The following is a 49,860-nucleotide window of genomic DNA, read 5'->3' as shown; positions in this document are numbered from 1 at the left end:
AAACTATAATGCTCAGGTTGGTGAAACCTACGCCATGATTAAAGCGTTGAATAAAGCGTTGAATAAAGCGTTGAATAAGCTCACAGGGTTAGGTATGCCTAAAACGATAGAAATAGCCTAATAATCACCCATACTGGCCGTTTCTATCTGAGATCCAATTAGGAAACAAAGCCTCGTTTATGTCCAATAGTTACTTAGGACAAACCAACATACTACAATAGGAAATTTTTCCGGCTTAGTTATTCGTTATCTTCACTCAATGCAAATTTGATCTCGTCAGAAGAGAACCCCTTTCGACTTAGCATCGCGTAAGCCTTAGAGCGTTCTTTATGATCGTTTAGGTCATAAGGCTTCTTCTGCAACTGTTCTAAACACGAAGAATAGAAATCTAGCTGCTCTTCATTAATCAATCGGTCGATGAGCGATGACAGTTCACTTGTGTCGATTTGTCGTTGTCTAAGTTCTTGCTGAATGGCAGTCAGTCCCTTGCCTTTACGAGCGTACTTGAGCACCTCTTTTTCCAAGTCGGCTTTCTCGGCCTTAATTTGAATGTTACTTTTCAGTTGATGCGCTTGTGGGTGCTGGTCAATCGCTACCTTAACTTGTTGATAGCTAAAGCCACGCTTTTGCAGGGTCGCGACAAGCTTTTCACGGCTCATGGTAAAACTTGTATAGTAATGGTTGATGCGGTCTATCAGGATGGTCTGTTCATCAATAGACTTTTCGAAAGACACCTTATGGATTGCATCAGAAATCACTGAATCGGTCAGGCCTTTCTTCTTCAATTTTTCGACAATATATCGAGAACCGAATTCACCAGAAAAAGCTTGTTCCACGAATTGTTCAGCAAACACTTGGTCAGACTTGAGATACCCGAAGCCTTTCAGTGTCCCTAGAGTTTCATCGATCCATTCTTGATTGTCGGTTTTCACTTTGAGCTTCGCAACCAACTCGCTTTCCGTCATATCTCGCTGAGTTAAATGCCACATCGCAGAGTTCATGACGCTTTCGATTCGGGTCGCTTTTCTTACAGGTGTATTTCTAGTATTCGTTTTTTTCTGTGAATCATCCATTCGATTTCAACTGTCCAAACTAAGCCTACCCCATCATAACGTAATTCTAAGGCGGTTGAGTGACATAAAAGAATGAAGCTCAATATAATACCAATCGTAGTAAATAACTGTTCACCCTAGCTGGTTAAAACGCTCGATAACTGCGTTAGAACTTTTGATTGTAGAATAACTACTTATTAAAAAGTTCTGCCTTATTCTCAAGCCTTTTTTCTGCGCTATTTCTGATCACTTACTTACTGTGATTGGTATAAACTGGCAGCCAATAAAAATGGACGCTTATTCAGCGTCCATTTGATATCACATTAAGAATGATGGCTCTAAGCCATGCTTAGCTTTTTTCGTAATAGCTCTTTTCGAAATCGCTTCGCGCACTAGCTCATTCGCTTAACTCTCTTCGTGATTGTAAATATGTACATCTCGTTGAGGGAATGGAATCGTGATGCCTTCTTCATCGAAGCGTTTCTTCACGGTTTCCGTTACATCCCAGTACACATCCCAATAGTCATCAGTCTTAACCCAAGGTCGAACTACGAAATCAACAGAAGACGTATTCAAGGTATGAAGCTTGATCATATGCTCTGGTTTTTTCAACACTAGAGGGTGTGCAAGAATGATGTCGTTCAATACCGCTTTCGCTTTATCGATATCATCTGAATAACCAATACCGAAAACCATATCAACACGTCTTACACGTTCTGCCGTGATGTTGTTGATCACGTCACCCCAAATCTTGTTGTTTGGGATCACCAAGCGTTGGTTATCAATGGTTTGAACAGTCGTCGATACTAAGCTCATGTCTTTTACCGTGCCTTGCACGCCTGCCACTTTAACCATGTCACCGACGTCATAAGGACGGTAGATCAAGATCATCAAACCCGATGCAAAGTTAGATAGTGTGTCTTGCAATGCGAAACCAATGATGACACCGGCTACACCGAAACCAGTAAGAAGAGGTGCTAGCTCTATCCCTATTTGAGACAGTGCGATAAGCAAACCAATAAACACGACCGCTTTAGATGCGATGGATACAAAGAAGTCCTGCATCAATACACTGAAGTCCATTTTAGAGTGCGAAACACTCTTACGAACGGTTTTGCGAGCCACGTTAGCAATAAGGCGAGTTACATACAAAATACCGAGAAACAGAGCAAGTTTAACGATAAAAGAAGGGGTATTTTCAAAAGCCCATGAACTGAACGAACGAAGCCAACCATCCAACAGCTCCAGTGCAACATCAACATCCAACACATCGGCGTTAATGTCACCTGTCGTCGCTAGCAAAACACGTTTGTACGAAGTCACATCCACGCCAAACGGTTCCATTAGCGTGATGGTTTCTTCTAAGCTCGCGACCATAACGCTAGTTCGCTCACTGAAGCGTTCAAGCTCAGTTTTAATCGTCGCTTTCTCTTCTTCACTTACATAAGATAACCGGCGTTCTAAATCTTGACGTTGTGTATCCGTGTATAGAATTGCATTAGTAAGATATTGAGAACGAGAAACAAGTGCCGTTTTGAGCTCACCTTCAGGAACAGCAACATCAACACCACGCTCTTTCGACCAATTTAAGGTCTTAGCAAGCTGCTGATAATAGACATCCATCATTCCGATTCGTTTTTGAATACGCAATTCAAGGCGTTTTTTAGCGTCACCTTCAGCTGAACGGTTTTCTTTACTCATTGAAACGATTTTAGTTTCATTCAACGACAGCAATTTTTGTAGCAGTTCGACCTGCTGAGCAAGAGTGACATCCAGCCCCTCTTTTTTATCTGACGATAGCTGTGAAAAAATCTCTTCGCGTAGGCCCTGATTCTTACGCCTTAAGATATCTTCAAGAAAGGGCTTCTCAGCATCATGCGCCGTTTCTAATGTTGCTAGATCGAGCATTAACTGATCTTGTACTTCTGCGATTTTCTCAACGCTCTGCGCATAACTTCCAAATGCGACAAACGCCAACATTAACAATAGACAACGCCAAACCTTCATCATATTACTTCCTATCACTGTCTAAATTGACCCTATAAATAGTAGTAAAAAGAATATGGATAACAAGCATTTAAACGTATGTTATGTTAAAAATTCGCAAATTATCAGCCTGCTTCTAATATTTGAGAGTTCCAATCCCCTCTTATGACCTGTAGAGTACGCATCCAACAAAGAACAACAGCCAATATCTTCATTCGAGCACAGCACTAAAGCGCCCTAAATACGATGTTGGCTCACAGCAAGAGAGCATAAAAATGAACAACGAACTTGATATTATTGAGTCTCTAGAAGAACTAGAGCAATTCCTAATTTCAGTGGAAGCTGGCGGTTTAGGCCTTGAAGGCGTTGAAGGTGTAGGCATGGCAACCAATAATTCAGATGGTCGTCACTTCGTTGCTGTATTCAATAGCAGCCATAAAGTTCTGCTTGCTCGCTGGATCACCAAAGAGGTGTTTGATAACGGTAAAGACTTGGTACGTAACGGCCCTCGCCGCACTCACTAAGCCTTTCCAATAGCACCAATGATTAAAGCCCAACACGTTCACTGACGATCTGTTGGGCTTTTTTGTATCGCCTGTCCCGTCCTGATAGTTAATAAACCACTCAATACAGAATAATTAGCGATAACTTTCAGTTGTTGTGAACTTTAGCTACAGCTCAATGTCGTATTCGCGTGAATTGGTGTTTATGCGTCTTTTATCGTGTATCTGCCGTTTCCCGCATTTATACATAGTTTCACTTTAACCATTTTATGACTTGTGGCACGAAGAGAACTTATCTAAGCTAACCACAATTCAATGAGCTTGCTTTAACGACTAACAGATTTGATTACTGACTAATTTGCTGAACACATCGCTACTTTTCTTATCCACACAGAACCGCCGACAAAAGCATTCGCTTTGGGCGCTCTTCCTTACCGGACTGGTTATCGTAACTTGTCTGGCGAGCACTCTGGCCGTCAAGAAAGTATCGTTATCTGCATCCGCTAATGGCCAATCAGTCCTAGTTGGCACACAAACTCATACAGAAACCAGTAATCCCCAAACCAACATCGCTTCTTCAGAAAAAATGGCTGCTCTATACGCCAGCGTTTTCGGCTTAGAAGCCTCAAAAATGTTAACGTCCCCCAATTCAAATTCATGCAGCCTAAGTTCGAAAATGCTGACCTTTGCCGCCCCAAAAACCGGCTGGCTGATCCCATTCGTACTTATTATTGCTGTTGCGTTTAACTTACCTCCTCACATCTCGAGATTATCTAGAGACAATCATCGCTCTACTCGACCGACAAAACACCGATTGCATCTAAAGCACTGTATATTTAGAGAGTAAATAACCGGGCTACTACACCCTTTTATTTATTTTTTGGAGATACATTTTTGTACAACACACTACTAACTAAGTTTGTCGATTCATTGGCATTCTCTATGCGTACATGCGCGAAAACCTTAGTCACTGCCCTTTTGGTTATGACGTCATTTACCGCCTTGGCACAGACAACGGGCTGGCTTAGTGTGCCTGAGCATCCGCCTGTTAAAATGCGAATGATGTCGACGGGTGAACAGTCGGATGACGGCTCTAAGATCCAAACCGTGCTCGATGTCGTGCTCGACGGCGACTGGAAAACCTATTGGCGCAGCCCAGGCGAAGGTGGCATTCCGCCAAGCTGGGACTGGTCTGGTTCAACAAACATTGAGTCAGTAGAGTGGCACTGGCCGATACCTAAATACTATGAACAACTTGACGTGATGACGTTAGGTTACAAAAAGCACGTAAGCTTTCCTGTCACTTTATCCCTGAAAGACAACACGAAGCCTGCGATATTCAGGGCATCGTTTACCTTTCCGTCGTGTACCAATATCTGTGTGTTAACCGATTACGATATCGAACTGCCGATTGACCCACAAACTTTAGCGCTCGATGAAGAAGCGATGTTCTTGTTCAACCAAGGCATGAGCCAATCTCCACGAGAAGCTAATCGCACTTCAGTCAATGGTCTATTTTGGGACAAGAGCAAGCAGCAACTGGTTACTCAGCTGACAAGTAAAAATGGCTGGGATAAGCCGATGGTGTTGATTGACGGGCAAGAAGTGATTGATGACTTCTTCTCTCAACCAAGCGTCCACATCACAGACAATACAATGACGGCCGTATTTGATGTGAGCAACTGGATAGGTGAAGTCGACTTAACGGACCGTAACGTGAGTGTCACCGTTTCAGACACTAATTTCGCCGAAGAGATGACGGCCAAAGTTGGCTCAGAACCGATCGCTTACCAAACAAGCAACAACGGCTTTTTGGCGATGATAGGCTTCGCTTTAATTGGTGGTTTGATCCTCAACATCATGCCATGTGTGTTGCCAGTCTTAGGAATGAAATTAAACAGCATCATTCAAAACCAAGGTGCATCTAATCGTCATATTCGACTCTCATTCTTAGCTTCTGCTTCAGGTGTCATTACATCATTTGCGCTGTTAGCCCTAGGTATGACCGCTCTAAAAATGGGTGGTAATGCAATTGGCTGGGGAATCCAGTTCCAAAATGTTTGGTTCATCGGGTTCATGCTGATCATCACTTTGCTGTTTTCGATTAACCTGCTTGGGTTATTCGAATTCAGACTACCATCAGGTTTAAACACCTGGATGGCAACCAAAGGCGATGACTCACATTCAGGCCACTTTGTTCAAGGCATGTTTGCAACGCTGTTAGCAACGCCGTGTAGCGCGCCATTCCTTGGCACTGCGGTTGCTTATGCACTTGGAGCAAGCTACCAAGAGTTATGGGCTATCTTCATCGCGCTTGGTATCGGTATGAGTGCGCCTTGGTTGATCTTTGCGCTATTCCCAAGCCTAACCAAATTGCTTCCAAAACCTGGGGCGTGGATGTTCAAAGTTAAACTGGTGTTTGGCTTAATGATGTTCATTACCAGCCTATGGCTAACAAGCCTCCTTAGCCCATTCATTGGTAAATTCCCAACTATCCTGCTGTCGCTATTTATCGTGATTTCAGTATTGATTTGGATTGGCCGTAAGTTGGGTCGCAAGGTGCTTATTCCTATCGTCGCAACCACAACCTTGGTGTTTGGTGCTGCATTGATCGTCGGTAGTGTCACCGCTGATAACTGGGCGACTCCGATTGTTGACGATCTCGCTTGGCAAAAGCTGGATGCGAAGCAAATCCCTCAGCTCGTTGATGAAGGCAAAACGGTGTTTGTTGATGTGACTGCTGATTGGTGTATCACTTGTAAAGCCAACAAGATCGGCGTCATCCTTCAAGACCCTGTCTACAGTCACCTACAGCAAGAAGACATTGTTTTGATGAAAGGTGATTGGACAACACCAAGTGAAAGTGTCACTCAATACTTACAAAGTAATGGGCGATTTGGTGTGCCATTTAATATCGTCTACGGCCCGAGCTATAAAAGCGGTATTCCACTGCCTGTCATTCTCAACAGTGACACTGTCGTTCAAGCCATCGACGCTGCGAGATAACTGATGAAGACTCCCAACAATGAAGATAAATCTAGCACGATTGAAGACGACGCTGTAAAGGGTGAGGCCAAAAAGCCAAGTCGTCTTAAGAAGTGGGGAAAGGAACTGGTTTCAATGATATTGATCGTTGGCGTGGTTTCATTTGCCATGGACTTTTATCACAGCAGAAGCATGCCTCAGGGCGATGCGATTCCAATTGTGGGTCAATCGCTCCAAGGCGAAGATATTGATGTTATCGAGCTAAGCAAAAATGGTAAGCCAGTCATTGTCTATTTTTGGGCGACTTGGTGTGGTGCCTGCAAATTTGTAAGCCCGACGGTTAATAGCTTCAGTGATTCCAATCAGGTGGTTTCGGTCGCTCTATCGTCTGGTCCAGACGAACGTGTCCAGCGCTACTTAGAGGCGAAAGAGTATGACTTCCCTGTGATCAATGATCTCTCTGGATCGATCAGCAGAAGTTGGGGAGTCAATGTCACGCCAAGTATTGTCATCATCAAAGATGGAAAGATTAGCAGTATCGCAACCGGCGTTACATCCCCTATCGGCCTGTGGTTAAGAACCTACTTTGCCTAAATCGCTCACAAAGAAAAACAGAGCAAAGCTAAGTGAATAAACCGACTCAGCCAGTTTAACAAACAATATTAATGTAAGCGCAACCTAATAAGCGCTCACGATTATCACGAATTTGAGAAAAGACAATATGAAAAAGCATCTGATAAGCGCACTGATTATAGGCTCATTAATGAGTACTAATGCCTTCGCAGAATTAAACAAAGAACAAACTCAACAACTTGAAGAAATTAATCAATTCCTGAAGGAAAATCCATCGACGATCTCTGGATTGCATACCAGTTTAGAGCAGTACGTAGCAGGTCAAGAGCAAACGAAAAAAGCCCAAGCGGAAAGCCATGATTGGTTATACAACAATGACGCCCACCCAATCACGGGCAATCCGGATGGCAAATCGGTCATCATTAACTTTACCGACTATAACTGCCCTTACTGTAAGCGCTTGGAAAAAGGCTTGGTTCAATTAGCCTCTGAAAACAGCGACATTAAAGTGATCAACGTGTACTTATCGTTTAAGCAGCAACAGGTTTCGGGGCTAGACACCAACGCGGCGCTATACGCGATGAAAGTATGGAAAGATAACCCAGAAGCATTCCCTGAAGTTGATAGATTGCTGATGGCGAAAAGCGGTATTCACTCGAAAAGCTCACTAGAAGCCGTTGCCAAGAAGACGGGAACAGAGGCGGAACTAAAAACAACTCAAGAACAAAACCAGGTTCTAACCACTAACCATCAAACGTTCAGTGCACTCGGCTTAACGGGCACTCCAACCATGATGATGAACGGAAATGTTTTACCAGGGTATGTGCCTTACGACCGACTTAAAGATATCGTGGATGACGCTTTTTAGTCGAGTGTAGATAGAGATAAAGACTCGAAAGAGAAGTGAATAAAAAGCCGACCTGCGTAACTCACAGTCGGCTTTTGATGAGCTTAAGGTAATGTTTTCAATATTATTTTTGAAACAGAAAAGCAGTCGAAGTGTCACTATCTTGCAATGGATTCTTAATCTAGCCTCGCTACTCTAAAAGCAGTTCTCTCGATGAGTCCAAGACGTGCTTACTCTAGACAACTGTCCTTTGACCGAGCCTAGCTCGGTCTTTTTTTACGTGTTTTAGATAACAACACAGTGCATTAACACGGAAACGTCAAACCGACTGAGCCTTAACTTAGCAAACGACAAACAAGCGCACCCGGCTCCCTTAACGCATCCACGTTATAGCTAAGGACACGTCCGGCAGACGGCGCGTGATAACGGCGACACTCATTACCAAAAGCGTCATATTGAATAGCCAACAGATCATCTTGTTCTACGCTCTGCAGAAGCTCAACCTGCGGCAATACGAAACCACCAATATCAGCGCGGATAGAAACCACATCATTACCCTCTATCCAATCCATACTCGGCAGCTGCATTTTCTCGGGATGATTTATTTCAACCTCGAACATTTCATAATAAGACAGCATGTTAAAAACACCGTCTACCGCTCGTTGAATCATGTCAGGCTGAGTAAATTTCCCCATCCCAACTTCCACCGTGATGCTCGGAATTCCACTTCGATTCCAAACCGTTTCCAAAATACCTGGGTCACCAGGGTCATTCAGAACACAATCGGGCTGCATCAGCCTCGCCATCTCCAAACATTGTTCTATGCGGTAATCAGCAAACACATAAAGTGGATAAACTGCGCCACGAGTTTGAGTGTGGAGGTCAACGGCGAAGGTGGCATTATGCTTAAGCAAACGCTCCCACAAAGACGCAACAAAGCGCTCCGCAGCCAAGCCATTCGCGTCACCCGGAAAGAGTCGATTAAGATTAGCAGGGCAAGAACCCGGATCCGAAGAGATGAAATCACGGCTATGGTTCAGCAAGCCAGACAAATTCACAGTAGGCACAATCGTTACCGTACCTTTGAGCGTTTTACCGACTAAGTCCCTGATAATTTGCTGTGCAGCCAACACTCCGTTTAGCTCATCACCGTGAATACCGGCGGTGATCATCAACTTAGGACCTTCTTGACTGCCTTTGAAAACAGAAACCGGCATGTTCTTAGGTTGCCCTAGCCCATCACTGGTGACTTGAAACCAAAACTGGTGCTCTCCAACGGGTAGGTCTTCAACATTCAAGGAGCCAATAACCTGCCTACCTTGTAAAACATCGCCTAAGTACTCTGTTTTCATCCAACGTCTCCATATTGTTGAGCAGAATCTATTCTCTTCTAAGTTTTTGCATCATAGAGGATATCCTTACCAGTACAAGCAGTTAATCAGATTAACAAGCTCTCAGCGCAGCCAAAATTCACCACCATCGACATACGTGATTGCAAGGTAAAACTTGCTAATGTGACCTTTGAAATACACGCAACTTGTATAACTATTCACAAACCACTCAGTCTATTGAAATGAAAGTGCAATAAAATCAACACTTAAAAAGTTCCCTATTCACGAAAATGTAATTTTATAGAAATGAAAGCTTAATTTAGCTGCTCTAAATTAGCTTCATATCGAAACGGAGAGCACATTGCTCACGGATTTTAAAATACAAGGTAAGTGATTATGAAAAAGGCAGTTCTAGCTTCTGCAGTGGTAGCAGCACTAGTTTCAGGTTCTTCTCTAGCAGCAACAGTTTACAGCTCTGATGGTACAGAACTTAAAATTGGCGGTCGTGCGGAGGCTCGTTTCAACGTATCTGACAACAACGAAAGCGCATCTGACAGTTCTTTCAAAGACAAGTCACGAGCTCGTGTGAATATTTCAGGTAAATCTGAACTTTCTGATGGTTTATATGGATTCGGTAAGTATGAAGCAGAGTTCACTAGCGCATCAACAACAGAGTTCGAAGACGGAAGTGGCAATACTGTAAAAATTGAAAATGAATCTCTTACCAATCGCTACTACTACGCAGGTTTAGGAACCAAATTCGGTGAGTTCTCATACGGTAAGCAAGATTCTTCACAGGTAATGCTGACTGACATTACAGATACAATGGCAACATTTGGTGCAGATGCTGCTGATGCCGTTGATGGCAACAAAGATAAACGTGAGAATAACTTCCTTTACTCTGGTGAGTTTGACGCGTTGACAGTGCAAGCGAACTATATCGCCGCAAATGAAAAAGATGCCGATAGCTTTGGCCTCGCTGCTATGTACAACCTAGGTGCTTTTGACCTTGGTGCGGGTTATGTTTCTCAAAAAAATGGTAACTTCGATGACGATCAAATCAACCTTGTAGCTCAATTTTCTATGGATGCGTTTACGGTTGGTGGTCTATACACAATGGCTTCAGTTGCAGATAAAGATTACACAGGCTACGAGCTTTCAGCTATCTTCAAAGCAACTAAACAGCTATCACTAATTGGCGTATACAACTACGGCGAGTTCGATAAAGCGGCTGACGAAGAAGCAAATAACTTTGCTATTGAAGCGGTGTACAAGTTTAACGGCCACATTCGCACATATGCTGGTTACAAGTTTGAACAGCGAGACAATAAAGATGACCAACTACAAGCGGGCATCCGTTACGACTTCTAATCTAAATCGACTTTAGATACAGACTAAAAGGTTGGGCAATAGCTCAACCTTTTTTCATATTCAAATATTCTGACTGACTTCATCAATGCTTTTTCTGGTTAAGTGGTGCTAAATCCGTATCATAGGTGTACCACATCAAATAATTAGAAGCATCATGTCACAACACCATCCGATCCAAGGCGCTAGCTGGATGCTAACCGCAGGTTTAGCCTTTGCTTTGATCAACAGCCTAACTCAAATTGCTAGCATTCATTTCGGACTGACTTCTACCACCGTTGCCGTCATTCAGTATTCAATCGCATTGTTCGCCATCCTTCCTTACCTAAAAACATTGGGCATTCGCCGCGCGCTAAAAACCGACAACCTCAAGTTGCATGTATTCCGTGTGTTTTTATCAGTGATTGGTATTCAACTTTGGATATGGGCGCTGGCTTACCCAGTTCCTATTTGGCAAGGCATTGCCCTTCTCATGACGTCGCCACTGTTTGCAACCATAGGTTCAGGGCTTTTCCTCAAAGAGAAAGTTGGAGCTGCTCGCTGGGGCGCGACCTTAGCAGGTTTCGTGGGTGCGATGGTGATTCTAGAGCCATGGGCTGAAGACTTTAACTGGGCAACGCTATTACCAGTCGGTGCCGCATTCTTCTGGGCATGCTACTCACTGATGGTGAAAAAGCTCTCTTCGCAAGACAGCCCTTCAACCATGGTGGTGTACCTGCTGCTATTAATCACACCATTTAACATCCTGCTTGCCGCGCCAGATTGGCAGACGCCAAGCGGCGGTACAATTTGGGCTATCTTGATTGTTATCGGTGTTATGACGGCACTCGCTCAATGGGCGATAGTAAAAGCCTACTCGGTCGCTGATGCTTCGTTTGTGCAACCTTTTGACCACGCCAAATTACCGCTAAATGTTTTAGCAGGTTGGATTGTATTTAGTTGGGTTCCACCGGGTCGTTTATGGCTAGGGGCTGCTATTATTATTGCGTCAGTTGCATTTATAACGCACTGGGAAACCAAAAAACCTTCGAAAGTGAAGAAAGTTTAAGGTTGGTGAAATAAATAGTTCGACTGTCCGTTCTATATGGATAAGAGAATTCAAACGAGGCCGTAACCATGAAGAAACCAGTCAAGATTACACTATACCGTTGGGCAGGCAGCTGGGGTCCATTTAAAGTTAATATCCCATGTGGGGAATGTACCCTTACCAAAGACATTCTGAAGGATACTTTTGAGAATGAATTGGCCGATGTCGATGTCGAATTGGAAGTGAAAGATTGGTTGTCTCACTGGTGGGAGCCGCTAAAACTTGGCTCTTGGCACGCCCCAATCCTTGTTGTTGAAGGCAAGGTTGTCAGCCAAGGTGAAGCGCTGAATCGCGGTGTGTTAATCCAATCGGTGATCAAAGAGTGGACCAAACGAGACAGCCTAAAAGGCAACATCGTTTATGGTAAGGCGACCTGCCCATTCTGTGTTAAAGCGAAGAAAATGCTGGATGAAGCGGGTGTTGAATACCAATACCACGATGTCGTAAAAGACAGCGCCGCTTTGTACCGTATGATTCCAGAGGTAAAAGCACACATTGGTGAGAAAACACCGGTCACCGTCCCGCAGATCTGGCTTGATGGTAAGTACATCGGTGGTGCCGATAACTTAGAAGCGTGGATGAAAGAGAATGGCTTAGATAGCATCCCTAATAATGTGGTCGACTTATCCAATCAATCTGCTGGCTGAGTTCATTAAAAGCCATTAGTCAGAAGCTTAATTGGTATTTTTTGTGTCCATCCACAACAAAACAAAGCGATAACTTTCACCAATCGCTAAAACGAAAAAGGCCTTAAACTTCATCGAGTTTAAGGCCTTTTAAAATTCCGTTTTTGAAAATGCTTATTTAGCCATTTTCTTCATCATTCGCTTAAAGAACGATGGTTTCTTTGGCTTTGAAGTGCCGTACAATGCTTCGTGCATCATGTTTTTTGCTGCCATTTGACCAAGGTATGCGTGGCCTAGTTCGTAATTCATGCTTATCTCCGCACATAATCAACTTTCTTTAGCGCGGATTCTACACTTAAAACGCCCAAAAACAAGATCTAAATCACACTTTAATGCAATATTAAGCATTCACTTGCAATTAGCCTAATTTTGTCTCTGTGCTAATCAGCATTGTTTTTGTATATCAATGAGTTAACCTAAATTCTGGTTTGAGCTTAATGCTCCATTCCTAATAACAACCCAAGACATTGATTTAGACACTGATAAAAAAAGCAGCTCAATAGAGCTGCTTTCTAAAATGCTTTACTGAGAAACCTAGCTGCGCTTTGGCTGTCTGTAAGTTTTACCGGCAATTTGGTATGTGTCTTTTTGCTTCAATTCAAACATCGTTTCAAAGAACCAAGCTGCAAATTTGATTAAGTCATCGCCTTCATTCATAACATGTTCGATGTACTCTTGCTCTTCGCCTTGTTCATTTTCTTGAAGCGTCACGTGGTAAATACGCTTTTCGCCTTCCACTTCAGCAAGTGCAAATTGACCAGTCAGTGATGCAGCAGCCTCAGCGACTTCTGTATCCTCATTGGATTTCAATAGCTCAAGCGCTTGAGGCAGGCCATCTAGTGCGCAGATAGCTTTTACCAGTACTTCAAATTCATTTTGCTGCATTTTGTTTTTACCTATTCAATGGACCGAAGCATTGTAGAAAACCATCAGCACAAATACAACGTATTAACGATGGTGCGTTAAACGATAGTGAATTTAGTGTTTAGCTATATTCCACTTCAACAGTATCGCCTTTGTTGTTCATTTTGGTTGAAGACCAAAGCACTCCGCCCATGGCTGCGCCAATAATGAGGTAGAACACGCCTAACTGTAGATGAGTCGTGACCCAACTCTCTACTAGATACCCACCCAATAAACCCGCTAAACACATCTGAATAGAGCCCGACAATGCCGATACTGCGCCCGCTTGCTTCTTATGAGGTTCTAATAACATGCTGATTGATAATGGGAACGAAATGCCTTGTGCTATCGCCAACCAAGTAAACGCCCAAACCAAGTTAAAGATGGATAACTCATGAGTAAGAAGCCAAGTTCCCGAAGCCAAAATAATCAAAATCGCAAGGCTCATCAATTGCGGAGTGCTAAACCTACGATTGAGCAAGTTCAAAGCAACGCTACCGATCAGTAAGCCTGCCGAAGGGACAATCATCAATGAACCATACTCAGCGGCGGTCAGCCCCAATTGCTCTTGCATTAAGAATGGGAATAAAGATAACGATACCAAACTCGCCATATAACTCATCCAGTTATAACTGGCGCTGCTTATCACTTGGCGATTCGTTAACAAGCGTCCGTAGTTCTTTACCACTTGGCTGACTTCAAAACGGCTCTTCCCATATGGCAGAGTTTCATGCAACACGAAGTAACCCAGTGTGAATATCGCCAGTAAATACAATAGAACGAACAGGAACACAGCCTGCCAACCAAGGTGGAATGAAATCCAGCCACCAAATACAGGCGCGATGATCGGCATAATCGACGCGGTGATCGAGATATAAGACAACGCTTTGGTAAGCTGTGAACCATCATAGCTGTCACGAAGCACACTTCGCCCAAGAACCGAGGCACTGCCCGCCCCTAAACCTTGCAGCAAGCGACCAACTTCTAGCGCCGTCATATTGTCAGAAAACACAACACAAACGACTGTACCAATCAAATAAACACCCTGACCTAACAAGAAGATAGGTCTTCTTCCCACCGCATCGGACATCGGTCCGTAAAATAGCTGAGACAAGCCAAAACCCACCAGAAACAGCGTGACGAGAAGCTGTACATCTACTTGAGTAGCACTTAAATCAGAAGCAATTAACGGTAATGCTGGCAAGTAGATGCTCACACCCACCTGCCCCGTAGCAATAATCATCATTGCTAAGAGTAACGGTGTTTTTTTAAAGGTCGATTGGCTCAAAAAATTCCCTATTCGTTTGATATTTGTTCATTAGACGAGTTTACATTCAAAACCAATAATTGATAATTAGCTAAATTGGAATTTTATTAAGTCCCAACAGGAAATAATATGGATTGGATTCTTAACGTAAAAAGCTACGTCAGAGTAGTCGAAGAAGGCAGCTTCAATGGTGCTGCTCGAAAGCTGAACACCACCAGCTCGGCGATCAGTAAAAGAGTGAACTGGTTAGAAGAGCGCATCGGCACCCAACTGTTAAAGCGTACCACGCGATCAATTAGCCAAACCGAAGCAGGTGCGCTCTTTTACCTGCGAGCCAAGGATCAGCTCGACAATTGGCAGTCCATTATTGATGAGACTCGCTCGGTTAACCAAACCCCAGCAGGCCTATTAAAGATTGGCGCTACGATTGCGGTTGGCTCTAAGTTTCTGGTGCAATACATGGACGACTTCTTAGAAAAATACCCAGACATTAAGGTGCAGCTGATCACGACCACGCCAGGCCAATTACCTGAACTGGGCTTAGATCTGGTGATCAGTCGTGAACTGGAACAGCTCAACTCCTTAAGCTTCAAGAAAACACCGCTGTTTGAACACAAAGCCAGCTTCTATGCAGCGCCAAGCTATTTAGCTAAACATGGTTACCCCGCCAACGAGCAGGACTTAGAACAACACAACTCTTTGATTTGGGGAGAGCGCCCTACCCGAGAAGTCACACTCACCAAAGGGCAACGCATCACCCTCAATGGTAACTTTGCGACCACCAATCCAGAGGCTTTGTTTCATGCTGCGAAGCGAGGAATGGGCGTACTGTTAACCATCAAAGCGATGATCAAAGAGGATCTAAAGCAAGGGACATTAGTTCCAGTATTGCCAAATATTACCGCCGACGAAGTGATGGTTTACGCATACTACCCTAAGCTTGATTACTCGCACACGCGAACCAAGCTCTTTTTGGACCATCTGAAAGACAGGCTAGACAAAGAGCGTAGCACGCAAGCTCTGTGAAATAAGTCACATTTTAATTTGAAAAGTTATACAACACGGCCAATAATAAACTTGACGCATATAGATTATACAAGTTCGCACATATACAAGATAATACGTATACCGCTTACACAGTGAATCTGGTTAACTAGGGGTGGTGGCTATGACTCAACATACGCACAATAGCATGATAGACACAGAGCGCATTGGCCGTTTGCTGAAATTGGAAGGTATCGACCTTTTAGAGTCAGCTGTGCTTACTTTACATCAGACCTTTGATACTCAATACACTAGCATCATTGAGAAGAAGTACTTCCCTGACCAAACCGTTCCTTTGGTGATCGCCCATTCTGATCATGTATTACATGACAAAATCAATGCGCGCCATGGTCACATCTACCAACAAGCCGTCAATCAAAGACACCCAGATTGCTCATTTGCTCAGTACATCGTCCAGTCATTGCCAACATCGGCATTTAGGCAGGAAATCACCTCACAAAACTCCATCGCGATCCCGACTCGAACTCAAAGTGGCGAAGTGATGGGCGTGCTGTTTTCAACGTTCACCTCGCCTCTTAGCCCTGATCAGCAACAAGACGTGGTAAAGCACCATCAATTGTTCGCCGACATCATCATCCACACCTTGCGTGAAATGTGGTTTAACGATCGTTCCGAACAACTTGTAAATCAGCTTAGTTATGAGGTGTCACACGACAGCCTAACCGGGTTACTCAACCGAAGCTGTTTATCAGATACCTTAGAGTCGATTACTCAACAGAGCGTCACTCCGTTTACATTGGCTTTACTCGATATCAATAGCTTCAAAGCCATTAATGACATGCACGGCAATTATATTGGCGATAAAGTACTTCAATTTGTCGCAGAAACCTTGCGGAGAACCTTACCCGAAAGCAACCTGACTTTCCGGACTGCTGGCAACGAGTTCGCCTTCATCACCTACCATTCTGATCCGATAGCCGTGTGCGAACAAATACTGGCCAAAATTAAGCAGGGCTACAGTAGCGTTGATATCAAGATAGATTTCGACGTCAGCATCGGTATTGCCAGTTCGGATGGAGACAACAAAGACGTTGAGCAAATCATCTTCAATACCAGCTTGGCGCTTAAAGAGTGTAAACACAGCCAAGATACTCATATTCAATGTTATGACACTCACTTAAGAGTTCGTTACCAAAGAAAAACCGAGCTAGTCGCAGCGCTACGAAGTGAGCTGGAAAACCCAATTTCACAAAGCTATATCCCCGACAGCAATGGAATGTACGTAGTGGTACAGCCGATTGTGGGTCAAGGTGAAACGCAATGGGAATATTTCGAGGTACTGACTCGCTGGAAAACCGCCAGACATGGAGACATCTCACCCGTAGAGTTTATTCAAGTGGCAGAAGAGTCAGGGCTGATTGTCGAATTAGGTGAACGCATTATTGAATTGGTGTGCCGCGCTAAAACCACACTAGAGCAAGGCTTGGGCTACAAGGTTAAACTTGGAATCAACTGCTCTGCGCACGAGCTTACTGATTCGAAACGTTATATATCCTACCTGACTCGAACCATTGAACAGCACCATTTTAAGGCGAATGAGTTTGTTATCGAGTTAACCGAAACCGTTCTGTTATCGCCAACACAAGAGACAAAATCCGCGCTTAACTTTCTGAGAGGACAAGGCTTCACGATTGCACTCGACGACTTTGGTACAGGCTACTCCAGTTTGAACTACATCCACAGCTACCCTATCGATTGCATTAAAATTGATGCGACCTTTATTCGAGACTTGTTAACTAGTTCGACCTCAGAGAGCGTAGTATGGCTGATTGTTCAACTGGCCCATAGACTCGATGTATCTTTGGTTGCGGAAGGTGTTGAGAAGCGTGAGCAATTAGAAAAGCTGCACGCGATGGGATGTGACAAGATCCAAGGTTACCTCTACTCACCTCCAATGCGACCTGAAGCTATCGTTAGCTATGTCGCGCACTCAGAGCCTTTAGTTTAAACCCTTACCGAACCTTCTATTGAGAACTAAAAAGCCGCAAGAGCATCACTTAACACTGACTGTGCTTTGTGATGCTCTTGCGGCTTTAAAACAGTTTAATGGCTAGCTACTTACTAGCATTATTAACCATTGCTAGATTGCGCGTTTCTAACGCTGCCTTCAATAGCTTGTCGGCTTCATCTCTTGCTGCTACAAACGTCGCTTTTTCCTTTTTAGGCACAGAATCTGCCATCGGGATATTTGCTGTCATTGCATTCACAGGACGACCACGTTCAATCAGTTCGTAGTGCAAGTGTGCACCTGTCACTCGGCCAGTTTTGCCAGACAAACCAATACGCTGTCCACGAGATACCGTTTGTCCTTTACGAACGAGGATCTTACTCAAATGTAGATAACGCGTTTTGTAAGTGCTGCCGTGCTGAATGACCACGTAGTTACCCGCATATGGGTGCTTACGCGTCATAATCACTTTGCCATCACCCGTTGCTTGAACCGGCGTACCAACTGGCGTCGCGAAATCTGTACCGTTGTGCGGTGAAATGCGGCCAGTCACAGGGTGTAAGCGCTTAGGGTTAAACTGAGAACTTTGGCGCCAGCTACTGCTCACTGGGTAACGTTGGAAAGCACGTTGTAAGCTATCGCCATTAGCATCGTAATATTGTCCGTCAGTGTGTAAGTATGCTGACACAACGCGGTTACGATTCATGATCTTAATTGCTTCAATTTCACGTTTTCCGGTTGCAACACCATCAACATATTGCGCTTTTTGAAGCACTTCAAACTGATCGCCAGCACGTAGGTCTCGGCTAAAGTTCAGCTTATCTTTAAGAAGAGTCACAATATGGTCAATCTCAAGACTGCTCAGGCCAACCTTGTTCGCCGACATTGAGAAGCTGCCATGAATATCACCCACTAAAGGTTTTTGCTTCCATTCACCAGGAATAGAGATGTCTTCGAATTCGTAGCTGCCGTCATCAAGCAGTCGGTAAACCACTTTGTCCGCGACGCTAAATTGAAGTTCCATTTTAGAAAGGTCGCCGGTCGCTTCATCACGCCAAAAGCGTAATGTATTACCCGGACGAAGCGTATCTAAAGCAAGGAAGTTCAAATCAGTTTCCATCACGCTCATCATCGATTTGTAAGAAAATCCAAGCTGAGTGAAGATGCTACTCAAGTTATCGCCAGATTGAATTTGATACTCAAATGTCGGCGGCTCAATAACGGTAACAGAAGATGGTGACAGAATTGACTCAATAACGGTTGAGTCGGGCAAATCAAGATCGATCGTTTTCGTCAGATCCGATTGTGACGATTGCAAAGCAACACCAATCGCAGCAATAAGTGGCAGTCCCAAAATAGCTACTTTTTTTACAGGTGAAAGCTCAGCAAACGGAGAGGGAAATATTTTTGAATACACGGTAAACAGGTCTTTCTACGATATAAAGGCATAGGATATGCTTTTCAAACGCATAAATCATCAATGCATTGTCATAATATGATGTGAATCTTCCCAACTTAGCCTAAGTCATTGAGTTGCCGTAGATGAAGAGCCACTAGATAAGAAATAAAATTAACCGCTAAATTTAAAAATAAAAAAGCAGAAACGGCTAGTTTCTGCTTTCTATTGGTTGACGTTATTCCGTTTCGAATAATTAATAAACGAAGCGAATTAGTCGCTGGTTTTAAGAAAAGATTATGCGTTTACCGTCGACACTAGGCAGTTGTCTTCACCAAATTCATTTGGGATGTAACGATCGGCATTCGCATCGTTCACCCATTGTTGGTCATCAACTAGGTAGCGGAATTGAAACTCGCCATCTTTAGGTAGACGAGTTTTAAACTTGTATACCTTCCCTTTGGCCAGTTTTTTCATTGGGGTGGCTTTCCAATCAAGAAAGTCAGCAACGATGGATACAGAGTTCGCTTCCTGAGCTTCTAGCTCGAAGGTCACTTCAACTTCATCTTTCGTCTTAAAAAAACGTTTATTAATCATTCGCAAGCTCCATTTGTAAAAATAAGCGGACACAAAGCTAAGTGTGTCTAAATTTCATTCATCTAACTAAGATAATATGTAATTTGACTCACATAAACAACAGATCCTTACATTCACGCAAACGTTATTGCTTACCAATTGATTGCGTATCAAAAGAAAAACTCATTAACACCTTTTCAGAAGGGGGTTCTGCAAATGATTGTTCCGCAGAATGCTGAGTAAAGCCGATAAAACCTTCCCCAGTAAGTTTATTCTGTGATTGCGAATCTGGCAGCTGAGCGACCTCCAATGTCTGAATTTGTATACGGTCACCCAGTAAAAGTTGGTCGACTAACACCACGCGGCTTCGTTGCTGGTCATGTTTAAACAGGCCTAGATAATAGAACACACCGCTGCCTTGGTTAGATATCCACATCGGCGCGACAAAGAAACTCGCCTTGCCCAGCGTGGCGGCTGAAAGATTATTGGTGTCTACCGTTACCACACCGCGCTCAACACCTGAGTCATAGCGTCCAAACGCGATGGCTCTAGGCTCATCAACTTCATTGATAAAAGCGTAGGCGTTAGTCTCAGGAACTTTAATTGTCCATGGATTGGTCGTCTTCAAATCAAAAACGGTTTCTACGACTGGGTCATAACTCACTTGAGAAGAAGGAAACTTCGCCAAGATCTCTTCATCACTTAAGCTAAAGCGATAAATACCCGCTACTATCACCACAACCAGCATGACAATTGGAATCAGTAGAATCAGAGGGATAGGTAAGATTTTCTTTTTCATGGGCAATTATATTCTTTTGTTTTCATCCAGTTGTGCAGACCATAAAGGGCTTTAGTATAATTATCAATACAGGGTTAACCAGAAGTGGAGCATGGATGGATATCAATCATATTAAAGATAGAAATATCAGAAGTTGCGAATGCCGCTGTGGAGCAGTCAACCTAGTATGCCGAGGTGAACCTCAACGTACATCTGTCTGCCATTGCTATGAGTGTCAGAAACGCACCGGAAGTGTGTTCGGCATTCAGGCTCGGTTCCCAATAGAACAAGTTACACTCAGCGGTGAAGTGACCTCTTTTTCACGCATCAGCGATACGGGTAATGAAGTCACCTATCAGTTTTGTCCCAAGTGTGGCACCACCATGCTTTTGCAGTCGGTTGCCGCCGCTGATTTTTATATCGTCCCGCTCGGATTATTTAAAGAGCAAGACTTCCCACTGCCGAGCTTTTCGGTTTATGAAGAACGCAAACACGGTTGGGTTAAGTTCGACCACCAAATGAGCCATTACAACTAGTTCGTCATTGAGCGTTATCTTTATCTCGTTATTGACCGTTATCTTTATATAGCAACAGTATTAAAACAAACTGCAATACTGTTGCCTAAGATCAAATATCACCGCTTCACAGCGCTAGCGTATCTTTTGTCTAGCGTTATAATCTTGCTCCTCTATTTAACCCAGGGTGAACCACATGATTTCTAAGTTACCTCGCTGGGTTGAATACGGCGCCCTTTTGTTAGCTGGTCTTGCTGGCAGTGTTAATGCTATCGGCTTACTTGGCTTCCAACATCAAGCTATCTCCCATATCTCCGGCACCATGTCTTTGCTAGGCAGTAGCCTGCTTACACCGACCTCGGCTTCTGTTCACCTCCTATTGGTGATCATGAGCTTCATGTTAGGTGCGGCGTTCAGCGGGTTCTTTATTGAAAACCAAGCATTGAAGTTAGGACGCCGTTACGGTGTTGCACTATGTATTGAGGGTGGATTGCTGTTTTTGGCGCTGTGGACACTGTTGCAAGGCTATACTTCAGGTCAGTATTTCGCTTCAGCCGCGTGTGGTTTGCAGAACGCGATGATCACCACTTACAGCGGGGCAATCATTCGAACAACACACATGAGCGGGATCATTACCGATCTTGGGATCATGATTGGCGCTCGCTTAAAGGGGATGCCTTTTGACCGCCGTAAAGCCAAACTGCTAATTTTCATTGTGGTTGGCTTCCTGTTTGGCGGCTTAATTGGCGCTTGTCTGTTCCAACGCTTCGAAATCTTGGCATTGGCTTTCCCTGCCTCTTTTGCTTTCATTATTGCGTTTAGCTACTGGTTATACTTGACCTATCGAACTGAAACCCCAGTCAATTTATAAATATCTGGCAATATAACCTCAAACTACGTAACATCCGCAACACTTTATTCTAAACTCTTAATACGTTGCAGAATAACCAGTATGAATATTTAGCGATATTTGATGAATAGTATTGCAAGCGATATTAATACTGGGTAATCTTGCACCCAATGAGAAAATACGGACGTTTAGTGAATAAAAATGCCAAGGATGTGGCTTTTTTACGTGTAGAAATTCGAGAACAATAACATGTCTAACAACAAGAATACTGCTCAAACAGAGAAATCTAAAGGCAGTTTCTGGGTTTTCTTAATCCCATCATTGATTGGTTTATTCCTTTTCATGACGCCAATCAGCTATCAAGGTGATCTAACCATCCCTGTAGCTATCTTAGCCAAATCAATTCAAGCGGTTTTCGGTGAATATCTAGTCCCTATCATCACTGCGATCGTTGCTTTCATGTCTGTAGCTTCAGTTTTAAGCACCATTTTTAAGCCTACATTCATTACATCAAATTCATTTTTAAACGGCCTTTTCAACCCATCTCCACTGTGGTTGCTGGTTCGTTTAATTGGTGGTGCTGCAGCCGTTATGGCTTTCTTCCAAGTTGGCCCTGAGGTTATTTGGGAAGAAAATACTGGTGGTCTGGTTCTAGAAGGCCTGCTTCCGACACTGTTCTCAGTATTCATCTTTGCTGGTTTGCTACTTCCGCTTCTACTTAACTTTGGTCTACTAGAGCTGTTTGGCACGCTACTAAGTAAAATCATGCGTCCAATCTTCAACCTACCAGGCCGCAGTGCTATTGACTGTATGGCTTCTTGGTTGGGTGACGGCAGTGTTGGTATCCTGCTTACAAGCAAACAGTACGAGAAGAAATTCTACACTCAGCGTGAAGCTGCGGTTGTTGGTACGACTTTCTCAGCAGTATCTATCACATTCAGTCTTGTGGTTATTGCTCAGGTAGAACTAGAGCACCTGTTCCTACCTTTCTACGCAGCAATCTGTTTAGCGGGTATTGTGGCAGCGGTGATCATCCCTCGCCTTCCACCACTAAGCATGAAGAAAGATACTTTCATTGATGGCAGCAAGCCGCACAAAGACGCTGACGCGATCCCAGCAGGTCACTCAACGTTCTCTTGGGGTCTTGAGCTAGCGGTAAATAAAGCATCTCAAGTAAAGTCGGCTAAATCTGTATTTGGCGAAGGCGTTCGTAACGCCGTAGATATGGTATTTGGCGTACTGCCTGTTGTTATGGGTTTAGGTACAATGGCACTGGTTATTGCGGAATACACGTCTGTGTTCTCAATCCTAGGTCAGCCTTTCATTCCATTCCTAGAGCTACTTGGTGTTCCTGAAGCGGTTGCAGCATCTGAAACGATTGTTGTTGGTTTTGCGGACATGTTTATCCCAGCAATCCTTGCGGCTTCTATCGACAACGAGATGACTCGCTTTGTTATTGCAGCAATGTCGGTAACTCAGCTGATCTACATGTCTGAGGTGGGCGCTCTACTTCTAGGCAGTAAGATTCCAGTGAACATCTTAGAACTGTTTATTATCTTTATTCTACGTACGTTAATTACGCTTCCAGTTATCGCTGGTGTAGCGCATCTAATATTCTAAATTAGATACTACTTATGTAACTCAATAAAGATTCAGTTTATAAAGCCTCACTTTTGTGGGGCTTTTTATTTGCGAAAATATATACACAGTATTATTTGGAGTTCAATTAATTTATAAGCTCTGCATGTCATTTGATTTCATATCATTTGTTCACCCCGCCTCTTTTTAATAGAAAACTGAACGCATAACTATCAAATTAATACATTCTTAATTCCTCCTTAAACTCCGTCTAGCCCCATTCCCCAACTCATTGAACCAAATACTAAAAGCAACAAATATGCGCTTTAGTGAATTTTGCATTGTTTAGGTTGTTGTATTTTTGTAGTCTATTTTGTGAAATTACATTCAAGTAAAATCCAATCTAGTCGATATATATAATTACAAAAACACGATTAACTTTAGTCTTCGCAAAGCCTGTGAGAAGGGGAAAACTCAATGAAATTTAGCCATAAGGTGGTTGCTGCATCATCAGCCTTGCTGCTAGTGACAGTATCATTGCTTTCAATACAACAACTTTACACTGTAAGAAGTGCAGTAGAAAACCACGTCAATGCGAGCCTGAAAGAGATGGTCTCGGGCGTGAAAAATACCGTCGTATCGGAGATGAACGCCAAGAAAGCGTTGGCTCAATCGACGACTGAAGTCATCGAGATCAACCCTGAAGATCGCGCTTACGTTAAAGAAATCTTAGAAAAGCCAAAGCTTAAAAACAGCTTCCTAGCGGTTGGTTTTGGTTATGAAGCAAACGGTTTCGTTATTGAAAATGATGATGGTTGGGATGCCGGTCCAGACTACGACCCACGAATTCGTCCTTGGTACATTGATGCTAAATCCAAAAACAGTTTAGTTGTTACCGCTCCTTATGTGGATGCATCAAGTAAGAAAGTCATCATATCAGTAGGTACTCCAGTTAAAGACAACGGCCGCTTTACTGCGGGTATGTTCTACGACCTAGAATTGACGAACCTTGCTACCTTGGTCAACCAAGTGAACTTGTTTGATGCGGGTTACCTGTTCCTAGTAACAGCCGACGGCACCACGATTGCTCACCCAAATGCGAAAAACAACGGTGAAACGCTATCAAGCTACATGCCACAAGCGACTATTCGTGAAGGCTCTCAAGAAATTGAAGTCGACGGCAAAATGTTCCTAGTTAATTTCACCCACATCCCTAGTGAAGATTGGTATATAGGTGCAATCCTCGATGAAGAGATCGCGTTCCAAACCGTTGAAGAATTGAAGAACAGCTCAATGATCTACTCGTTGATTGCAGTTATTCTCAGCATCATTGCACTGACTGTTCTGATTCGTGTGTTAATGCGTCCACTGGATGCGCTTAACCAAGCCATTCAAGATGTGGCGAGCGGTCAAGGTGATTTAACTAAGCGCCTAGATACCAACACAGACCAAGAGTTCTCTGACCTAGCGAAAGGTTTCAACACCTTTACTGAAAACCTGCAAAATCAGATCATTCAATCGAAAGCGATTGGTGTTGAAATTAAGCGTGGTACTGAAATCACGGTTAAAGGTGCAGGCGAATCAGCGAAAGCGATGAATACCCAACTGGAAGAGCTTGAACAGTTAGCGACTGCAATGAACGAGATGGCGGTTACTGCAACTGAAGTTGCAAACAATGCTCAAGGCGCAGCAGCGGCAGCCCGTGAAGCAGACGAAGCAACGCTAGACGGCACATCTGTCGTAAGTGACACCACTCAAGCGATTGATAACCTTTCAGCACGTATCGACCAAGCGGTTGCCGAAGTACAAGTACTTGAATCAGCAACAGCCAACATCGAAACAATTCTAAAAGTAATCAACGATATTGCAGACCAAACCAACCTACTGGCATTGAATGCGGCTATTGAAGCGGCGCGTGCTGGTGAATCAGGCCGTGGTTTCGCAGTCGTTGCCGATGAAGTTCGTACTCTGGCACAACGTACTCAAGAATCAACTACGGAAATCCGCAACATGATCGAGCAGCTCCAAGCGGGTGCAAGCTCAGTATCGAACGCGATGAACCAAAGTAAAGACACAGCCACTGACGCCGTTGAACGCGCTCAGCAAGCGAACTCTTCACTTGACCGTATCCGTGACGCGATTCAACGCATCTCAGATATGAACATCCAGATTGCTTCAGCGGCAGAAGAGCAGAGCTTAGTAGCGGAAGAGATCAATAACAACACTGTTAAGATCAAAGACCTTTCAACACAAGTATCAACAGCGGCCCAAGAAGCGAATACCGCAATGCAGCAGCAAACTGACAATGTTCGCCAACAAGACGAGCTATTGAATAAGTTTACGGTTTAACCAAGGTTTGGCTCAGTTGCCGTTTGGCTGAGTCGCCATTTGGTTTAGTTACCGAGCAATAGCTTAAAATAAAAAGCCCCGATTACTGATTGCCAGTAAGCGGGGCTTCTCTTTCTAGTCTATCCAAGTTAACTCGTGACAGGCTTCAATTCATTCGTCGTTAACATCATACATTGGTTCGATTCCACCTTGATGGTTAAATCCTTACCAACACATTCAAACACATCATCCGACAGTAAATCGGTTACCGCACCAGTCCAATTTAATGAGGCTGTTTTGCTTCGCTTCGACTTGTTGATCACCACAATGCCTTTATCGCCACGGACAAACACCAACAAATCATCATTCGCTTCAACCACACGCATCGCTTCGCCATGAACATGGTTATGGAATTGAATCATGCTTTTCATGTAAGGCGCTTGCCAGTCGTTAAGCCAACGAGGCTGACCGCTCTTGTCCAGAATACCGCTGGTGCTCAGTTCACTGTAAACAAGCGGCACACCGCCGTCTCGACCAAGAATGAAAGCATGAGCCAATCGCTCATCCACTTCATCCATCACATGCTCCAAAAACACCTCGTTATTGGGAATATCATGAGTGACCGCAAACGTGATCGCTCGCATATTCGACAGAGCCTGACCAAAACAGTATGGGTTAATCAAAGACTTAAAGCTGCCCTGCTCTTCAAATGCTTTGAAGATGGTGTTGAACAACGGGAAATCGTAAGCGCCTAAGCGAGTGTGTTTAAGATAAGGCTCAAGGAACAGCTCATACTCTTCTTCTGTCGCGCCGCCATCGGTAATGATCTCACCGAAGATGTGCATTTCTTCGCAGATGTCATCCGTCCACACCTTGCGTAGGTGTGCCAGTGTCATATGCTTTGCCGCATCAATGCGAAATCCTTTCACACCAATCTCTTTCAGTGCTTTTAGGTAGGCTCTTTGTTGTGCCACCACATTATCGTTATCGAGTAGCGTTGGCAGGCCAGGATCGCTGGCGCCACCGGTAATACGCCCGTTTTGCACTTCCCACGTGTCTTTCCAGTTCTTGATACCAAACGCTTCCACGAAGTCGTTCTCATCAAAAAGAGGCTCAGAAAGGTCACCAAACAAACGTATGGATTCATAATAGTCAGCATCTTTTTGATAAGACGCCATGTCTTGCTGATTGGGATACGTTAGATCACCGCGGATACCCGATTCGTTGGCCATGTGGTTAAACACCACATCCACATAAGTACGAAGCCCATGTCGCTTTAACGTGTCGACCATCGCTTTAAAATCTTGTGTGTCACCCAACTGATTATCGATCACACGATAGTCTTGGGGCTGATAGCGTTGCCACCATTGAGTACCAGAATTTCGATCGCAACCTTTAGGGCCGCGCAGCGATTTCATCGCCGGTGATACTAAAACAGATTTATAACCCAACTCTTGGATCAGTGGGGCGTTCTTCATTACGTCAGCGTAGCACCAGTCAAAGGCATGCAATATGACATCTGTCGCTGGTTTGCTTAACATAGCTGAACTCTCCATGTTGTTCTCCTACCAAACTCGTTTACAGCTTTTTAGAAAAGGCAAAGGCTAAAAGGCAAAGCTGCAATAAATTTCCTCAAGAATGGCATTTATTATATGAGTTACTCATTAAAAACCCTCCTCCTCCTACCAATTACTCACGGTGGATGGTTGAGGGCGTAGCACCAATTATCGCATAACGTCTGGGATGAACACTCAACCGTAGTGCTTTAAAACGCGCACAAAAGTCACAAAAAAGGAGCGTATATACGCTCCTTTTATTCAATCTAACACATATTTATGACTAAGTTCTGTAAAGAACCTTCACCACATGCCAACCGAATTTTGTTTTCACAAGGTGTGGTACAAGCGTCTCGCCAGAGAAACAAACCTTATCAAACTGAGGCACCATTTGACCTTTTTTGAACTCACCTAGGTCGCCGCCCTTCTTACCAGATGGACAGGTTGAATGTTTCTTCGCTAGCGTTTGAAATTTAGCGCCCTTTTTAAGCTGTGTCATGATGTCTTCTGCTAGTTCTTTATGCTTCACCAGAATATGAAGCGCTGCTGCTGTTCTTGCCATGATAATTCTCAGTTTGTTGCTGTCTGCTTGTCGACTAACCATCGACAGCGAGTATTTAGCGTGATTTTAACCCAAGAACCGCTATTCTTCACTCTATAACCGAAAACAACTGCCTTAAAGGCCATTAAAAACCGCATCGCGACTTGCTGCGGCTTCCATTTCCCTTTAAATTAATCCTTATAAATTAAGCGCGTATTAAGTAGGAGCCACTTATGGCCAAACCGATCAGTAAAGCGAGTCAGTCACAGGGAATGTTGATGTTCAAGTTGTCCCTCACTCAAAGTTTTGCGATTGGCACGCTTAAGGTCAGAGAAATCGTCCCTTTTCAGCCGATGACTCAGATCCCCTACTCCCATCATCACGTGATTGGTACAGTGACTATCCGCGACCTTACAGTTCCTGTGATTGATATGTCCGCTGCGATTGGCTTCCGTCCGATAACACCCGCTGAATACCAAGATTGTGTACTCATCGTTACTGACTGTTTGAGAACAGTTGTGGCGTTCTTGGTTCGTTCAATTGATAAAATCATTGAATGCGACTGGAAGAGCATTGAATCTCCACCCACCAGTGTGGGTCGCAATGTGTTTGTAACGGGTATTACACGTTTTGAAGACCGTATTGTGCAAATGCTCGATGTGGAACTGCTGCTTTCTAAGATCTACCCAGCTTATGAGAATGCTCATATCCCGATGCTGACCGATGTAGAAAGGGAACGCCTCAAAGCATTGAACATCTTATTAGTGGATGACTCTTTGATTGCACGTAAACAGTTATCTGATGCCTTAGACAGCATCAACATCCCTTACAGCATATGTAACAACGGCTTAGATGCCATCGACCTAATGCGACGCCAAGCCAGCGCTGGCAATGCCATTGATCTTCTGGTGAGTGATATCGAGATGCCGGGATTAGATGGTTATGAGCTTGCATTTGAAGTGCAAAACGACAGCGCTTTAAGTCACGCTTACTGTATTTTGCATACCTCACTGTCCAGTGAGATCTGTGTCGACCGTGCTAATCAGGTGGGGGCGCATGAAGCGCTTGAGAAGTTCAACGCGGGTGAATTAATCGAAGCTATGCTACGCGGCGCAAAAGTCTTAAACGGCGCCTCTACGGCTGCTTAGGCTCTGTTATAGAAGCTAAACCTGGCATAGTGCTCAATGGTTTAGCTTCTTAGTCTCTTCTTTCTTCAAATCTTAATAAGAATAGAGCTAACCGTTAGTCTTTGTTTTCTGGCATAGACTTTTTCGGCATAGAGTAGCTCTTACTCACAAATTCCACTTCCTCGACTTCATTCACATGATTGGTAAAAGAGGCCAATGCATAGAGAGTGTTCGCGACTAGGTTGGCGTATTTAAAAAGAATCGGGTCTGGCGACTTTTTGCTTTCATGATGTTCAATACTCACCAAAGCTCGCACAACTTTCTTAGCCTGACAACGACACAAGTGAAGTTCACTAGACACTCGGTGTCCACCGGGTAAGACAAAGCCTTTAAACCCCCCTTCTAACTGCTCACGGATACGATGATAATCTTGCTTGAGCTCGACCAATTCAGACTCGGTGATGGCAAGCTTACCGCGCACAGAGCCATTCAAATGGTAGATGTTTGGCTGCAAGCGTTGCAGGATCTCACGAACCTGAGGCTCTAGCTCTAAAGACAACACCAATCCAACTCGGCAACAAAGTTCATCCGACAAAATCTCAAAATCACAGATAGGACTGTCTTCATAAATAAACGGGTAACAGAACTCGTCCCAATCTCGACTTACTGGTTTCACGTACCGATCCTTACATATAAATAGTCATCAAACGCCAATATACCAAACTCTTTGATTTAGACATAAAAAAGCCCTCACATTGGAGGGCTCCTAAAGAAATCGATTAAACGAGATTACTCGTTAGATACTTTTTTGTGACCTTCTTGTAGGTGAACGAAATCAACCAGATCGTCGCCTGACACTTGGTATGCCTGACCAAAGCCTTTAACGAACAGGCCGTTCTCAGCTTTAAGGTTAAACAGAGAGAAGTCTTGAAGTTGGCTCAAACCATCAATGATTTCACCAAAACGCTCTTGCATCTGGCCAATCACTTGAGTCCAAAGTTCCGTTTCACGCTCCACAACACTTGCTTGAGCATCAAACGTTAAACGTTTACGTGCGTAAAGTTGCTTCGAGCTCTCTTCGTCTTCAATCATCATCAAAGAGACCTGAGGGTTCGCTTTCAAGTTGCGAGCATGACGAGCAATATCAGAAATTAGAACAAAGTAACCTTCTTGGTTCTGAACGAAAGGTGCGTAACTTACGTTCGGGCGACCTTCTTCATCAACCGTTGCAAGTTGAAGGGTACGGCGCTCTTGGCGAAACTCTTTGATTTCTGGACCTAGGCGACCTTGTAGACGTTCTTGTTTTACTTGCTGTTCCATGGGTAATTCCTTTCTTCACTTTCTCTGATTTATTATTTTTGCCCGAGGTTGAGCGATCATTAGCGAACTAAACGATCCTCGAGCATTGATGTCTTGTTTAAGCCAGTTGGCAACCCTATGTCAGATTACTGCTGATTATTTACTATTGACTGTACTTAAGCTTGTTCTTTTAACGCTTTGAAGCGTTCTACTTGGTCGGCAATAAGCTCACGCTTTTCGTTGCGGCCTAGGTAAATCTTAAAAATGTTCTCACCGGTTTCACTGAAGAAGCCGAAGTAATGACTTTCACGACCCATGAACGCCTTGCTCACCAAACCGATATGTTTAACGTTATCAAGTTTAAGGTGACCATGAAGCTCGCCCTCTTTGCCCATTAGGTTGTAGTAACCACGCGCTACCTTACCTTTCGGGAATGGCGCTTTAACTTCAAAGATAGAACCAAATGAATGCACGATAGTGGTCACAGGGCCCCAACCCACTAAACCTTCTAGAATCTCTTGAGCACGGCTGCCATCTAGCATTACCGCCATGTCGTTTGGAAAAGCAGCAACCACTTCAACCTCTGAAACACCTAGCTTCTCAGCAATTGCTGTTGGCAGTAGTTTTGGCTCTTCTTCTAAAATTAGAGCTACGCGTTGTTCTAGAGTTTCTGTCATTTCTAATGTTGTATCTGTCATTGAATATGTTCCGTATAAACGAGTAAGTTATAAACTAAAAATTCGATATTAAGCGTGCTTCAAACTTGCATGCGGGTGTACGCCCGAACCTGACGCTTTAGGCGCTGGGTGCATAGCTTGGTATTCAGCGTTAAGCACTTGAATCACACTCTGCGCTAGGCTTACCGCCCAAAAGCTGCCAGCAATAGTCAGGCTCAGATAATCTTCCGAAAGCTCAACTAAACCGTTATTTTCCCAATGTGCGAACAAAGGTTTTAGGTAGTCGAACGTATCTTGCCCCATAAATCTCGGTAGCGTACTTCTTCTAACAACACCAGAATCGAAACCTGCCTTTAATGTTGAGAAGATAGGCTCTAATGAGCTTTGCTTAGTCATCATGGCAATAGGTAATTGACCTTGCTTTATAGACTCCATGTAGCTGTCTAAAGTTCGATGCTGCATCACACCATGACCGCCAATGTTGCCACCAGCGCCACAACCAATGGGTAGAACTTCGGCATAAGTTTTCGCTAAGCTGTTGTAAATGCTGCGTTCGCGGTTATCACGAGTCCAGTGGTTTACGCTCAGTTGCTTGACCTTATTTTTTGCCATGAACTCCACACCCGCCAAATACATGCTCGCCTTATCTGGCGTATTCGCAGGCGGTGGGATTTTTCCTTTCTCAACAAGATTAAGCATAGGTGCATTGCCCGCAACAATCAGTTGGTAGAGGTCAATGCCGTGTGCGCCAGTAGACATGTAGTCTTCTAAATCTTGTTGGAACACTTCCATAGATTGGTGTGGTAATCCGTATAACAGATCAAGAACGATTGGCGCTTGCTCGGTGCGGCTTAGTGAACTGATACGTTCTAGCACAACCTCTCGGTCATCTAGGCGCTTAGCACTACGTCGAACCTGAGTATTGAAACTTTGAATACCGAACGAGAAACGATTGAAGCCACCTTCAAGCGCACGATCAAACATCTCGTCACCAAATCGATTGATGCGCCCTTCCAATGTCATCTCAACATCGTTTGCTAGTGGGAAATATTGACGAATCGCTTTACCCAGCTGCTCAACTTGTTGAGACGACAAATCGGTGGGAGTTCCGCCACCAATATAGACGGCGTGAAATAGTCCAGACTGAGCCCAAGGTGTTTTGGCTTTCTGCTTTAGCTCGACCATCAGTGCATCGAAATACTCATCCACTAATTTACGGCTTGCGGCATTTTGGAAGAAATTGCAGAACGTACAACGCACACGACAGAAAGGAATGTGGATATACAAGCAACGCGTATCCTGTTTTTTCCCTTCACTCAGCATCAGTTCGTCAAAGAGTTCTAACTTCTTACTGGGGTCGACCGGAATTGAACTTCCTCCGGCGTGTGCAGAATGCTTTTTCGCAAACGCAAAACGAAGCGGATCAGGGCTAGAAATGCCCAAGATTGATTCGTCAAATTTATAAATATTAAGACTCATATAATCTCTCTAAACACTTACATAGCAAAGTCTGGAAGACTATTCGCTAAAAACTGAGAGAATCATAAATACACGCAAATGATAATGCAATTGATAATTGATCTTATTTAGATTCTAAGCAATAATCCGATACAGAATTTTGATTTGGTAAAGGATTGATTGTGAACGTTCCTAGATATGTTATTGCAGGCGGTGCATCGTTAGTGATTCATGCCGCGTTGTTGTTTGTCGCTCAAGAATCCAAAGTATTTGCGATGCCTGCAGGTAGCCAATCGAACACGGTATCGATCAACTTCACTCCTAAGAGCGTTCCTTCACAAGCTCAGCAAAAAACAATCACAGAGCCAGTTAAACCTGAGCCAATAAAAGAAACCGTCTCACAAGCCGAACCAAAAACGGTTGAGCCAAAGCAAGCTAAGCCAACCCCAAAGAAAAAAGCGATCACCAATAAACCTCAACCAAAGAAAGTTGAGAAAAAAGTGATTGAGCAAAAGGTTGTCGAGAAGAAGCCGGTTCAAAAGAAACCAGTAACTGAGAAAAAGGTAGTTAAGAAAGAACGCCCAAAACCAGCCACTCAACCAGAGAAACTGGCCGACAAGAAAGTCGATAAGAATATGGACGAGTCTGCCAACCAGCCTCAGGAAGTAAATCAAGGCGTATCAAACCAAGAGCCGGTTTTGGTCACTAAACCTTCGTTCTCTGCGCGTCCTACCCCACCGAATTACCCTCGCCAAGCAAGACGCCGTGGCGTTGAGGGTGTCGCAACGTATGAGATCTGGCTAGACGCTGAAGGCAAACAAATTAAACAAGCATTAGTAAATTCATCAGGCGCGCTAATGCTCGATAACGCCGCATTAGATGCCATTAAACAATGGAAATTCTCACCTCACACTGTCAATGGTCGAGCGATTGCTCACCGAGTACAAATACCTGTTCGTTTTAGGTTGGATTAATCATGCAACAAATCAGTTACTTACAAGATCAACTTGGCTTAATGACTTGGCCTCTTCTTATCTGCTCAGCATTAACAGCAATGATCATCGCTGAACGTGTCTTCCAAGTCATGCTCAGCATTGGTGTGGGCAAACGTGCCATTCGTCGCGAGTTAAACCAAACCTCACCAACCAACAGCAAAGAGATTGAAGCGCTTGCTCAGTCGATTTCAGGTAAACGCCCGCTCTTGTACAAGGGCGTGTCAATGTTGCTTGCTCACCACTCTTTCTCAAAAGGGTTACGTGAAGATGCCGCTGGGATCTGGCTACAAGAAAAACGCCACCAGCTTCATGCAGGTTTAAGACTGCTTGGTTTGATCGGCGTGATCAGCCCACTCATCGGCTTGCTTGGTACGGTACTTGGTCTTATTGAGATGTTTAAAGGCGTTGCCGCGACAACAGGCAGCATCACGCCTAATGATTTGGCAGACGGTCTTGGATTAGCAATGCGAACCACAGCAGCAGGTTTGATGATTGCGCTTCCTGCTATTTCTGGTGCTCAGCTACTAGGGCTATGGGCCGATCGAGTGCTGGCTCAATTGGAGCATACATTGAACTATGTGAATGTGTGGCTAGAAGGCATGTCGATTCAAACCAATCAGTCTGATGATACTCAAGGTAAGCCTATCAACAAAACCTCTATCGGTGATGTGAGTCAAGCATGATTAAAACGCCCCACTCATCTCACACACAGAGCCTAGCGCCAGACTTAACACCGCTGCTCGACATCATTTTTATCGTGATGGTTTTTCTACTGCTTACGGCATCGGTAAAGCTGGAATCGCTAGAAGTTGAGCTACCAAGCTCGGATGTTAAAAACGTTTCTGAAGTCCACAAAGACTCGATTAGCGTCAACATCCTAGACCATGCCCCCTACTGGGCGATTAACGGCCAAGAGTATATCAACTGGGAAAACTTCAAGATTGCCTTGTTAGAAGAGACAGGCTCAACGGATAAAAAACCGATCATCATTGGCGCGGATAAAGCCGCCAATGTTGAAAACCTAGTGAAGTTGCTTTCATTCCTTCAAGAGAACGGAATACCAGCGACTCAACTGCTCACGGACGATGGCTAGAACAACACTCAATTTTTATGAGGCCTAGCGTTTATAAAATTTGGCTCCTGATAGCTAAGACCAAATAGACAGAACTAAGCCTCTCTATCGATTCGAACTCACAATGCGAACGGACTGCTCACTGAGTATCTTCGCGATACAAAAAGAAAATATAAAGAACTTATTATGAACAACTTAAACGTGCTCAATAAATTAAAGACCAAGACACATCTCCTTTCAGTTGCCGCTATGAGCCTGGCACTTAGCGCACCCGCAATGGCCAACGACGCTGAACAACCTCGAATCATCAGTGCCGGTAGTGCCGTTACTGAATTGGTTTTGGCATTAGGAGCTGAAGAGCAGCTAGTCGCGATTGATGTGACCAGCCACTTTCCTCAAGCAGAAAACCTGCCAAAGATTGGTTATCACCGAAACCTGTCTGCTGAAGGTCTACTCGCCCTAGAGCCAACCACATTGATTGGCTCGGATGAAATGGGACCAGACAACGCGATTTCTCAATTGAAATCGGCAGGCGTCGATGTAGAGATTGTTAACACTGAAGCAAACGTGGAAGGGCTATTAAAGCGTATCGACCAAATCGCAAAGATCACCCATACCGAAGACCACTCGCAGCAAGTGAAAACCGATGTGAATCAAAAGATCGCAGCACTGAAAGCGAACCAAGTACCAAGCAACGAAGCGAAGAAAGTTCTATTCCTGTTGCTGCATGAAGGTCGCCCTGCCAACGTTGCTGGCGGTGAAACATCACCAAACGCAATCATCGAGTTAGCTGGCGGTATCAACCCTGCCGCTCAGAGCTTAACGTCTTACAAGCCACTTTCAATGGAATCACTCGTTGAGATGCAACCTGATGTCATTTTAGTAAGCGGCCGTAGTTATCAAAAAATGGGCGGCGCAGATGCCATCCTGAAATCACTGCCTATGCTAGCGGCAACGCCTGCAGGTATGAACAAGCAAATCATTACCGTAAATGGCAGTGCTTTGGTTGGCGGGCTTGGCCTAGAAAGCCTCTCTGAAGCAAAGCGTCTAAACGCACTTATCTACCCGCTATAACTCAACCACCCTATTTCTGCTGTCGCTAATTCGCTTCCCTCACCAACTGACTCACGCTGTTGTTGAAGGAGGTCGAAGTTAGCGATAGATATTGAGGCCCTTTATGTTGTTACGCTCCGTCCCACTGAAAACGTCGATGTTAGCTCTAGGTGCAACCCTAGCTTTTGTCGCGCTGTACTCGATAACTGTTGGGCCAATGAACATTAGCTTAGCGGACAGCGCCACAAGCTTAATTAAACCAAACAATGACTTAGCACCTCACATCAACTTAGTGATTCAAGAGATCCGCTTACCTAGAACCATCTTGTGCATGCTGATTGGTGCGATCCTCGCCTTGTGTGGTGCAGTGATGCAGGGTTTGTTTCGAAACCCACTTGCAGAACCTGGCATCATAGGTGTGTCTGCGGGCGCAGCATTAGGTGCTGCACTGGCTATCGTTTTGTTCTCTGAGCTATCGCTTCAATACCCTACTTTCATGAACTTTGCTGCGGTTCCTGTGTTCGCTTTTCTTGGCGGCGCTTTAACCACGCTGCTGGTGTATAAGCTGGGTACAGGTAAATTCGGCACCTCTGTCACCATCATGTTGTTGGCGGGTGTGGCGATCAGTGCGCTCTCTGGCGCAGGTATTGGCTTCTTGAATTTCATTGCTGATGACCAAATGCTGCGCGATCTTTCATTGTGGTCGATGGGTTCATTGGCGGGCGCTAAGTGGTCAGGAATTTTGCTGGCAGCTGTCACGCTCGTTGGCTTGTTTGTTGTTTTCTACCGCCAAGCGATGTCTCTAAATGCTCTATTACTGGGCGAGTCAGAAGCGCAACACCTTGGTATCCCAGTTCAAAAGCTGAAACGAAAGCTGATTCTACTGACGGCTGCGGGCGTTGGTATCACAGTTAGCCTGTCTGGCATGATTGGTTTTATTGGATTGGTTATCCCACATTTAGGTCGCATTTTGGCAGGCCCTGACCACCGAGTTCTGTTGCCACTATCAGCGGTACTAGGCGCACTGCTGCTAACCGCCGCAGACATGTTCTCACGTGTGGTACTTGCTCCGGCTGAACTTCCTGTTGGTATTGTCACTGCGATTATCGGCGCCCCATTCTTCTTATATCTACTATTTCAACAGAAAGGGAGAATCCTTTAATGTTTCCTTCAGCTTTAAAAGCGACCGATATCGAAGTGAAGTTCGGCAGTAAAGTGATATTAGATGGCGTTTCTATTGAGATTGAAGCGGGAAAGGTAACCACACTGCTTGGGCCAAATGGCGCAGGTAAAAGCACGCTGCTTAAAGCTTTGTGCCAAGAGATATCAAGCAACGGCGATATCCAGTATTTTGGACACAGTAAAGACAAGTGGCCTTCTCAAAAGTTAGCGAAGCACCTTGCTATGCTTCCTCAACACAGCACATTGACCTTCCCATTCTTGGCACATGAAGTTGTCGAGCTTGGTGGGATTCCTCTGCAAGAATCCAACAAGAAGCTGACCAGCATTGCTAGCCAAAAAATGGATGTTGCTGATGTGACTCACCTGAGTGAAAGACTTTATCCTTCGCTATCAGGCGGTGAAAAGCAGCGAGTGCACTTGGCTCGAGTGTTAACTCAGCTTCACCACTCTGGTGACCAATGTATTTTGATGCTTGATGAACCAACCTCTGCACTGGATCTTGCCCACCAGCACAACACCTTAAAGATTGCGAGAGAATTAGCCGATAACCACAATGCCGCGGTTATCGTGGTTTTGCATGATCTCAACTTAGCCGCGCAGTATTCCGATCGATTGGTGGTATTGAAAGATGGCAATTTGGTGTGTGATGGCAAGCCTTGGGATGCACTAAAACCTTCGATGATAGAAGATGTGTATGGTTACAAAAGTATCGTAGAAAAACACCCAACCATGAGCTTCCCTCAGGTTCACCCCGCACAATAAGTCCGATTAAGGAGCGACTCGTTTTGAGTATTCGTTCTTGATAACAATGACGTAATCCTAAGCCTCGATTTGTTCGGGGCTTTTTATTGGCTCACAGCCACTATCTCGGCTTAAACTCAATTTTATTAATAACCACAGCAGCAAGCACCAAAACGACTCACCTTGAGCATTTGAGGCTCTAGAAATGAACACTACCCGTTAGGGTTACTTAGCTTTTAACACTGAAGAGTAAAACAAGCCGCGAGCGTAAGCATATAAAAAGAAAGGAAATAACATCATTCAGCATCAATCAACAAGACTGCGACATCGATGTGGGATTGAGAGAAAAACGTACAAGAAGTGAAACTGCAAGCACAAAAAAGCCCCCGTAGGAGCTTCTTTTATTGAGTGCTGATTATTGGCTCATACGAATCAATGATTTACCAATCAGCCACTCTAGTTCTTTACCGCTAGTATCGCCAAACTGAGTTTCAGTCAGCTTGTATAGACGATCAATACCGTTTGCAGCGAACTCATGCGCGCTCTCAGCAGTAACGATATGATGGAAAAGTAAACGTAAGATTGCTAGGAACTCAGCGTCTTCAAGTGCTGCAACCCAGCTAGCTGAAAATGCGTCAAGGCCATTTTCGAAGTCAATGTGTTCCATGAACATCTTGAAAATACGACCGTCTAGAGCAGCAGTAAAATCCGTTTTCTTTGGAAAGTGATGACTTATACCTGTACGAGAAACACCCGTTTGTTGACTCAACGTCGTGTATGACATCTTGTCGTAACCCAATCTTAGTAGCTGGTCTACAACGGCATCCATGATTTTCTGGATCGTGATTTCTGTATCTTCTTTACTACGCTTTGGCATATTCAGGCTCTTCTCTTTGTAAATCCATCTAACTCAATCAAATGAAGTCAGAATGAAAATCGTTATCAGCATTATGTGAGCAAGGTATTTTTTCGCAAGTATTTATAACTAAATTCACACAAATACTATGTACGAACAATTTTACAGTGATGCCTCTTTGGACACTTTGTCTAATTATTCTTCGAAAATCACCTTACAATCCTAAGTCGATAAGTTTAAATAACGACTTAGAATATGAAATACCCAACGAAAAATTCATTGTATAAATACCTATCAAGCGATAGATAGTCTTATAAAATCATTCCTGGCGCAACTAAGTGAATGATATTCTGACATATTAATAACATTCCTTTTCAACAAAACGTGAGGTAAATCACATACATATTTGGCGGCGCGAATATAGATATTCATCAAACACCTTAACAAACAACATAGCATACCAGTATAAATTAGTTCAAAGGTTTTAATTTTTGTAGATACAGTTCAAATTGCTCGTTAGAATAACCTCAGACTTTGTAAGAGGATTATTTATGAGCCAAGATATTGGTAACAACGATGTATGTGAGGCTTGCGGCTGTGCAGGCGAAATCGGGTTCATCATTAAAGAAGGCGACGATGTTGCTGAAGTAACGGTTTACGGAAACTCAAAAGCACTGATTGAAGCTGAGTTTGCTAAGTATGTTGAACTTGCTAAACAAGTGTCTAGCAACGTTGAGTTCGAAGCATCAGAGATGACTGAAGAAAGCACAGAGTTGCACGCTCGCTTTAAATTTGAAGTTAGCGCTGAGAAGATTATTTTTGAACTTAAGACTCGCTCTCTAGCGCGTTAATATAAGCATTTATATGCTTATTAAAAGACGAGTGAATTACTCGTCTTTTTTTAATTGAACCCAAGCCAGTGACCCATTTTTCTCAAAATCGTTTTCTGCAGCGCACTGAATCACTACGCCCCCCACCTCTAACACTGCCCCAATGCTATAAGCCTTGTCATCGTAATAACAAACTCGTTGCTGTTGACCGCCTTGTGTCACCACCACCGCAGCTTTACCGGGCGTTGAAATTACTTTATTGGCACTCGCAGACATTGAGCCAAACAATGAAGCGGCTATCAGAAAGACCTTAATAATTCGTATATTTACTCTAATCATTGATTTACCTATCATCTTTGCTCCATTCCTCGTTAATCTACCGCCAAATGGGTAAAACACTATGCGAGATTAATTTTTCCATTATAGTGTAAGCGTCTATCGTAATAAGAAGCCTGTTATGCTCAGAATAATTGCACTTATTATTGGTTCCTTAACCATAACAAATGTCAGTGCTGAACCACTCGATCACTATCAAATATTGAACCATCTCGATAATTACGGAAACTTATATCTACGAAATAAGCCTTATAGATCACTTCCAACTGGCTTGGTGGTAGATGGTAATCTCAATATAGAGAATACTGCGATCACACGCCTACCCAAAGGGTTAGAAGTGAACGGCAGCCTTAAAGGCTCTAACAGCCAACTCGCTCGAGTCCCGAGCGGGGTTAAGATAAAAGGTTACGTCGACTTGATTGGCAGCCAAATCACCAGCTGGCCAAGAGGTGTAAGAGTGGGCGGCTTTATCAACCTCACCGACACTCCACTGGAAAGGCTACCGAATGGCTTTAGAGTAAAAGGCGATCTGAGCGTGATCCGCACTCCTTTAACCGAGTTACCCAACGGGATCGTGATTGACGGCGACCTTTATATAGGTGGTTCTGGGATTACAACATTCCCCGAGACCATGACAGTCAAAGGCAACATCTATCTGGGCGGCAACACCGTAACCAAATGGCCAACCAATCTAGATCTCGGTGGTGCAGTCGCTCGCTAATTCAGGCTAATGCTCTAATGCTCTAATGCTCTAATGCTCTAATGCTCTAATACGTTAATGCTCGATCGCAGCAACAAATGGTGATTCAGAAACAAAAAAGGAGCCCAAGGCTCCTTTTTCAATTCAATCAAGTTGCTAATCAACTAGCAAGCTAACTAACGCTCGTTAACCAATGTTCTTCACTGGGTTGGCGTAGCTATCGATCAAGTATTGACGCGCACCTTGTGGCAGGCTCGACAGTTTAGCTTCAAACTCTTGTTTAACGGCCGCTGTAATCGACTCATCTTCTTTTTCTGCTGCCAGCAAGTTTACTGGGAACAGTTTGTAGTTATCGTGGATCTGACGATCGATCTCTTCAGCAAGCGCTTCAGGCGTATCAAAATCTTGGTCGATAACCTGACCGAAACCAACGTGAACGCGTCCTTTATCACCGATGATGCCTTGAATGATACTTTCGATATCTTCAAACTCACCCTTTTCGTAACTGCCGTTTACGTCTTTTTCGAAAAGCTCTATCGCTTTAGCCGTGTCACATGGGTCGTTCTCGTAAGAAATAGCCACAGGAACAATCTTCAATGACTTCACGTATTCAGGGAAAGCAATTTTTTGCTTACGTCCTTCAACGTGGAACATTTTCAAAATTGCTGGCTCAGTAAAATCGTTACCGTCTTTCGCACGACCTTCCTTTTGAGCGATCCAGATTGAGTTGCCCGTTTCTAGAGAGTGCTTAATGTAAGAAGACAACTGCCCTAGCGCTTTCATCATCTCACGCGGTCCTTTCAAAGAACGCTTTACGATGAAGCTCTTATTTAAACGCATCAATTCAGTCGCACATGGCTTTTTCAACAGGTTGTCTCCGATAGCGATACGACAAGTCTGATGATTATTTTGATGCAGAGCGTAATTTACCAACGCAGGATCCATAGCAATGTCACGATGGTTTGATACAAACAGATAAGCTTGGTTCGCATCCAGTGACTCGATACCAGTGTACGTCACACCGCTAGTGGTTTTCGCTAACGTGTCGCGTAAGTACTTTTTCACTTCAATCTGAATGGATTCAACGCTAGTCAGCTTGCTCCATTTCATTTTTAAGTACACACGCAAAATCGGGCTCATTAATGCTTTGAACCAAGACGCATGGTTTGAAAAACGGTAGTGCAAGATTGCACTGATAAATTCTTCATCATTAATAAGACGGTTTAGTGCCGCTGGAATTTCATCATCGCCGTAAGGGCGAATATCAACATATGGATCGGTTGGAGAGGTCATTTTTTAATTCATATAATAAAAAGCTGGCTCATTCTACGCGTTGTTTTGACTTCTCGCAGCTACAGAGCCCATACTTTTGACAAGGTCAGACCAGAAACATTGAAAATCCCCTGTTATTGTTGGCATTCTTTAAGATTAACGGTAATCTTGACGCCCCAAAATTAAGGTACTATCTATGAACTTCGCTATTGAATATACATCGGCTTACTTTTCACACTTGGTGATCACACCACGCAAGAAAGTACTTAAACATAGCCTTGTATCGGTTCAAAGTGGCTTGGTTTTGATTAAGTTAGGCAAACAAGAGTATGCCGTTGAACCAGGACAAAGCGTCTGGATTCCATACGACTGCCTAACGTCACTGACCTACTTTCCAAACACTCAGGTTAACCGTGTCGATTTTTCTGTTCGTTTGACGGATTCATTCCCAAGACAAGCGGGTTACATCACGCAAACGAACCTCTCTTCGGCACTACTAGAAAAGCTAGAACAAACCAAAGCTCGTGCTTCCAATGCCAATAATACGGAACAAGCGTTTAAAGATATGCTTTCTGTCTTGAAGCAAGAAGTGTTGTCGTTTAAACCACTGCTTTGCGAAAGTGCTCTTTCTCAGCGATTCAATCAATGGAACATTGATGATTCAAACCTGCCACAAGAGCACACTCTGGTGATGGTGATGCGAGAAGCGAAGAAACGCATGCAGTCAGGTCAAAAACGTTCACTTGTGATTGATGATCTGTTCTCAGGTAAAGAAGAAGAGTTCGAGCAACTGTGTATGCTTGTTTTTGGTGAAGATTTATAGCTTGCCGGAAAGTGAGTGCTGGTATTAAAACTCGCAAGCCAGATACTAAAAAGCCGCAAAAACTGAGTTTTTGCGGCTTTTTTAATTCTTACTATTTAGACGTAGATAGCAATCTATCTGTGTATCTGCCTGTCTAAAATGGCAACTCAACCTGCATCATTAGGTCGGCGTCACGTGAGTCGTGCCAACGATAATCAAAGCGCATACGCGGCTGCCCTTCGACTTTCTCGCCAAAACCGATGCTGAGTTGAAGACCATGATTCATCAACCACTCTTCAGTCGACATATCATACTGCTCATCTTCAAGGTCTTCTGGAAACCACATACCCAAGCCAACATAGTTTGACTCAATGCTTTGTGTCAGCAATGGCGAGTCTTTGGTTTGAAGAACCCAGTCAGACCAATAGTCCGGTGTGCTTTCCGGTTCATCATCGCTCAGCCCACTGATTTCCATCATACGTTGGCCAAAAGACTCAATGCTGGTCGAGAAATCTAGACAATTGTCATCTTCATCAGAAGTCAGCATGATTGAATCTAAGCTAAAAAAATCACACTCAGCATACGCAGGCATACTACATGCTGCCATGATCAACGTCGCTGGTATCGCGTTCTTTAGCATAGTCCTCTGACCTCTTGATTAGTGAACTTACATTATCTGATACAGTCCACTATCTTGCAACATCTTTGTAACTGACTTTGTACTCAGTTTTGCCACATCGCTTCCACTTATCAGTGCATTACGTATGTCTGTACTGCGAATTTTCACTTTTTCAGGGCAAGCCATTACAGACCACTGCTCAGTAATCTCATCTGATTTATAGAAAGATGAGAACTTAAAGAAGTTATCTGGCCCAATAACAAACGTCAGTTCAGCGTCACGATGTAACTTTTGCAGTTCACTGAGTACAGCAAAAGTCGTCACGCTTTCGCCGGGTGTAAATAAGCTCTTTTCGATCAACGAAAGCTCAACTTGATCCAGTGAAAGATCACTGATAAATGCATTAACTAACTGACATCTCGTATCAAAGTCTAGCATCTCTTTTCCCCAAGCATGGGCAATACTTGGAACGAGTAGAATTTTGTCAAAGTGAGCCAACGAATCAATCACACTTTTATGCCCTAGGCTCGGTGGATTAAACGCACTACCGAAAATGGCTATTTTTTCCATTGTTTATTACTGCCTTCTCTTTCTAAGCTTGTGCAAAGAGGTTTTTAAATCGGATGATTTAGGTATGATAACACTAGATCTTTAATTTGCTTGCAGGAAAGGAATACGAATGGAACAGTTAATTCGTGACGAAATGCGCGTACTACCTTCAATTGACCCTCACTTCGAAGTGACTCGCCGTGTGGACTTTATCAAAACTAAACTTCAGCAGTCAGGCTGCAAGTCTCTGATCCTTGGTATCAGTGGCGGTGTGGATTCGACAACTTGTGGCCGTTTAGCACAAATGGCAGTTAATAGCCTGAATGAAAGCGCTGGTAGCGACAACTACCAATTCATCGCCGTTCGCCTACCATATGGTGAGCAAAAAGATGAAGATGAAGCACAACTTGCTCTGTCTTTCATTCAGCCTTCTCAATCCGTTTCTGTAAACATTAAAGCCGGTGTTGATGGGCTTCACGCTGCATCTCATGTTGCTCTTGAAGGCACAGGCCTGCTGCCAACAGATTCAGCAAAAATCGACTTTGTGAAAGGGAATGTGAAAGCTCGTGCTCGCATGATCGCACAATACGAAATCGCAGGTTACGTTGGTGGTCTTGTCATCGGTACCGACCACTCAGCGGAAAACATTACTGGCTTCTACACTAAGCACGGTGACGGCGCATGTGATTTAGCACCTTTGTTCGGCCTGAACAAACGCCAAGTTCGTGAGCTTGCAGCAACGCTGGGCGCTCCAGAGCAACTTGTTAAGAAAGTACCAACTGCTGATCTAGAAGAGCTTGACCCTCAGAAAGCCGATGAAGCAGCATTGAACCTTTCTTACGATCAAATCGATGATTTCCTTGAAGGCAAAGAAGTCTCTCAAGACGTATCAGATCGCTTAGTTGGCATCTACAAAGCAACACAGCACAAGCGTCAACCGATCCCAACGATCTACGATTAATTGTTTGAATTAATCTTAGAATCAAAAAGGCCGGAAGTTCATTTCAGTGAACTTCCGGCCTTTTCTATTCAATGTGCTTTTCTTTCTGGCCTTCCGACCTACCGAGTTAGTCTACAACTTCGATATTAGTTTGAGGCACACTGCAACACGCCAGTATTTGCCCCATGTTGCGTTCATGCTCTTGCAACGCCGGTACATCAGGTTGATGAACTTGCCCAGACTCAAGGGTCACTTTACAAGCACCACAGAAACCCGCGCGACAGCTTGATGCGATAGACACACCTGCCGACTCAGCTTGCTCTAGTAGTGTTGATTGGTTGTTGCCTTCGAACAGGTAGCCGTTAACGCTCAACTGCAGTTGCTTCACCGCTTCTTCCGTTGATTGAGCAACACCAAACGCTTCTTGATGATAATGTTGAGGGTTAAGCCCCATTTGAATCAGTAGTTTCTTGGCATTGTCCATAAAGCCGTCAGGGCCACACACGAACGCTTGACGCTTGTGTAGCTCTTCAATTTTAGCGACATGCGACACGCTTAGACGCCCAGACAAACCATCCCACTCTTTGGTTGGTTGGCTTAATGAATAGATCACACGAAGACCCGCGTGCTCACTGGCGATCTTATCAATCTCAGCTTGATAAGGGATATCTTCTTCGCTGCTGCATTGATGATAGAAAACCACATCATCAATTTGACCATGGTCTGCCAAGTAACGAAGCATCGACAACATAGGGGTAATGCCGCTGCCTGCAGACAACAGCAGTAATGGGTGAGTTGGATTCGCTTCTAAGTAGAACGCACCATCTGGGTTTTGAGCAACTAGCGTATCGCCCACTTGGAAATGATCATTCAACCAATTAGAGATCTGGCCATCGTCCACTCGCTTCACTGAAATCGCTAAACGACCCGCTCGTGAAGGGCTAGAAGATAACGTGTAACGACGAGAAAACTTCTCGCCATCAATCACCATCTCAATCGGTAAATGTTGCCCTGGCTGATAGCTTGGTAATGAATGGTTCTCTTTCGCTGGCTCTAGCCAAAAGGTTGTGAAGTCGCGAGCGATCTCTTCACGCTCGACGCAAGTTAAGTGCAGTGATTCTACCCAAGTGTCTTCGTAGTGCTCTTTCTCTTTGGTTTCAAGTACCTCAACCACATCACCCGCTTTCACCAGACCTTCATTTTTCGCCACTAGATTCTGGCCAAAGAAGACACCACCACGCTCGTTGGCTCTGAATGTAGAGAAGGTATTAAGCGGCTCTTTTGTTGATCTAAATTCGCCACTCTCAACATCGACTGTCGTCAGGATACAGCGCTCACAAGGCTTCACCGCTTCGAATTCAACCTCACCAATTCGGATACGCTTCCAGCCGTCTTCGGCAAAGGCTTCTGTATTTGAAACAACAAAGTTAGTGCGGAACTGATCCATTGAATGAACTTCAGGGCTGCGGCGATTGAGCTCATCTAGAGAGGCTTGGCTAATCACCAACATTGGATAGCCGTCAGCGAAACTGACATTCTGACCAAGCTTTTCTCGAACACGATTCGACTGCTCACCACAGAACAGCAGTTCTACGCGAACACCAAGCACATCGCTGAACCAATCATCCGCCTCGTCGTTGGTGGTATACGCAGTGAAGCTATCTTTCCACACCGTTGCAGGCGCTTCTTGCATCTTGAAGTTTGCATATTTCAGACGCAGCGGCTCTTTACCTTCATAAGTAAAAATCAAGCCGTCTGGCTGCAAGCTAGAAGACACCTTGACCATTTTAGGGTACTTACGCGCCGTCACCATTGATCCGTCAGCCAAGGCCAACATAAAACGTCTGTCGAAGGTAAGGCCCTGTTTTTCGACCCAAGCAGAAGAGAGTGCAATCCCACCTACTGATTTAACCGGAAACACATTAATTTGAGATAAGGAGGGCTGTTGACCTGAAAGCTCTTGCTCCAAAGCCTTTTGATCCAAAGGTGACTGCGACATAACGATTCCAATGTTTTGTTGTTTGTCCCAATGCTAACAAATGGTTATAAATAGATAAACTGGCAGGCATTAAACACTTGATACTAAGTAGGCATGATTAAACTAATAGAATGGCATTATGTTCCGGCAAACCTAAAACTCTTGAAACTAACGATGATGCTTTACACACTAAAAGTAACCCGAATTTATTCACGCTATTTTTAAGTAGATCAGCAATATGCTGCACCTTGTTTCGACAATTGACTCAATGAGCCAGGTTTGCCTAAGTGATAGCCCTGAAAATAATCTATGCCCTGCGATTGTGCAAAACGTAAATCTTCATGGTTTTCTATACCTTCAGATAACAATTCAATCTGATACTTCCGAGCTAAAAATCTAAGACGCTCCCAAAAGGTCGAATTATCACTCCGGTTTCTCATTAACGACCGATCTATTTTCACTATGTTCGGTTTAACAACCCTAATCAGTGCTTCACCAGTGTTATAACCACTGCCATAGTCGTCTATCGCGATTTTAATTCCAAGACCACGACATACTCCAAACTGGGACATCATCCTTTTCTCGTCAATGCCAACCGGGTATTGTTCATTCTCAGTAAGCTCAATCCATAAGGTTATACCTAACTTGTTGCATGCTTGCCAAATTGGGGAAATATCACGTAGAAAAGTGAAACTTAAAACGTGATCAGGGGAGATATTAATAGTCAGAAAATCAATCATTTTCTTCTGAGACAATAATTCCTCGGACACTCTTAACAAGAATATTTGAGTAAACCATGCAATCTTCTTAGAGTCTAACAGACAGCGAATTGACGATTCAACATCGTGCCCTTTTTCCCAACGTAACAAAACCTCAGCACCGACAGTTCCATTGCCATTAGTTATCGGTTGAAAAACAGGATAAAACAATCCCTGATTAACATCGTCAATAAGTGCTTCGGCTTGTAAATTTTCAGACAACATATTCGTATTCATAAACAAACCTCTTTTTGTGATTAATCCATACTACAGATCAATAACTAGCAAGGATTAGCATGAACAAATCATATGTAGCTTTACATGCCTACTTCTTAACCGTGAAGACAAACTGCATAAGTAGTTAAACGAACTCCTGTACAAATACACAATGCCGTTTCAAAACGGTAATCTCGAGTCTGTTACTTTTAGATAGGTTATTAAAAACGCCATAAACTATCATAGATGACTATACTTCAATTAGATCAAATTACGCTTAGGGATAATGTATGTTTGGTGACTATTTAAAGGAATTGAGAGTCTCACTAGGTCTTACTCAGAGTGAGCTTGCTGTTAAGTTAAACCTTGCAAATGAAGAGTTTCGCTCTGTAGACGTGGTAACTCTCAGTCGTTGGGAACGAGGAAAAACCAAACCAACACTTGCAAAATGCCTAAGAATCTTGCGTTGTTTACAGGTTGACCTGAGTGACTTTTATGAATTAATACCTAATCCAAACGAAACAAAGCTACTAGACGAGATTGAACAACTTCGTTTTAATAACAGGGTAACGAAGCTTTCATCATTAAGTTATGAAGAGCCACAAGAGCCACAAGAGCCACAATCAGCTTTAATTACTGAGATGCCACTTCTTTTGAAAGATGATGACAAGATACTATCTAGCCTTAAAATCTTTTACGAAACAGCCATCCATACACCGAAGGGTTTTTTCGACATTAATCTATATGACTACCAACAAAACAAACGAGCTATTTTAAAAAGATTTATAACAGAAAGCGGGCAGTTGGTAGGTCACTCACTTAGTTTTATATTCGAAAGTGACTATTTTGACAAAGTTACTCATTCAAAAATCATTGATATCGACCTGACAAAATCTGTCAGTTATAAAAATTCGACTAAGTTATCGGTTTGTAATTATAATCGTTACTCTTCTAATTTCCAGATATTTCGATGTATGTTAGTTTCTCAATTTATAAACCTAATTCACTATTCAAATGTTCAACGTTATTATTTCTTTAATGCATGGCCTGAAAGCGGACAAATTTTAGAGCAACTTGGATTTAAGAAAATAGCATTTGATATTGAGTCAGAAAAAGGAGGTTTTAAATTAGGCAACCGCTCATTCGAACATTGCTTATACGAAATTGATACAGCGACACTTCTTTCTCAACCCGAAATAATAACCCTCATAAAAACAACCCAGTGGGATAACCAATACTCAATCAAAAATCATTAGGCATAGCCAAACAGCCTTTAAATTAAGATGCCTACCATCTTAAGTTTCTACACATAATAATACTTCGCCTTATGCAAAAAATTGGAGAAAACTACTGTGTTTGGCGAATACTTAAAAAAATATCGAATCGCGAATGAACTAACACAAAGTCAAACAGCTACAAAGCTCAACTTACTCGGAGGAGATCTATCGAACATTGATACCGTTACACTTAGTCGATGGGAAAGAGGAACAACTAAACCAACTCTTAGCCGTAGTATTCGTGTTTTGCGAGAATTTACCAACGATCTTGAGCCTTATCTATCTAAAGTTAGTCATTTACAACATCAGGACCCTAGTTCTAAAAATAGAGTTGATCAATTCAATACTCTGATGGAAGAGAAATACCGTAGTTTAAATAACTTGATCGCCAGAGCAAATTATCAGTCAACATCAATGATCGAACACAATCCTGTTTGTGAATATCCGATTGGAAATTCTAATGATAGTGAGATTGTAAATTCTGTACTTGTTTTTCATGAGAAAACCTCTGATGAGAATATTAAGCATGGACTCTATAAAATCGATTTTTTAAACTATTGCAATGAAAAACGTTTCATTGCCTATAAATATGTCGACAGCGTCACAGGGGAGCTATTAGGACATAACATAGGCACTATATTCACGACTGAAGGTATGATCTCCGAAATTGAAACACTTTCTCAAAAGTCGATTGATGAAATAGATTTAAGAAAAACCGTTCCTTATAATAAAAGCCGAAAATTAGCTTATTTTGCGGTGAGCCAGCATTCGCTGTACGAGCGACCTTTTCGTCTACAATTAAATAGAGAATTCAGGTTTCTAGCAAAACACGCTAACATTACCGACTACTACACAACAGTTGCTATAAAGAGTTCAGCAGAAGTACTCGAAAAAATGGGATTTTCTGTTGTTTCGTACGAGAAAAAATCAACCAACGGTGCAATCAAAATTGGTAAACACTATTATTCTAAAGCTTTAATGCACATAAAAACAAGCCAGCTATTTACTCAACCCGAGTTCTTGAACTTGCTTACAGGCTGTCAAACCCCCTATCTGGCAGGGTAGTTGTCACTGTTAAAATTTAACCAGTTTGGGCGATAAAGAGTAATTGTGTCTCGTATCTCAGTAGAAAGAAAAGAAGCTATCTTGAAGAAGCTATTACCTCCCTATTCGATGTCAGTGAAAGAAGTGTCGGAAGAGGAAGGAATTAGCACTGCGACCCTGTATCATTGGCGCCAGCAACTCAGACGTTCAGGAGCCGCCGTGCCAAATAGCAACACTTCATCAGAGCAGTGGTCAGCTCAAACTAAACTTGCCATTGTCGCTGAAACCTACTCAATGACAGAAAGTGAACTCAGCCAATATTGTCGTGAAAAAGGTCTTTTTCCAGAGCAAATCCAAAGC

General features: G+C 43.6%; 49 protein-coding genes. 27 read left to right on the top strand and 22 right to left on the bottom strand.

The annotated features are described in order from the left end of the window. Nucleotides 1-239: 239 nt before the first annotated feature. Nucleotides 240-1,073: a RecX family transcriptional regulator gene (locus A6D97_RS01955; RefSeq protein WP_065583710.1), complete on the bottom strand. Its 834-nt coding sequence runs from the start codon at nucleotides 1,071-1,073 to the stop codon at nucleotides 240-242. 384 nt (nucleotides 1,074-1,457) lie between these two features. Continuing rightward, on the bottom strand, nucleotides 1,458-3,062 hold the full coding sequence (locus tag A6D97_RS01950; RefSeq protein WP_065583709.1) for a mechanosensitive ion channel family protein: 1,605 nt from the start codon (nucleotides 3,060-3,062) through the stop codon (nucleotides 1,458-1,460). 251 nt (nucleotides 3,063-3,313) lie between these two features. On the opposite strand from A6D97_RS01950, the gene A6D97_RS01945 reads away from it, so the two are divergent. From A6D97_RS01945 to A6D97_RS01930, 4 genes are all read left to right on the top strand, one after another. Next, a complete protein-coding gene (locus A6D97_RS01945) occupies nucleotides 3,314-3,562 on the top strand; it encodes a hypothetical protein (RefSeq protein WP_017062732.1) in 249 nt (82 codons plus the stop codon). A 921-nt stretch (nucleotides 3,563-4,483) separates the two neighbouring features. Continuing rightward, entirely contained in the window at nucleotides 4,484-6,547 is a 2,064-nt protein-coding gene (locus A6D97_RS01940; protein ID WP_065583735.1) for a protein-disulfide reductase DsbD domain-containing protein, read from the top strand. 3 nt (nucleotides 6,548-6,550) lie between these two features. Continuing rightward, entirely contained in the window at nucleotides 6,551-7,120 is a 570-nt protein-coding gene (locus A6D97_RS01935) for a protein disulfide oxidoreductase (protein ID WP_065583708.1), read from the top strand. A 127-nt stretch (nucleotides 7,121-7,247) separates the two neighbouring features. Continuing rightward, the gene (locus tag A6D97_RS01930; RefSeq protein WP_065583707.1) at nucleotides 7,248-7,967 is read left to right on the top strand and encodes a DsbA family protein; all 720 of its coding nucleotides are present in this window, start codon (nucleotides 7,248-7,250) and stop codon (nucleotides 7,965-7,967) included. A 314-nt stretch (nucleotides 7,968-8,281) separates the two neighbouring features. Here the strand turns inward: A6D97_RS01930 and A6D97_RS01925 are convergent, their stop codons facing one another. After that, a complete protein-coding gene (locus A6D97_RS01925; RefSeq protein ID WP_050632901.1) occupies nucleotides 8,282-9,298 on the bottom strand; it encodes a succinylglutamate desuccinylase/aspartoacylase family protein in 1,017 nt (338 codons plus the stop codon). Nucleotides 9,299-9,673: 375 nt separating this feature from the next. On the opposite strand from A6D97_RS01925, the gene A6D97_RS01920 reads away from it, so the two are divergent. From A6D97_RS01920 to A6D97_RS01910, 3 genes are all read left to right on the top strand, one after another. Continuing rightward, nucleotides 9,674-10,648, top strand: a complete 975-nt coding sequence (locus A6D97_RS01920) for a porin (RefSeq protein WP_017064330.1) — start codon at nucleotides 9,674-9,676, stop codon at nucleotides 10,646-10,648. A 154-nt stretch (nucleotides 10,649-10,802) separates the two neighbouring features. Further along, complete coding sequence (locus A6D97_RS01915; protein ID WP_065583706.1) at nucleotides 10,803-11,693, top strand: DMT family transporter; 891 nt, start codon at nucleotides 10,803-10,805, stop codon at nucleotides 11,691-11,693. A 68-nt stretch (nucleotides 11,694-11,761) separates the two neighbouring features. Beyond that, the gene (locus tag A6D97_RS01910) at nucleotides 11,762-12,379 is read left to right on the top strand and encodes a glutaredoxin (RefSeq protein ID WP_017062739.1); all 618 of its coding nucleotides are present in this window, start codon (nucleotides 11,762-11,764) and stop codon (nucleotides 12,377-12,379) included. Nucleotides 12,380-12,532: 153 nt separating this feature from the next. Here A6D97_RS01910 and A6D97_RS22280 read toward each other — a convergent pair whose 3' ends face one another. The 3 genes from A6D97_RS22280 to A6D97_RS01900 form a co-directional block, all read right to left on the bottom strand. Beyond that, nucleotides 12,533-12,667 carry a hypothetical protein gene (locus A6D97_RS22280; RefSeq protein WP_010431176.1) on the bottom strand — a complete coding sequence of 45 codons (135 nt, stop codon included), beginning with the start codon at nucleotides 12,665-12,667 and terminating at the stop codon, nucleotides 12,533-12,535. Between the two features lie 285 nt (nucleotides 12,668-12,952). Continuing rightward, entirely contained in the window at nucleotides 12,953-13,303 is a 351-nt protein-coding gene (locus A6D97_RS01905; protein WP_017057980.1) for a hypothetical protein, read from the bottom strand. A gap of 100 nt (nucleotides 13,304-13,403) precedes the next feature. After that, on the bottom strand, nucleotides 13,404-14,609 hold the full coding sequence (locus tag A6D97_RS01900; protein WP_017071617.1) for a multidrug effflux MFS transporter: 1,206 nt from the start codon (nucleotides 14,607-14,609) through the stop codon (nucleotides 13,404-13,406). Between the two features lie 108 nt (nucleotides 14,610-14,717). Between A6D97_RS01900 and A6D97_RS01895 the strand changes: the two genes are divergently transcribed. Both A6D97_RS01895 and A6D97_RS01890 read left to right on the top strand, forming a co-directional pair. After that, nucleotides 14,718-15,614 (top strand): LysR family transcriptional regulator, encoded by an 897-nt coding sequence (locus tag A6D97_RS01895; protein ID WP_017062741.1) that lies wholly within the window; start codon nucleotides 14,718-14,720, stop codon nucleotides 15,612-15,614. 142 nt (nucleotides 15,615-15,756) lie between these two features. After that, nucleotides 15,757-17,601, top strand: a complete 1,845-nt coding sequence (locus A6D97_RS01890) for a bifunctional diguanylate cyclase/phosphodiesterase (protein ID WP_065583705.1) — start codon at nucleotides 15,757-15,759, stop codon at nucleotides 17,599-17,601. A 106-nt stretch (nucleotides 17,602-17,707) separates the two neighbouring features. On the opposite strand, the gene A6D97_RS01885 is transcribed toward A6D97_RS01890, so the two are convergent. From A6D97_RS01885 to A6D97_RS01875, 3 genes are all read right to left on the bottom strand, one after another. Beyond that, nucleotides 17,708-19,018: a peptidoglycan DD-metalloendopeptidase family protein gene (locus A6D97_RS01885; RefSeq protein WP_029235206.1), complete on the bottom strand. Its 1,311-nt coding sequence runs from the start codon at nucleotides 19,016-19,018 to the stop codon at nucleotides 17,708-17,710. Between the two features lie 276 nt (nucleotides 19,019-19,294). Further along, nucleotides 19,295-19,594: an isoamylase early set domain-containing protein gene (locus A6D97_RS01880; protein ID WP_009845720.1), complete on the bottom strand. Its 300-nt coding sequence runs from the start codon at nucleotides 19,592-19,594 to the stop codon at nucleotides 19,295-19,297. Between the two features lie 124 nt (nucleotides 19,595-19,718). After that, complete coding sequence (locus A6D97_RS01875; RefSeq protein WP_017062744.1) at nucleotides 19,719-20,372, bottom strand: hypothetical protein; 654 nt, start codon at nucleotides 20,370-20,372, stop codon at nucleotides 19,719-19,721. A 32-nt stretch (nucleotides 20,373-20,404) separates the two neighbouring features. On the opposite strand from A6D97_RS01875, the gene A6D97_RS01870 reads away from it, so the two are divergent. The 4 genes from A6D97_RS01870 to A6D97_RS01855 all read left to right on the top strand — a co-directional run bounded on the left by A6D97_RS01870 (nucleotide 20,405) and on the right by A6D97_RS01855 (nucleotide 25,643). Beyond that, nucleotides 20,405-20,887 carry a GFA family protein gene (locus A6D97_RS01870; RefSeq protein WP_170791798.1) on the top strand — a complete coding sequence of 161 codons (483 nt, stop codon included), beginning with the start codon at nucleotides 20,405-20,407 and terminating at the stop codon, nucleotides 20,885-20,887. A gap of 175 nt (nucleotides 20,888-21,062) precedes the next feature. Further along, nucleotides 21,063-21,737 carry a YoaK family protein gene (locus A6D97_RS01865; RefSeq protein ID WP_017062746.1) on the top strand — a complete coding sequence of 225 codons (675 nt, stop codon included), beginning with the start codon at nucleotides 21,063-21,065 and terminating at the stop codon, nucleotides 21,735-21,737. A 228-nt stretch (nucleotides 21,738-21,965) separates the two neighbouring features. Next, nucleotides 21,966-23,336, top strand: coding sequence for a YjiH family protein (locus A6D97_RS01860; protein WP_065583704.1), 1,371 nt, complete (start codon nucleotides 21,966-21,968; stop codon nucleotides 23,334-23,336). 435 nt (nucleotides 23,337-23,771) lie between these two features. After that, nucleotides 23,772-25,643: a methyl-accepting chemotaxis protein gene (locus tag A6D97_RS01855; protein WP_017062748.1), complete on the top strand. Its 1,872-nt coding sequence runs from the start codon at nucleotides 23,772-23,774 to the stop codon at nucleotides 25,641-25,643. 128 nt (nucleotides 25,644-25,771) lie between these two features. Here the strand turns inward: A6D97_RS01855 and A6D97_RS01850 are convergent, their stop codons facing one another. Together A6D97_RS01850 and ppiC are read right to left on the bottom strand one after the other, a co-directional pair. Next, nucleotides 25,772-27,178 (bottom strand): alpha-amylase family glycosyl hydrolase, encoded by a 1,407-nt coding sequence (locus A6D97_RS01850; RefSeq protein ID WP_017062749.1) that lies wholly within the window; start codon nucleotides 27,176-27,178, stop codon nucleotides 25,772-25,774. Nucleotides 27,179-27,461: 283 nt separating this feature from the next. Next, nucleotides 27,462-27,782 carry a peptidylprolyl isomerase PpiC gene (ppiC, locus tag A6D97_RS01845; RefSeq protein ID WP_017630085.1) on the bottom strand — a complete coding sequence of 107 codons (321 nt, stop codon included), beginning with the start codon at nucleotides 27,780-27,782 and terminating at the stop codon, nucleotides 27,462-27,464. A 170-nt stretch (nucleotides 27,783-27,952) separates the two neighbouring features. On the opposite strand from ppiC, the gene A6D97_RS01840 reads away from it, so the two are divergent. Beyond that, nucleotides 27,953-28,867 carry a chemotaxis protein gene (locus A6D97_RS01840; RefSeq protein ID WP_017062751.1) on the top strand — a complete coding sequence of 305 codons (915 nt, stop codon included), beginning with the start codon at nucleotides 27,953-27,955 and terminating at the stop codon, nucleotides 28,865-28,867. A 94-nt stretch (nucleotides 28,868-28,961) separates the two neighbouring features. Here the strand turns inward: A6D97_RS01840 and A6D97_RS01835 are convergent, their stop codons facing one another. From A6D97_RS01835 to hutW, 4 genes are all read right to left on the bottom strand, one after another. Continuing rightward, nucleotides 28,962-29,522, bottom strand: a complete 561-nt coding sequence (locus A6D97_RS01835; RefSeq protein WP_048610703.1) for an ATP--cob(I)alamin adenosyltransferase — start codon at nucleotides 29,520-29,522, stop codon at nucleotides 28,962-28,964. Between the two features lie 113 nt (nucleotides 29,523-29,635). Beyond that, the gene (hutZ, locus tag A6D97_RS01830) at nucleotides 29,636-30,166 is read right to left on the bottom strand and encodes a heme utilization protein HutZ (RefSeq protein ID WP_004731858.1); all 531 of its coding nucleotides are present in this window, start codon (nucleotides 30,164-30,166) and stop codon (nucleotides 29,636-29,638) included. Nucleotides 30,167-30,321: 155 nt separating this feature from the next. Then, complete coding sequence (gene hutX / locus A6D97_RS01825; RefSeq protein WP_016784265.1) at nucleotides 30,322-30,843, bottom strand: heme utilization cystosolic carrier protein HutX; 522 nt, start codon at nucleotides 30,841-30,843, stop codon at nucleotides 30,322-30,324. 48 nt (nucleotides 30,844-30,891) lie between these two features. Further along, a complete protein-coding gene (gene hutW / locus A6D97_RS01820) occupies nucleotides 30,892-32,301 on the bottom strand; it encodes a heme anaerobic degradation radical SAM methyltransferase ChuW/HutW (RefSeq protein WP_065583703.1) in 1,410 nt (469 codons plus the stop codon). A gap of 161 nt (nucleotides 32,302-32,462) precedes the next feature. On the opposite strand from hutW, the gene A6D97_RS01815 reads away from it, so the two are divergent. From A6D97_RS01815 to A6D97_RS01790, 6 genes are all read left to right on the top strand, one after another. Next, a complete protein-coding gene (locus A6D97_RS01815) occupies nucleotides 32,463-33,254 on the top strand; it encodes an energy transducer TonB (protein WP_017062754.1) in 792 nt (263 codons plus the stop codon). A 2-nt stretch (nucleotides 33,255-33,256) separates the two neighbouring features. Continuing rightward, nucleotides 33,257-33,958: a MotA/TolQ/ExbB proton channel family protein gene (locus A6D97_RS01810; RefSeq protein ID WP_065583702.1), complete on the top strand. Its 702-nt coding sequence runs from the start codon at nucleotides 33,257-33,259 to the stop codon at nucleotides 33,956-33,958. After that, nucleotides 33,955-34,368, top strand: coding sequence for a biopolymer transporter ExbD (locus tag A6D97_RS01805; protein ID WP_017064314.1), 414 nt, complete (start codon nucleotides 33,955-33,957; stop codon nucleotides 34,366-34,368). Before A6D97_RS01810 ends, A6D97_RS01805 begins: the two co-directional genes overlap by 4 nt. 165 nt (nucleotides 34,369-34,533) lie before the next feature. After that, a complete protein-coding gene (locus A6D97_RS01800) occupies nucleotides 34,534-35,421 on the top strand; it encodes an ABC transporter substrate-binding protein (protein ID WP_017064313.1) in 888 nt (295 codons plus the stop codon). A 103-nt stretch (nucleotides 35,422-35,524) separates the two neighbouring features. Further along, nucleotides 35,525-36,562 (top strand): iron ABC transporter permease, encoded by a 1,038-nt coding sequence (locus A6D97_RS01795; protein ID WP_065583701.1) that lies wholly within the window; start codon nucleotides 35,525-35,527, stop codon nucleotides 36,560-36,562. Beyond that, entirely contained in the window at nucleotides 36,562-37,344 is a 783-nt protein-coding gene (locus A6D97_RS01790) for a heme ABC transporter ATP-binding protein (protein WP_017062759.1), read from the top strand. The genes A6D97_RS01795 and A6D97_RS01790 overlap by 1 nt, the downstream gene beginning before the upstream one ends. Before the next feature lie 394 nt (nucleotides 37,345-37,738). Here the strand turns inward: A6D97_RS01790 and A6D97_RS01785 are convergent, their stop codons facing one another. Beyond that, a complete protein-coding gene (locus A6D97_RS01785; protein WP_004731875.1) occupies nucleotides 37,739-38,200 on the bottom strand; it encodes a TetR/AcrR family transcriptional regulator in 462 nt (153 codons plus the stop codon). Between the two features lie 530 nt (nucleotides 38,201-38,730). On the opposite strand from A6D97_RS01785, the gene A6D97_RS01780 reads away from it, so the two are divergent. Beyond that, the gene (locus tag A6D97_RS01780; protein WP_017062761.1) at nucleotides 38,731-39,030 is read left to right on the top strand and encodes a YfcZ/YiiS family protein; all 300 of its coding nucleotides are present in this window, start codon (nucleotides 38,731-38,733) and stop codon (nucleotides 39,028-39,030) included. A 36-nt stretch (nucleotides 39,031-39,066) separates the two neighbouring features. On the opposite strand, the gene A6D97_RS01775 is transcribed toward A6D97_RS01780, so the two are convergent. Next, complete coding sequence (locus tag A6D97_RS01775) at nucleotides 39,067-39,363, bottom strand: YnjH family protein (RefSeq protein ID WP_017064310.1); 297 nt, start codon at nucleotides 39,361-39,363, stop codon at nucleotides 39,067-39,069. 103 nt (nucleotides 39,364-39,466) lie between these two features. Here A6D97_RS01775 and A6D97_RS01770 point away from each other — a divergent pair, with 103 nt between their 5' ends. Continuing rightward, nucleotides 39,467-40,066 carry a hypothetical protein gene (locus A6D97_RS01770; RefSeq protein WP_065583700.1) on the top strand — a complete coding sequence of 200 codons (600 nt, stop codon included), beginning with the start codon at nucleotides 39,467-39,469 and terminating at the stop codon, nucleotides 40,064-40,066. 165 nt (nucleotides 40,067-40,231) lie between these two features. On the opposite strand, the gene A6D97_RS01765 is transcribed toward A6D97_RS01770, so the two are convergent. Further along, nucleotides 40,232-41,338, bottom strand: a complete 1,107-nt coding sequence (locus A6D97_RS01765; RefSeq protein WP_017064308.1) for a 1-acyl-sn-glycerol-3-phosphate acyltransferase — start codon at nucleotides 41,336-41,338, stop codon at nucleotides 40,232-40,234. A gap of 175 nt (nucleotides 41,339-41,513) precedes the next feature. Here A6D97_RS01765 and A6D97_RS01760 point away from each other — a divergent pair, with 175 nt between their 5' ends. After that, nucleotides 41,514-42,140, top strand: a complete 627-nt coding sequence (locus tag A6D97_RS01760; RefSeq protein ID WP_017064307.1) for a hypothetical protein — start codon at nucleotides 41,514-41,516, stop codon at nucleotides 42,138-42,140. A gap of 133 nt (nucleotides 42,141-42,273) precedes the next feature. Here A6D97_RS01760 and A6D97_RS01755 read toward each other — a convergent pair whose 3' ends face one another. Further along, nucleotides 42,274-42,759: a hypothetical protein gene (locus A6D97_RS01755; protein WP_065583699.1), complete on the bottom strand. Its 486-nt coding sequence runs from the start codon at nucleotides 42,757-42,759 to the stop codon at nucleotides 42,274-42,276. Between the two features lie 27 nt (nucleotides 42,760-42,786). Continuing rightward, nucleotides 42,787-43,308, bottom strand: a complete 522-nt coding sequence (locus A6D97_RS01750; protein WP_017064305.1) for a nicotinate-nicotinamide nucleotide adenylyltransferase — start codon at nucleotides 43,306-43,308, stop codon at nucleotides 42,787-42,789. A 109-nt stretch (nucleotides 43,309-43,417) separates the two neighbouring features. On the opposite strand from A6D97_RS01750, the gene nadE reads away from it, so the two are divergent. Further along, nucleotides 43,418-44,248 carry an ammonia-dependent NAD(+) synthetase gene (gene nadE / locus A6D97_RS01745; protein ID WP_004731887.1) on the top strand — a complete coding sequence of 277 codons (831 nt, stop codon included), beginning with the start codon at nucleotides 43,418-43,420 and terminating at the stop codon, nucleotides 44,246-44,248. A 106-nt stretch (nucleotides 44,249-44,354) separates the two neighbouring features. Here the strand turns inward: nadE and A6D97_RS01740 are convergent, their stop codons facing one another. Further along, nucleotides 44,355-46,226 (bottom strand): hybrid-cluster NAD(P)-dependent oxidoreductase, encoded by a 1,872-nt coding sequence (locus A6D97_RS01740; protein ID WP_065583698.1) that lies wholly within the window; start codon nucleotides 46,224-46,226, stop codon nucleotides 44,355-44,357. A 209-nt stretch (nucleotides 46,227-46,435) separates the two neighbouring features. Beyond that, complete coding sequence (locus A6D97_RS01735) at nucleotides 46,436-47,200, bottom strand: EAL domain-containing protein (protein ID WP_017062770.1); 765 nt, start codon at nucleotides 47,198-47,200, stop codon at nucleotides 46,436-46,438. A 269-nt stretch (nucleotides 47,201-47,469) separates the two neighbouring features. On the opposite strand from A6D97_RS01735, the gene A6D97_RS01730 reads away from it, so the two are divergent. From A6D97_RS01730 to A6D97_RS21335, 3 genes are all read left to right on the top strand, one after another. Next, complete coding sequence (locus tag A6D97_RS01730; RefSeq protein ID WP_017062771.1) at nucleotides 47,470-48,435, top strand: helix-turn-helix transcriptional regulator; 966 nt, start codon at nucleotides 47,470-47,472, stop codon at nucleotides 48,433-48,435. A gap of 96 nt (nucleotides 48,436-48,531) precedes the next feature. Next, on the top strand, nucleotides 48,532-49,521 hold the full coding sequence (locus A6D97_RS01725) for a helix-turn-helix transcriptional regulator (protein WP_065583697.1): 990 nt from the start codon (nucleotides 48,532-48,534) through the stop codon (nucleotides 49,519-49,521). A gap of 45 nt (nucleotides 49,522-49,566) precedes the next feature. Further along, on the top strand, nucleotides 49,567-49,860 hold a 294-nt coding region (locus tag A6D97_RS21335), incomplete at its 3' end, for a transposase (RefSeq protein ID WP_206208203.1).

Source organism: Vibrio sp. ZF57 (genome assembly GCF_001691235.1).
Lineage (GTDB): Bacteria > Pseudomonadota > Gammaproteobacteria > Enterobacterales > Vibrionaceae > Vibrio > Vibrio crassostreae_C.
This window is presented reverse-complemented; position numbering and strand designations above follow the sequence as displayed.

Bases quoted from the DNA above. Each gene is read 5' to 3' on its own strand.
- A6D97_RS01955 (WP_065583710.1), bottom strand. From the start codon at position 1,073: ATGGATGATTCACAGAAAAAAACGAATACTAGAAATACACCTGTAAGA.
- A6D97_RS01950 (WP_065583709.1), bottom strand. From the start codon at position 3,062: ATGATGAAGGTTTGGCGTTGTCTATTGTTAATGTTGGCGTTTGTCGCA.
- A6D97_RS01945 (WP_017062732.1), top strand. From the start codon at position 3,314: ATGAACAACGAACTTGATATTATTGAGTCTCTAGAAGAACTAGAGCAA.
- A6D97_RS01940 (WP_065583735.1), top strand. From the start codon at position 4,484: ATGCGTACATGCGCGAAAACCTTAGTCACTGCCCTTTTGGTTATGACG.
- A6D97_RS01935 (WP_065583708.1), top strand. From the start codon at position 6,551: ATGAAGACTCCCAACAATGAAGATAAATCTAGCACGATTGAAGACGAC.
- A6D97_RS01930 (WP_065583707.1), top strand. From the start codon at position 7,248: ATGAAAAAGCATCTGATAAGCGCACTGATTATAGGCTCATTAATGAGT.
- A6D97_RS01925 (WP_050632901.1), bottom strand. From the start codon at position 9,298: ATGAAAACAGAGTACTTAGGCGATGTTTTACAAGGTAGGCAGGTTATT.
- A6D97_RS01920 (WP_017064330.1), top strand. From the start codon at position 9,674: ATGAAAAAGGCAGTTCTAGCTTCTGCAGTGGTAGCAGCACTAGTTTCA.
- A6D97_RS01915 (WP_065583706.1), top strand. From the start codon at position 10,803: ATGTCACAACACCATCCGATCCAAGGCGCTAGCTGGATGCTAACCGCA.
- A6D97_RS01910 (WP_017062739.1), top strand. From the start codon at position 11,762: ATGAAGAAACCAGTCAAGATTACACTATACCGTTGGGCAGGCAGCTGG.
- A6D97_RS22280 (WP_010431176.1), bottom strand. From the start codon at position 12,667: ATGAATTACGAACTAGGCCACGCATACCTTGGTCAAATGGCAGCAAAA.
- A6D97_RS01905 (WP_017057980.1), bottom strand. From the start codon at position 13,303: ATGCAGCAAAATGAATTTGAAGTACTGGTAAAAGCTATCTGCGCACTA.
- A6D97_RS01895 (WP_017062741.1), top strand. From the start codon at position 14,718: ATGGATTGGATTCTTAACGTAAAAAGCTACGTCAGAGTAGTCGAAGAA.
- A6D97_RS01890 (WP_065583705.1), top strand. From the start codon at position 15,757: ATGACTCAACATACGCACAATAGCATGATAGACACAGAGCGCATTGGC.
- A6D97_RS01880 (WP_009845720.1), bottom strand. From the start codon at position 19,594: ATGATTAATAAACGTTTTTTTAAGACGAAAGATGAAGTTGAAGTGACC.
- A6D97_RS01875 (WP_017062744.1), bottom strand. From the start codon at position 20,372: ATGAAAAAGAAAATCTTACCTATCCCTCTGATTCTACTGATTCCAATT.
- A6D97_RS01865 (WP_017062746.1), top strand. From the start codon at position 21,063: ATGATTTCTAAGTTACCTCGCTGGGTTGAATACGGCGCCCTTTTGTTA.
- A6D97_RS01860 (WP_065583704.1), top strand. From the start codon at position 21,966: ATGTCTAACAACAAGAATACTGCTCAAACAGAGAAATCTAAAGGCAGT.
- A6D97_RS01855 (WP_017062748.1), top strand. From the start codon at position 23,772: ATGAAATTTAGCCATAAGGTGGTTGCTGCATCATCAGCCTTGCTGCTA.
- A6D97_RS01850 (WP_017062749.1), bottom strand. From the start codon at position 27,178: ATGGAGAGTTCAGCTATGTTAAGCAAACCAGCGACAGATGTCATATTG.
- ppiC (WP_017630085.1), bottom strand. From the start codon at position 27,782: ATGGTTAGTCGACAAGCAGACAGCAACAAACTGAGAATTATCATGGCA.
- A6D97_RS01840 (WP_017062751.1), top strand. From the start codon at position 27,953: ATGGCCAAACCGATCAGTAAAGCGAGTCAGTCACAGGGAATGTTGATG.
- hutZ (WP_004731858.1), bottom strand. From the start codon at position 30,166: ATGGAACAGCAAGTAAAACAAGAACGTCTACAAGGTCGCCTAGGTCCA.
- hutX (WP_016784265.1), bottom strand. From the start codon at position 30,843: ATGACAGATACAACATTAGAAATGACAGAAACTCTAGAACAACGCGTA.
- hutW (WP_065583703.1), bottom strand. From the start codon at position 32,301: ATGAGTCTTAATATTTATAAATTTGACGAATCAATCTTGGGCATTTCT.
- A6D97_RS01810 (WP_065583702.1), top strand. From the start codon at position 33,257: ATGCAACAAATCAGTTACTTACAAGATCAACTTGGCTTAATGACTTGG.
- A6D97_RS01805 (WP_017064314.1), top strand. From the start codon at position 33,955: ATGATTAAAACGCCCCACTCATCTCACACACAGAGCCTAGCGCCAGAC.
- A6D97_RS01800 (WP_017064313.1), top strand. From the start codon at position 34,534: ATGAACAACTTAAACGTGCTCAATAAATTAAAGACCAAGACACATCTC.
- A6D97_RS01795 (WP_065583701.1), top strand. From the start codon at position 35,525: ATGTTGTTACGCTCCGTCCCACTGAAAACGTCGATGTTAGCTCTAGGT.
- A6D97_RS01790 (WP_017062759.1), top strand. From the start codon at position 36,562: ATGTTTCCTTCAGCTTTAAAAGCGACCGATATCGAAGTGAAGTTCGGC.
- A6D97_RS01785 (WP_004731875.1), bottom strand. From the start codon at position 38,200: ATGCCAAAGCGTAGTAAAGAAGATACAGAAATCACGATCCAGAAAATC.
- A6D97_RS01780 (WP_017062761.1), top strand. From the start codon at position 38,731: ATGAGCCAAGATATTGGTAACAACGATGTATGTGAGGCTTGCGGCTGT.
- A6D97_RS01775 (WP_017064310.1), bottom strand. From the start codon at position 39,363: ATGATAGGTAAATCAATGATTAGAGTAAATATACGAATTATTAAGGTC.
- A6D97_RS01770 (WP_065583700.1), top strand. From the start codon at position 39,467: ATGCTCAGAATAATTGCACTTATTATTGGTTCCTTAACCATAACAAAT.
- A6D97_RS01765 (WP_017064308.1), bottom strand. From the start codon at position 41,338: ATGACCTCTCCAACCGATCCATATGTTGATATTCGCCCTTACGGCGAT.
- A6D97_RS01760 (WP_017064307.1), top strand. From the start codon at position 41,514: ATGAACTTCGCTATTGAATATACATCGGCTTACTTTTCACACTTGGTG.
- A6D97_RS01755 (WP_065583699.1), bottom strand. From the start codon at position 42,759: ATGCTAAAGAACGCGATACCAGCGACGTTGATCATGGCAGCATGTAGT.
- A6D97_RS01750 (WP_017064305.1), bottom strand. From the start codon at position 43,308: ATGGAAAAAATAGCCATTTTCGGTAGTGCGTTTAATCCACCGAGCCTA.
- nadE (WP_004731887.1), top strand. From the start codon at position 43,418: ATGGAACAGTTAATTCGTGACGAAATGCGCGTACTACCTTCAATTGAC.
- A6D97_RS01740 (WP_065583698.1), bottom strand. From the start codon at position 46,226: ATGTCGCAGTCACCTTTGGATCAAAAGGCTTTGGAGCAAGAGCTTTCA.
- A6D97_RS01735 (WP_017062770.1), bottom strand. From the start codon at position 47,200: ATGAATACGAATATGTTGTCTGAAAATTTACAAGCCGAAGCACTTATT.
- A6D97_RS01730 (WP_017062771.1), top strand. From the start codon at position 47,470: ATGTTTGGTGACTATTTAAAGGAATTGAGAGTCTCACTAGGTCTTACT.